The 57,671-nt window shown below is 43.6% G+C and carries 54 protein-coding genes, 1 tRNA gene, 1 riboswitch and 1 other annotated feature (1 of these 57 running past the window's edge); of the genes, 8 read left to right on the top strand and 47 right to left on the bottom strand.

The genetic code is table 11. From position 1 onward, the window contains the following. Positions 1–38 precede the first annotated feature (38 nt). The 19 genes from NCCP2331_RS12535 to NCCP2331_RS12625 all read right to left on the bottom strand — a co-directional run bounded on the left by NCCP2331_RS12535 (position 39) and on the right by NCCP2331_RS12625 (position 15,968). The gene (locus NCCP2331_RS12535; protein ID WP_251671087.1) at positions 39–1,013 is read right to left on the bottom strand and encodes a quinone oxidoreductase family protein; all 975 of its coding nucleotides are present in this window, start codon (positions 1,011–1,013) and stop codon (positions 39–41) included. A 12-nt stretch (positions 1,014–1,025) separates the two neighbouring features. Beyond that, positions 1,026–2,795 (bottom strand): acyl-CoA dehydrogenase family protein, encoded by a 1,770-nt coding sequence (locus NCCP2331_RS12540; protein ID WP_251671089.1) that lies wholly within the window; start codon positions 2,793–2,795, stop codon positions 1,026–1,028. A gap of 52 nt (positions 2,796–2,847) precedes the next feature. Then, a complete protein-coding gene (locus NCCP2331_RS12545; protein ID WP_153721394.1) occupies positions 2,848–3,624 on the bottom strand; it encodes an SDR family oxidoreductase in 777 nt (258 codons plus the stop codon). 311 nt (positions 3,625–3,935) lie between these two features. Next, positions 3,936–4,547, bottom strand: a complete 612-nt coding sequence (locus tag NCCP2331_RS12550; protein ID WP_251671091.1) for an alpha/beta hydrolase — start codon at positions 4,545–4,547, stop codon at positions 3,936–3,938. Positions 4,548–4,564: 17 nt separating this feature from the next. Next, positions 4,565–5,524, bottom strand: coding sequence for a ring-cleaving dioxygenase (locus tag NCCP2331_RS12555; RefSeq protein ID WP_251671093.1), 960 nt, complete (start codon positions 5,522–5,524; stop codon positions 4,565–4,567). 2 nt (positions 5,525–5,526) lie between these two features. Then, positions 5,527–5,952 (bottom strand): MarR family winged helix-turn-helix transcriptional regulator, encoded by a 426-nt coding sequence (locus NCCP2331_RS12560; protein WP_251671095.1) that lies wholly within the window; start codon positions 5,950–5,952, stop codon positions 5,527–5,529. Between the two features lie 407 nt (positions 5,953–6,359). Next, positions 6,360–7,205, bottom strand: a complete 846-nt coding sequence (locus tag NCCP2331_RS12565) for an MBL fold metallo-hydrolase (RefSeq protein ID WP_251671097.1) — start codon at positions 7,203–7,205, stop codon at positions 6,360–6,362. 273 nt (positions 7,206–7,478) lie between these two features. Further along, complete coding sequence (locus NCCP2331_RS12570) at positions 7,479–8,051, bottom strand: DUF4256 domain-containing protein (RefSeq protein ID WP_251671098.1); 573 nt, start codon at positions 8,049–8,051, stop codon at positions 7,479–7,481. A gap of 261 nt (positions 8,052–8,312) precedes the next feature. Then, a tRNA-Arg gene (locus NCCP2331_RS12575) sits at positions 8,313–8,386 on the bottom strand. A 76-nt stretch (positions 8,387–8,462) separates the two neighbouring features. Continuing rightward, positions 8,463–8,957 carry a metallophosphoesterase gene (locus NCCP2331_RS12580; RefSeq protein WP_251671100.1) on the bottom strand — a complete coding sequence of 165 codons (495 nt, stop codon included), beginning with the start codon at positions 8,955–8,957 and terminating at the stop codon, positions 8,463–8,465. Next, a complete protein-coding gene (locus NCCP2331_RS12585) occupies positions 8,954–9,568 on the bottom strand; it encodes an XTP/dITP diphosphatase (protein ID WP_251671102.1) in 615 nt (204 codons plus the stop codon). The genes NCCP2331_RS12580 and NCCP2331_RS12585 overlap by 4 nt, the downstream gene beginning before the upstream one ends. Next, on the bottom strand, positions 9,565–10,323 hold the full coding sequence (gene rph, locus NCCP2331_RS12590; protein ID WP_153721401.1) for a ribonuclease PH: 759 nt from the start codon (positions 10,321–10,323) through the stop codon (positions 9,565–9,567). The genes NCCP2331_RS12585 and rph overlap by 4 nt, the downstream gene beginning before the upstream one ends. A gap of 127 nt (positions 10,324–10,450) precedes the next feature. Then, complete coding sequence (racE, locus tag NCCP2331_RS12595; protein ID WP_153721402.1) at positions 10,451–11,239, bottom strand: glutamate racemase; 789 nt, start codon at positions 11,237–11,239, stop codon at positions 10,451–10,453. A gap of 20 nt (positions 11,240–11,259) precedes the next feature. Continuing rightward, positions 11,260–11,664, bottom strand: a complete 405-nt coding sequence (locus NCCP2331_RS12600; RefSeq protein ID WP_251671178.1) for a MarR family winged helix-turn-helix transcriptional regulator — start codon at positions 11,662–11,664, stop codon at positions 11,260–11,262. 192 nt (positions 11,665–11,856) lie between these two features. Continuing rightward, positions 11,857–12,069 carry a helix-turn-helix domain-containing protein gene (locus NCCP2331_RS12605; RefSeq protein ID WP_153721504.1) on the bottom strand — a complete coding sequence of 71 codons (213 nt, stop codon included), beginning with the start codon at positions 12,067–12,069 and terminating at the stop codon, positions 11,857–11,859. Between the two features lie 76 nt (positions 12,070–12,145). Continuing rightward, a complete protein-coding gene (locus NCCP2331_RS12610) occupies positions 12,146–12,595 on the bottom strand; it encodes an acyl-CoA thioesterase (RefSeq protein WP_251671104.1) in 450 nt (149 codons plus the stop codon). 173 nt (positions 12,596–12,768) lie between these two features. Next, the gene (gene sdhB, locus NCCP2331_RS12615) at positions 12,769–13,563 is read right to left on the bottom strand and encodes a succinate dehydrogenase iron-sulfur subunit (protein ID WP_194841080.1); all 795 of its coding nucleotides are present in this window, start codon (positions 13,561–13,563) and stop codon (positions 12,769–12,771) included. Continuing rightward, on the bottom strand, positions 13,560–15,314 hold the full coding sequence (sdhA, locus tag NCCP2331_RS12620; RefSeq protein ID WP_153721405.1) for a succinate dehydrogenase flavoprotein subunit: 1,755 nt from the start codon (positions 15,312–15,314) through the stop codon (positions 13,560–13,562). Before sdhA ends, sdhB begins: the two co-directional genes overlap by 4 nt. A 45-nt stretch (positions 15,315–15,359) precedes the next feature. Next, positions 15,360–15,968: a succinate dehydrogenase cytochrome b558 subunit gene (locus NCCP2331_RS12625; protein ID WP_251671106.1), complete on the bottom strand. Its 609-nt coding sequence runs from the start codon at positions 15,966–15,968 to the stop codon at positions 15,360–15,362. Positions 15,969–16,193: 225 nt separating this feature from the next. On the opposite strand from NCCP2331_RS12625, the gene NCCP2331_RS12630 reads away from it, so the two are divergent. Next, a complete protein-coding gene (locus NCCP2331_RS12630; RefSeq protein WP_251671109.1) occupies positions 16,194–16,601 on the top strand; it encodes a YslB family protein in 408 nt (135 codons plus the stop codon). 15 nt (positions 16,602–16,616) lie between these two features. Here NCCP2331_RS12630 and uvrC read toward each other — a convergent pair whose 3' ends face one another. The 12 genes from uvrC to zapA form a co-directional block, all read right to left on the bottom strand. Then, positions 16,617–18,410: an excinuclease ABC subunit UvrC gene (uvrC, locus tag NCCP2331_RS12635; RefSeq protein WP_251671111.1), complete on the bottom strand. Its 1,794-nt coding sequence runs from the start codon at positions 18,408–18,410 to the stop codon at positions 16,617–16,619. 54 nt (positions 18,411–18,464) lie between these two features. Continuing rightward, positions 18,465–18,779, bottom strand: a complete 315-nt coding sequence (gene trxA / locus NCCP2331_RS12640; RefSeq protein ID WP_153721408.1) for a thioredoxin — start codon at positions 18,777–18,779, stop codon at positions 18,465–18,467. A gap of 90 nt (positions 18,780–18,869) precedes the next feature. After that, positions 18,870–19,838 carry an electron transfer flavoprotein subunit alpha/FixB family protein gene (locus NCCP2331_RS12645; RefSeq protein WP_153721409.1) on the bottom strand — a complete coding sequence of 323 codons (969 nt, stop codon included), beginning with the start codon at positions 19,836–19,838 and terminating at the stop codon, positions 18,870–18,872. Positions 19,839–19,871: 33 nt separating this feature from the next. Then, positions 19,872–20,645 (bottom strand): electron transfer flavoprotein subunit beta/FixA family protein, encoded by a 774-nt coding sequence (locus NCCP2331_RS12650; RefSeq protein ID WP_153721410.1) that lies wholly within the window; start codon positions 20,643–20,645, stop codon positions 19,872–19,874. Between the two features lie 23 nt (positions 20,646–20,668). Then, positions 20,669–21,442, bottom strand: a complete 774-nt coding sequence (locus tag NCCP2331_RS12655; RefSeq protein WP_251671113.1) for an enoyl-CoA hydratase — start codon at positions 21,440–21,442, stop codon at positions 20,669–20,671. A gap of 28 nt (positions 21,443–21,470) precedes the next feature. Then, positions 21,471–22,055: a fatty acid metabolism transcriptional regulator FadR gene (locus NCCP2331_RS12660; protein ID WP_153721412.1), complete on the bottom strand. Its 585-nt coding sequence runs from the start codon at positions 22,053–22,055 to the stop codon at positions 21,471–21,473. Positions 22,056–22,144: 89 nt separating this feature from the next. Then, complete coding sequence (locus tag NCCP2331_RS12665; protein ID WP_251671115.1) at positions 22,145–23,848, bottom strand: long-chain-fatty-acid--CoA ligase; 1,704 nt, start codon at positions 23,846–23,848, stop codon at positions 22,145–22,147. A gap of 310 nt (positions 23,849–24,158) precedes the next feature. After that, positions 24,159–24,572, bottom strand: a complete 414-nt coding sequence (locus tag NCCP2331_RS12670; RefSeq protein WP_153721414.1) for a DUF350 domain-containing protein — start codon at positions 24,570–24,572, stop codon at positions 24,159–24,161. Positions 24,573–24,637: 65 nt separating this feature from the next. Then, positions 24,638–26,995: an endonuclease MutS2 gene (locus tag NCCP2331_RS12675; protein WP_251671117.1), complete on the bottom strand. Its 2,358-nt coding sequence runs from the start codon at positions 26,993–26,995 to the stop codon at positions 24,638–24,640. Positions 26,996–27,011: 16 nt separating this feature from the next. Then, positions 27,012–28,718: a DNA polymerase/3'-5' exonuclease PolX gene (gene polX / locus NCCP2331_RS12680; protein WP_153721416.1), complete on the bottom strand. Its 1,707-nt coding sequence runs from the start codon at positions 28,716–28,718 to the stop codon at positions 27,012–27,014. Between the two features lie 72 nt (positions 28,719–28,790). Beyond that, on the bottom strand, positions 28,791–29,330 hold the full coding sequence (locus NCCP2331_RS12685) for a CvpA family protein (RefSeq protein WP_251671119.1): 540 nt from the start codon (positions 29,328–29,330) through the stop codon (positions 28,791–28,793). A 10-nt stretch (positions 29,331–29,340) separates the two neighbouring features. After that, the gene (gene zapA, locus NCCP2331_RS12690; RefSeq protein ID WP_251671121.1) at positions 29,341–29,601 is read right to left on the bottom strand and encodes a cell division protein ZapA; all 261 of its coding nucleotides are present in this window, start codon (positions 29,599–29,601) and stop codon (positions 29,341–29,343) included. 178 nt (positions 29,602–29,779) lie between these two features. Between zapA and rnhC the strand changes: the two genes are divergently transcribed. Then, entirely contained in the window at positions 29,780–30,715 is a 936-nt protein-coding gene (gene rnhC, locus NCCP2331_RS12695) for a ribonuclease HIII (protein ID WP_251671123.1), read from the top strand. 62 nt (positions 30,716–30,777) lie between these two features. On the opposite strand, the gene pheT is transcribed toward rnhC, so the two are convergent. From pheT to NCCP2331_RS12710, 3 genes are all read right to left on the bottom strand, one after another. Further along, positions 30,778–33,189, bottom strand: a complete 2,412-nt coding sequence (gene pheT / locus NCCP2331_RS12700; RefSeq protein ID WP_251671125.1) for a phenylalanine--tRNA ligase subunit beta — start codon at positions 33,187–33,189, stop codon at positions 30,778–30,780. Positions 33,190–33,201: 12 nt separating this feature from the next. Further along, positions 33,202–34,239: a phenylalanine--tRNA ligase subunit alpha gene (gene pheS, locus NCCP2331_RS12705; RefSeq protein ID WP_153721421.1), complete on the bottom strand. Its 1,038-nt coding sequence runs from the start codon at positions 34,237–34,239 to the stop codon at positions 33,202–33,204. Positions 34,240–34,314: 75 nt separating this feature from the next. Further along, positions 34,315–34,554, bottom strand: a binding site (T-box leader). Positions 34,555–34,606: 52 nt separating this feature from the next. Continuing rightward, positions 34,607–35,377 carry a TrmH family RNA methyltransferase gene (locus NCCP2331_RS12710; RefSeq protein ID WP_251671127.1) on the bottom strand — a complete coding sequence of 257 codons (771 nt, stop codon included), beginning with the start codon at positions 35,375–35,377 and terminating at the stop codon, positions 34,607–34,609. A 78-nt stretch (positions 35,378–35,455) separates the two neighbouring features. Here NCCP2331_RS12710 and sspI point away from each other — a divergent pair, with 78 nt between their 5' ends. Next, positions 35,456–35,671, top strand: coding sequence for a small acid-soluble spore protein SspI (gene sspI, locus NCCP2331_RS12715; protein ID WP_251671129.1), 216 nt, complete (start codon positions 35,456–35,458; stop codon positions 35,669–35,671). A gap of 687 nt (positions 35,672–36,358) precedes the next feature. Here the strand turns inward: sspI and NCCP2331_RS12720 are convergent. The 5 genes from NCCP2331_RS12720 to NCCP2331_RS12740 form a co-directional block, all read right to left on the bottom strand. Further along, positions 36,359–37,981, bottom strand: coding sequence for a long-chain fatty acid--CoA ligase (locus NCCP2331_RS12720; protein WP_251671180.1), 1,623 nt, complete (start codon positions 37,979–37,981; stop codon positions 36,359–36,361). Between the two features lie 215 nt (positions 37,982–38,196). After that, a complete protein-coding gene (locus NCCP2331_RS12725) occupies positions 38,197–38,655 on the bottom strand; it encodes a small multi-drug export protein (RefSeq protein ID WP_153721424.1) in 459 nt (152 codons plus the stop codon). A gap of 111 nt (positions 38,656–38,766) precedes the next feature. Beyond that, positions 38,767–39,732 (bottom strand): ornithine carbamoyltransferase, encoded by a 966-nt coding sequence (gene argF / locus NCCP2331_RS12730; RefSeq protein WP_251671131.1) that lies wholly within the window; start codon positions 39,730–39,732, stop codon positions 38,767–38,769. 138 nt (positions 39,733–39,870) lie between these two features. Then, positions 39,871–40,956 carry a M42 family metallopeptidase gene (locus NCCP2331_RS12735; RefSeq protein WP_251671132.1) on the bottom strand — a complete coding sequence of 362 codons (1,086 nt, stop codon included), beginning with the start codon at positions 40,954–40,956 and terminating at the stop codon, positions 39,871–39,873. 38 nt (positions 40,957–40,994) lie between these two features. Continuing rightward, positions 40,995–41,981, bottom strand: coding sequence for a diaminopimelate dehydrogenase (locus tag NCCP2331_RS12740; protein ID WP_251671133.1), 987 nt, complete (start codon positions 41,979–41,981; stop codon positions 40,995–40,997). Between the two features lie 157 nt (positions 41,982–42,138). On the opposite strand from NCCP2331_RS12740, the gene NCCP2331_RS12745 reads away from it, so the two are divergent. The 3 genes from NCCP2331_RS12745 to NCCP2331_RS12755 all read left to right on the top strand — a co-directional run bounded on the left by NCCP2331_RS12745 (position 42,139) and on the right by NCCP2331_RS12755 (position 44,671). After that, the gene (locus NCCP2331_RS12745; RefSeq protein WP_251671134.1) at positions 42,139–43,308 is read left to right on the top strand and encodes an MFS transporter; all 1,170 of its coding nucleotides are present in this window, start codon (positions 42,139–42,141) and stop codon (positions 43,306–43,308) included. Between the two features lie 26 nt (positions 43,309–43,334). Further along, positions 43,335–43,378, top strand: a riboswitch (PreQ1 riboswitch). A 122-nt stretch (positions 43,379–43,500) separates the two neighbouring features. Beyond that, positions 43,501–43,998: a preQ(1) synthase gene (queF, locus tag NCCP2331_RS12750; protein WP_251671135.1), complete on the top strand. Its 498-nt coding sequence runs from the start codon at positions 43,501–43,503 to the stop codon at positions 43,996–43,998. Between the two features lie 7 nt (positions 43,999–44,005). Next, entirely contained in the window at positions 44,006–44,671 is a 666-nt protein-coding gene (locus NCCP2331_RS12755; protein WP_251671136.1) for a queuosine precursor transporter, read from the top strand. A gap of 45 nt (positions 44,672–44,716) precedes the next feature. Here NCCP2331_RS12755 and recQ read toward each other — a convergent pair whose 3' ends face one another. From recQ to pssA, 3 genes are all read right to left on the bottom strand, one after another. Beyond that, positions 44,717–46,489 (bottom strand): DNA helicase RecQ, encoded by a 1,773-nt coding sequence (gene recQ, locus NCCP2331_RS12760; RefSeq protein WP_251671182.1) that lies wholly within the window; start codon positions 46,487–46,489, stop codon positions 44,717–44,719. 25 nt (positions 46,490–46,514) lie between these two features. After that, on the bottom strand, positions 46,515–46,934 hold the full coding sequence (locus NCCP2331_RS12765) for a hemerythrin domain-containing protein (protein ID WP_251671137.1): 420 nt from the start codon (positions 46,932–46,934) through the stop codon (positions 46,515–46,517). 109 nt (positions 46,935–47,043) lie between these two features. Then, positions 47,044–47,577 carry a CDP-diacylglycerol--serine O-phosphatidyltransferase gene (gene pssA, locus NCCP2331_RS12770; RefSeq protein ID WP_153721432.1) on the bottom strand — a complete coding sequence of 178 codons (534 nt, stop codon included), beginning with the start codon at positions 47,575–47,577 and terminating at the stop codon, positions 47,044–47,046. Positions 47,578–47,633: 56 nt separating this feature from the next. Here pssA and asd point away from each other — a divergent pair, with 56 nt between their 5' ends. Together asd and NCCP2331_RS12780 are read left to right on the top strand one after the other, a co-directional pair. Beyond that, complete coding sequence (gene asd, locus NCCP2331_RS12775; RefSeq protein WP_251671138.1) at positions 47,634–48,413, top strand: archaetidylserine decarboxylase; 780 nt, start codon at positions 47,634–47,636, stop codon at positions 48,411–48,413. Between the two features lie 17 nt (positions 48,414–48,430). After that, positions 48,431–48,925 carry a DedA family protein gene (locus tag NCCP2331_RS12780; protein WP_251671140.1) on the top strand — a complete coding sequence of 165 codons (495 nt, stop codon included), beginning with the start codon at positions 48,431–48,433 and terminating at the stop codon, positions 48,923–48,925. A 49-nt stretch (positions 48,926–48,974) separates the two neighbouring features. On the opposite strand, the gene NCCP2331_RS12785 is transcribed toward NCCP2331_RS12780, so the two are convergent. From NCCP2331_RS12785 to NCCP2331_RS12805, 5 genes are all read right to left on the bottom strand, one after another. Continuing rightward, entirely contained in the window at positions 48,975–51,134 is a 2,160-nt protein-coding gene (locus tag NCCP2331_RS12785) for a bifunctional diguanylate cyclase/phosphodiesterase (RefSeq protein ID WP_251671142.1), read from the bottom strand. A 973-nt stretch (positions 51,135–52,107) separates the two neighbouring features. Next, entirely contained in the window at positions 52,108–53,838 is a 1,731-nt protein-coding gene (gene cydC, locus NCCP2331_RS12790) for a thiol reductant ABC exporter subunit CydC (RefSeq protein WP_251671144.1), read from the bottom strand. Beyond that, the gene (gene cydD, locus NCCP2331_RS12795; protein ID WP_251671146.1) at positions 53,835–55,556 is read right to left on the bottom strand and encodes a thiol reductant ABC exporter subunit CydD; all 1,722 of its coding nucleotides are present in this window, start codon (positions 55,554–55,556) and stop codon (positions 53,835–53,837) included. Before cydD ends, cydC begins: the two co-directional genes overlap by 4 nt. Further along, on the bottom strand, positions 55,556–56,572 hold the full coding sequence (cydB, locus tag NCCP2331_RS12800) for a cytochrome d ubiquinol oxidase subunit II (protein WP_251671148.1): 1,017 nt from the start codon (positions 56,570–56,572) through the stop codon (positions 55,556–55,558). Before cydB ends, cydD begins: the two co-directional genes overlap by 1 nt. Continuing rightward, positions 56,559–57,671, bottom strand: partial view of a cytochrome ubiquinol oxidase subunit I gene (locus NCCP2331_RS12805; protein WP_251671150.1) — the 3' portion only. 291 nt of this gene lie beyond the right edge of the window; the window shows 1,113 of its 1,404 coding nt (coding positions 292–1,404); its start codon lies beyond the right edge, outside the window — the gene reads right to left on this strand; it ends in the stop codon at positions 56,559–56,561. Before NCCP2331_RS12805 ends, cydB begins: the two co-directional genes overlap by 14 nt.

A 57,671-nucleotide genomic window follows, 5' to 3' on the forward strand; every position in this document is an offset into this window, starting at 1 on the left:
GCCTTTGCTGACTCTCTGCGCAGAATTTTATTATAAGATTATGTTGTCAGCACTAATTTCCCAATCGTCTTTCTTCCCTGCAATTGACGCTGGGCTTCCGCTGCTTCTTCTAAATCAAATACTCCTCCGATTGTCAGCTTCAGATCGCCGCTTTCGATATAACCGAGCAATTCCTTGAAGCTAGCTTGATACAGCTCATAATTTTTCATAATCTGCGGCAAGAAAAATCCGATAACTGAATGGTTGCGCCGCATTAATTCGCCTGCTTGAAGAGGAGAAGGCTCACCGCTCGCAGCACCAAACACTACCAGTCGTCCAAAAGGCGCGAGGCATTTCAGCGTCTTGCGGAAAACATCGCCGCCTACCATTTCGAGCGCCACATCCACACCTTTACCGCCGGTCAGTTCACGGACTTTCAGTTCCCAGCCATCTTCTGTGTAATTAACTAGATGATCTGCGCCCATTTCTTTTGCATGTGCCAGTTTTTCATCGCTGCTCGCTGTCGCAATGACCTTGCCGGCACCAAAAATTTTCGCCAATTGAACTGCAATCGCGCCTACCCCGCCTGCAGCTGCATGCACGAGTACAGTCTCGCCTTTTTCAAGCCGGCCCATTGTTTTCAAAATATGATAAGCTGTCTGTCCCTGAAGCGGCAGTGCAACTGCATCCGTGTATTCTACACCGTCCGGAATGGGAGCAAGCGTCATTTCCGGTATGGCTGCGTATTCCGAGTACCCTGCGGATTCAATAAGCGATACTACCCGCATACCCGGTTTGAAGCGCTTCACTTCTTTCCCGACTTCTGTAATAACTCCCGCCACTTCTGCACCTGGAATAAAAGGCAAAGGCGTCGGTACGACATACTTTCCTTCACGGCGGGCAACATCTGCATAGTTCACGCCAATCGCTTTAATTTCCACCAGCACATCTCTGTCACCTACAGCTGGTTTATCGATTTTTACAACTTTCAGTACTTCAGGTCCGCCGTATTCTTCACATTGAATTGCTTTCATATCCATTCCCCCTTAAGAAATATAGTTCTCTGCTTGATAGATTGATGCTGCTATTGCACGTTTTGTTTCAACTGTTCCTTCACTTGACAACTCATTGAACCTCTTCAACAAATTGCTTACTATCGCGCTTTTAGCGTCACCTGAAATTACTTCCGGCAGCAGTTTTCTTGCAATCATTTCTACGTTCAGTAAAGTGTCCGTAATCAGTGCTTCGACCATCTTTATTTTTAAGTCAGCCTTCTCTTTCGAAGCTTCTACAGATTTTACTGTTCGCAGCACTGCCGATTCGGCTGCATAAAGCGCTATAGCAATATTCGCGAGATTCATAAGTGCTTCCTGCTCATCCACCATACTATTACCATATTTTTGATATGCCAGACCGGCACTCAGCAAAAACACATTCCTCATCAGATGAACTGCTTCTAGTTCTCTGGAAAGTTCTGTACCTGACAGCTTTACAGGCTGCATCAATGCTTTGTTTGCCCCTGCCACTAGTTCTTGCAGCGGTAAATCCCCCTTACCTGCCTGACTTAATAAAGACATCGGGATGAGCAGCCGATTCACCTCATTCGTGCCTTCAAAAATTCGGTTAATTCGTGAATCACGATAGACTTGTTCGATCGGATAGTCTTTCATATACCCGTATCCTCCATGCAGCTGCAGCGATTCATCAGCTACTTGATCAAGCGTTTCTGAGCCGTACACTTTGCAAATTGCACATTCCACCGCATACTCCATCATTCGATTTGCAATCAGACGATGGTCATCTGAATATTCTACATCGCCAAGCGCATCTTCTAAATAAGAAGCAGTTCTGTACTGAAGGGATTCAGCTGCGTAAATCCGAATTGCCATATCTGCAACCTTTTCTTGTGTCGCTCTAAAGTCAGCAATAGTTTTGTTGAATTGCTTGCGTTCCTTTGTATAATCAAGTGCTAATTTCAAACTGTACTTCGAAGCCCCCATTGTGGCCGATCCTAAATTAAAGCGGCCGAGATTCAGTACATTCAGTGCAATATGGTGACCTCTGCCAACTTCCCCTAACAGATTTCGAACCGGTACTTCACAGTCTTCAAAGTATACCGCTTTAGTTGAGGAACCTTTAATCCCCATTTTATTTTCTTCAGGTCCCAGTGAAAGTCCTGGAAAATCTCTTTCAACAATAAATCCAGTGAAAGCGTTTCCATCCACTTTAGCATAAACGATAAATGTATCGGAGAAGGCTGCATTAGTAATATATATCTTCGAACCGTTCAGAATATAATGCGTGCCTTCCTCGTTTAATTTTGCAGTAGTTTTTGCCGATAAGGCATCCGATCCGGCAGTCGGCTCTGTTAGGCAGTATGCACCAAGAAATTCTCCTGAAGCAAGCTTCGGCAAGTAATATTCTTTTTGCCACTCCGTTCCAAAATAAGTGATCGGCAGTGTCGCTATACATGTATGATTTGAATGCGCTACGCTGTATCCTCCGGCAGAACCCAAACACTCACCGACAAGCCCTTTAGTAATCTTATCGAGACCGAGCCCCCCATACTTTTCAGGAACACTGTGCGCAAGCAGACCAAGATCACCTGCTTTTTGCAGCAAAGATGTGACCAGGTTAAAATCCTGCTGTTCAATCTCTTCATTCTTTGGATGAACTTCATTTTTTATAAAGTTTTTTGCTGTATTCGCAATCATATGATGTTCATCAGTAAACTCTTCAGGCGTAAAAATTTCCTCTTTTTGCGTTGACCGGTACAGAAAGGCTCCCCCGCGATACAGCTGCTTTTTATTAACCATTAATATCACTCCTTTTACATCATCTGATCTTTGTCACTGTAATCCTCACTAATTAAATCTGACTGCTCATCCCACCGTCCACGACTAACACATCGCCGGTTATATAATCGGATGCCTTGGATGCCAAAAATACAGCGACACCTTTCAAATCCTCTTCATTACCCAAACGATTCAGCGGGGTACCTGCCAGGATATAATCTCGGCCATTTTCTATCGTAACGGACGACATTTTCGTAGGGAAAAATCCCGGAGCAATTGCATTCACATTAATATTATACTGTCCCCATTTTGCTGCCAGATCTTTAGTCAAGGTAATAACCGCACCTTTACTGGAGTTATAGCCGATCGTTTCCATGAAATCGGGGTGTGTTCCACCAAGGCCGGCAACGGAAGCAATATTGATGATTTTTCCGCTATTTTGCTTGATCATGACTTTTCCAACTTCTTTGCTCATGATAAATGTTCCGGTAACATTGACGTTGAGCACTTTCTGAAATGCCTGTATCGGCATCTCCATTGTCGGCGCCCCCCATGTGGCACCGCTGTTATTGACAAGAATGTCAATTCGGCCGAATTCTTTTATTGTCTCCTCAACCACTTTTTTCACATCTTCTTCATTTGCGACATCACAGGCGAGACCAATTGATTTGATCCCCAGTTTCTCCAATTCCTCACTCATTTCAATACAGGAATCCACTTTACGCGAACAAACTACAACGTTTGCACCGGCCTCCGCGAATCCTCTGGCAATTTGTGCACCAAGTCCTCTTCCGCCGCCTGTTACAATTGCCGTTTTTCCTTTTAAACTAAATAAATCTAAAACCGCCATGAACATTTCCTCTTTTCTTTTATTTGATAACCTCGCATTAACACTTGAAAACTGTGTGTTCGTGCCATTTAATTCTTCGAGAACCGATGAACATCTTTTGTACATAGTTTCTTATCATACTAACCAGTTGGTATGTTCAGAATAAAAAGATATAGTTAACATGATAAACGTTCCTCAATTATTAAGCAAGACAACCTATTTATTTCTTTTACTCTTCCAATAGATTGCTATTACAATAATACTATTATCGAGCAGAAAAATAAGTCACTTCATTCAAATATCGAATGAAGTGACTCACAGATGACTAATCTTTAGCTAATTACCTGTATGTTGGCGAGCCATTTCTCTGCAGCAGCCAGTTCAGAATGAGTAATTCTATGATCATTTTGCTCCCAATTGATCGTGGCAGAAGCACCTTTTTCCTGAAAAATTTGATAAAGTTCTTCTGTCTCAAATTTAGGGACTAAAGGGTCAAAAGTTCCGGCCGACATGAAGATATGCTTTCCAGCTAATGAAAGGTCTGCAGAGTCTCTAGAAGGCACCATTGCATGCAGCAGTATAGCTCCAATTGCTATATTCTGCACACCCAGCATGGCATTTGCTGCGATGTTCGCTCCGTTAGAATAGCCCAATAAAAAAGTCGTTTCCAAAGAAAAGTTATATTTTTCTGAAGCAGTTTTTATGAATTCAGCCAACTCGGTTGTTCTGTATCGTAAATCCTCCATATCAAACACACCTTCCGCAATGCGTTTAAAGAAACGATTTGCGCCGTTTTCATTCACATTGCCGCGGACGCCCAGAAAATTCATGTCGTTGGATAACTCTCTCGCAACAGGAAGGAGACTATGTTCATCCCCGCCTGTTCCATGCAATAGGATCAGCGTGCCTTTTGCATTTTCTGCAGGATAAAAAATATGTTCCATTTTTGTACCTCCTTCAATTATAAAGGCTTCAGACGCTGCTCAATTTTTTCACGCCGACTTTCTAAAAATGGAGGCAGAGCTAGATTTTCTCCGAGAGTCTCCAAAGATTCATCTGTGTCAAAACCGGGACCGTCTGTAGCTAATTCAATGGTAATATCATTAGGGTCTTTTAAATAAACGGAGCGGAAATAAAAACGATCAATAAAGCTTGAATTCACTATGCCATTTTTATTTAGCTTATCAATCCATTCCAATAATTCTTCCTCATTATCAACGCGCAGGGCAATATGGTGAACGCTGCCGCGGCCGGGTCTTTCTATCGGTAGATCAGTTCTCTCTTCTAAGTGAATTTCAGTGCCGGATCCTCCTTCACCAGTTTCAAAAACGAGAATATCCGGCTGCCCATTCTCATCAGAAGGATATTGCCCTTTTTTACGGAATCCGAAGATTTCAGTCAGCAATGAAACAGTTCCGGCTATATTCCCGACAGTCAGACGGGAAGGTCCGAGTCCTGTGATACCGAATTCTTGTGGAACGGGACTCTGGTCCCAAGGCGTACCTGCTTTTTCACCCTTGTTGTTTTCATCAGACACCAATACCAGACGCTGTGCCTCAAAATCGGTAAATGCTAAAGTCATTCTGCCCGCTTGTTCTTTAATCTCTCCATGTGGCACATTCATTTCTTCAAAACGTGATTTCCAATAATTTAATGCCTGATCATTTTGCACGCGCAGAGAAGTTACCGATATGCTGTTCGTACCTTGATGAGTTTGCGCTGCACGCGGAACTTCAAAAAATGTCAGGTCAGTACCCGGATTTCCTTTTTCATCTGCATAAAATAAATGATACATGGACGGTGCATCTTGATTGACGGTTTTCTTAACTAACCGCATACCTAAGATTTCTGTATAAAAGTGCAGATTTTCTTTGGCATTTGCCGTAATTGCTGACACATGGTGTATTCCTTTGATTCTCATATTTACTCCTCCTCGGATTTTAACTTCTTTAATAACTCATTGAGAACTTTCTTCTCTTCAACAGTCAAATTTTGAAAATGACTTGCCTGAAATACTTCTTGAACCGGAACAACTTCCCGAAATAACATTCTGCCTTCATCAGTGAGTGAAATATATTTCGTTTTCCAGTCCTGCTCTCTTTCAATTAAGTCCATGCGCTCCATTTTCTGAAGCAGCTGCGTAATATTACCTTTTGTCACAAACAGTTTTTCGCCCAATTCTTGCTGTGAAATTTTATTATGCATCCCTACTTGCACTAAGACATCAAATTGAGCAGCTGTCAGTCCCCACTTCTTTAGATGTTGATTGGATAATCGGATACTTTGATTGTAAATTCTGGATAAGCGGAACCAGATCATTAAATCTAACCGGTTCGATTGATGGTTCATTGCGTTATTCTCCTTTTTTTAGCTGTTTCGGATATCTTTCTTCATCAGTTTACATATAAACTGATGAAGAGTCCATTTCTTTGCTTTAAAAAATAGAAGAAGGATTAGCGGATACAACTTCTATTCTGAGCCAATTATTACGCAACCTTACATCCGCAATTGTTATACATCATTTACGCTTTTCACCAAAACGTATGTTTGACAATCTATTTCATACGCAATAGAGGATAGTTAGAGGGAGAGGTTATCAATTCTTGCGTAATAAAGGATCCAAGATTGAAAAGACCCGCGTTCATTTGGAGATTGAACCGGGTCGTTATCACAAACAATGTTATTTCGTTATAATCAGCTCTTTATCCGGTGATGCTGTGGACATCGCCAGTCTTTAATTGCAATCGGACCGGCGATCATTCATCAACAAATTTGCCATGGTCCGGAACAGCTAATTCTTGAAAGTTATTTGCCAGCCGGCTTAACTCATCCTCTAACCAAGCAGTTTCTGTAACTGGCACGCCATGTCCCGTAATTGCCAATTTTGGCTGTAAAATTGCCAGTGACTTGACAGATTGTTCCGCACTCTCCCAATCAGGAGTCAAATAACGCGGCGGTCCATTCATTTCCAGTTCTTGCGTGAATACTTTGTAAAGCGAATCTTGCTTTACTGTCACAAAAGCATCTCCTGCGATCAATGCCTGATCTGATGCTCTAAAGAGCGAAACATGTCCTTCTGAATGACCTGGAGTGTGTAGCCATTCCCAGCCTGGCATGAAGGGTACAGTATGATCTGGCGGTAACATATGTGCGCGTTCTCCAATGTCGATGGCTTCAACTGGGAACATGAAAGACATTTTGGCGACCATCCCGCCCTCCACTCCTGTATCGGGTTCCGGATAATTCTGCCGACCTGTAATAAACGGCATCTCTAGCTCATGAGCATAGACCGGAACATTTCTCCATTCCTCTAAGACATCGATGAGTCCTCCGATGTGGTCAAAATGGCCATGTGTCAAGATGATGGCTTTCGGCGGAACACCTTTGCCAAACCGTTCAGCGGCGACTTCTATAATCTTTGGTCCAGTTTTCGGCATTCCTGTATCAATCAGCACCCAATCTTCAGACCCTGGCTTTCCATAGAAAACCACATTCACGATTTGGATAGTATAGCAATATAGATCAGCAGTGACTTCGAATCCTTTATGACTGTTTTCAGAAGTGAGCGGCTGAAAACGATCTGTGGATGCACTTCTTTTCATTGGTATGTCCTCCTTCAATAAAGACGTTCCTATTTGATATTCATATACCCCGATATCTTTTCGTTACACTTAAAAGATCATTACAAAAAAGTTTGTCCGTTTCACAAAGAGTTTATACAATGTATACGCGAGTTTTTAAGTCTGCAAATAAAAGCTGGGAGATATTGTGAGTAAATATGTATAAGGTTGGAAGTCATGATTTAGGACGAAAAACAGCCATGAAGTATAAAGGCGATGCTTCTCCTTTCACCTCATGGCGCAGCCGGCTATGAATTAGACTTTGAGCAAGCCACGAAAACCTCTTGCGGCATAATAGGATTCTGCTCCATTATGATATAAGAAAACGTGTCCGAAGCGCCGGTCACAGAATAGCGCACCGCCCTGTTCCCTGATATCTGAAGGAGTCTGCACCCAGCTGGAAGTCTTCAAATCAAAACTGTCCAATTTCTGCAGCTTACGATATTGTTCTTCAGTCAATAATTCGATGCCCATTTCATCAGCCATATTTGCTGCGCTGTTTTCGGGCTTATTTTTCTTCCTCGATTCCAAGGCTTCGTGATCAAAACAAACACTTCTGCGCCCTTTAGGAGTTTCCCCGGAACAATCATAAAAGATATATTTATCTGTTTGCCGATCATACTCCACAACATCCGGTTCGCCGCCTGTATTTTCCATTTCATTAAGGATCCGGAGCTTATCGGGGTTCGCTTCAAGTTTTATCTGCACTTCTGTCCACTCAATTTCTGGATGGAAATGCATATTTTTATCGAAACGGTTTTTCAATATTGATAAGAGTTCTGCGGTTTGTTCTGACGTTAATTCGGTATTACTGCTCATTTTCTTCATTCCTTTTTTGTGTTTTATTCAGTATACCTCATCGCTGACATATATAAGTAGCAAACAAAGGTAATTCAATGTATTGCTTCTTTTACAGGAACAAATCAGACTGTTTTATAATACTACTGGCAACTAGACTTGTAGAGAGTGTTTCATGCAATACTTAGTATTCTGGAAAAGCTTAGGTACAGGTCGTCAAGAACATATTTTGGCGCAAACCATAAAAAAAAGAATGCCGGTTTCCCCAACATTCTTTGCTTGTTCTTATTACGTCCCAGGAGGGATTCGAACCCCCGACCGATGCCTTAGAAGGGCATTGCTCTATCCAGCTGAGCTACTGAGACAAATACCTGCTAACACAGGCACAAGAACTATTATAGGCATGACATTATTAAAAGTCAACACTATATTTTATATTTCTTATTTTATAAGTTCTGTTTGATCGATTAATGTGTGCTGCATGTCATAAAAACCTACCGTATACTTTTCATTTGCCGTCTCGATGACCGCATATGTCGCTTCTCTGCCGCCTCTAGGCTGCGCAGTGCTTCCTGGATTGACGAACAGTACACCCTCAATCATTTCTGCACCATAGAGGTGAGAATGACCAAATAATGCAATCGTCGCCTGCTGTTCAGCTGCAGCATATGAGAGAGCTAATAATGAACTTTTGATGCTATGTTCATGACCATGCACAATCAATACTTTTTCGCCCCCTGCCTTCACGGCTAATGAAGCGGGAAAACGTGTATCACGATCACAATTGCCCCGTACAATGTGCAAATTGGTAAGCAGCGGGTGATCAGCCGGCAATTCGCTGTCACCGCAATGAAAAATTCCGTCAGCCTGCAATGCAGAAATTTCTTTAACCGTGACCGTATCGCCATGCGAATCACTCAGGACGATAAATTTCATATATTTTCTCCCATTGTTTTCAATAAAGCCGGCAAATTCTCTTGTAATTGAGCCAGCGCGGCACCGCGATGTGAAATGACACTTTTTTCTTCTCCCGACAACTCTGCCATTGTCAAATTCTTTTCAGGCACATAAAAGACCGGGTCATATCCGAACCCGTTTGTCCCTTTCCGCTCTGAAGCAATAATTCCTTCACAGCTTCCAGAGAAGCAGAAAGTGTCAATATTCGGACCTGCAACTGCGAGTACACAGCGAAAACGCGCCTGACGTTCCGCTGAAGGCACACCATCCAGGTTGCTTAGCAGTTTATTAATATTCGCTTCATCGTCACTCGGCTCGCCTGCAAAGCGCGCAGAATAGACGCCGGGCTCACCGTTCAGTGCGTCTACTTCCAAGCCGCTGTCGTCTGCGATTACAGTTTTATTTAAGAGCTTTGCTACAGTCTCAGCCTTCAAAATCGCATTTTCAGCAAAAGTTGCACCAGTCTCTTCCACATCTATATGTTCTTCTAAATCATTCAATGTTAGAACAGTAATGCCAAGCGGCCGAAATAACACTTCAAAATCCTTTGCTTTGCCTTTATTATTCGTCGCAATCAATATTTCTTTCATTGTACAGCGCCTGCCTGCTGCCCGACTTTATTCGCCAGTTCTCCCAATGTTTCTTTTTGAATCGCGACCAGTCGCTCGATTCCCTGTTCTGCCAGCGTCAGTAAATCATTCATTTCAGCACGGGAAAATGTCGCTTCTTCTCCTGTTCCCTGGAGCTCCACAAACTGGCCTGCTCCTGTCATGACAACATTCATATCCACATCTGCCGATGAATCTTCCACATAATCCAAGTCGGTAATTAGCTGACCGTCAGCCAGCTTGCCTACACTTGTTGCAGCAAGAAAATCACGTACCGGGAATGTCGGCAGTTTCTTTTCAATCTGTAATTTATCGGCTGCAATCACCAACGCGACAAACGCACCTGTAATGGAAGACGTACGAGTCCCGCCGTCCGCTTGAATTACATCACAATCGATCCAGATCGTCCGCTCACCAATTGCGTCCAGATCGACGACTGCACGCAAAGCACGTCCAATCAAACGCTGGATTTCCATCGTGCGACCACCAACTTTCCCTCTGGAAGATTCGCGGATTGTCCGTTGGCCGGTCGCCCGTGGCAGCATGGAATACTCAGCTGAAATCCAGCCTTTTCCACTGCCGCGCAGGAAAGGAGGCACACGGTCTTCAATGGTTGCGGTACAAATCACTTTCGTATTGCCAACCGAAATCAGAACGGAGCCTTCCGGATGAATTAAATAATCCTTTTCAATCGTTACTGTCCGAATCTCTTCAGTTTCTCTGCCGTCATGTCTCATAAAATATCCTCCATTTAAGTACAGTTTTTATTGTATTATTGACTTTTTATCAATTTAACATTCAATCCATCTTACCATAGGAACGTCAAAACCCGAAAACAAGTACTGTTTTCGGGTTCTAATTTTTTTAAAATGTTATGGAACGGACATCAGGCTGCGGAATGCATAGCCAGTCTTCGACAATCGACCGGAACTTTTCGATGGAGCCTGTCGTATAAAAAACAGGCAGTTCTGCGCCAGCTGAAACAATTTGCTGTTCCCGCAGAATTCTTTCTACGTCAATGACCGTTTCCACAGCAGATGAAATAATATGTTTTTGTCCATGAAAATGCTCTTCTATATGCTCTTGAAGCAGCGGGAAATGCGTGCAGCCAAGAATTACCGTATCAAACGAGCTTGCATGCAATGGCTGAAGCGCTTGATCCACTACCTTTTTCGCAGCAGACGAACGGTATTCTCCGCTCTCTACGATCGGAACGAATTCCGGACAAGCCAATGAATGCACCGCAGCTTCCGGCTCAAGATAATGGATCGCTTGGTCATACGCTCCGCTTTTCACTGTACCCAGTGTGCCCAGAACAGCGATTTCTCCCGTCACTGAAGCTTTCACCGCAGCGCGAGCCCCCGGCTGTATGACACCGATTATCGGGAAAGAAAACTGACTTCGTACTTTCTCTAATGCAACTGCCGTGGCAGTATTGCAAGCAATAACCAGCATTTTAACACCTAATTCTGCCAAGCTGCTGACCATCTCCATAGTAAACTGCAATACTTCATCTGCAGTCCGAGGCCCGTATGGACAACGTGCATCATCGCCAATGTAAATAATGGGTTCATTCGGCAGATACTTACGCAATTCTCTTACAACTGTCAATCCGCCGACTCCCGAATCAATAACTCCAATAGGTGCATTCACTGTAATCCCTCAATCTCTCTTCATCTCTTCATCTCTTCATGTAATTTGGCAAGCAGAGTCGCAAACTGATGAATTTCTTTCTCATCATAATTTATAAGGACATCCTGCAGATAATGCTGTCTTTTTTTTATAACTTCCTCGATAATCCGTTCACCCTCGGACAATAAATGAACACGAACAACTCGCCGATCCTTGTCATCCCGTACGCGTTTCACCAGCTGACTGCTTTCCATCCGGTCAACTAAATCTGTAGTCGTACTGAATGCCAAAAACATTTTATTGGATAAATCACCGATTGTCATATCGCCATGCTCCAGCAGCCATTGAAGAGCACTGAATTGAGGAGGTGTAATCGTATAATTTTTTAGGATTTTACGTCCTTGCTCTTTTATAATTGCTGCAATATGGCGCAAGTCTTTTTCCATCAGCGCAATCTCATGTAAAAGGCTTTTTTGTTCGTTCGACAAAAAATCAGCTCCCTGAAATGATTCCTGTCTCTACATTGTACCTTTTTCATTGATGAACGCAATAGTTTTACATGTATTATTCTGAGAGTGAAGCATTCCGCATGCACCTATTGTCAATCAACCACGTTTTGGCGTGATACAGTGATCTCTTTAATTAAGTTTTAATTCTCCTAACCGCAGCAGTTCTACGATAGCTTGTGCCCTGCCTGATACACCCAGCTTCTGAATCGTATTGGATATATGATTCCGAACAGTTTTTTCACTGATCGTCAGCTGTCCTGCAATTTCTTTTGTCGTAAAATCAGCAACGAGTAATGTGAAAATCTGTCGTTCTCGATTCGTCAATAAAGAACGATTCTGCATTTCATCCAAGATGCGCCCCTCCTCTTTACGCTTTCACCTTAAGATATGTGAGCGGAGGCGCGTCTGTGTAGGCTTTTTAAGCGTACTGAAGGAACACTTTCTTTTCTTCCTCAGACCAGGCGACCGGTCTTCCGGTTCCTTTGTTAATCTGAACAACTGTTCCTCTGCCGGTAAAGACGATTTCATTCTTAGTATTCTTTCCCATATAATGAAGATCAACAGATGTCGTCCCTAATGAATTGGCTTTTACAAAAATCTTTAATTTTTCATCAAAGAATATTTGTTTTACGAAGTCACATTGCAAATCAGCAACAACCGGAATTACTTCAGGATCCCGCTTCATCTCATCCATCACTTGTGTAAGGGTTTGTAAATACTGTATCCGTGCATCTTCGAAGTAAACAAAAACCTTTGTATTATTCAAATGACCAAACATATCAGTATCTGAAAAACGCACTGGTATTTCTGTATGGAAAGAGAATTCACTCTCCCATGTTTGTAAGTCCTCAATATAATTTGCTCTCATGCCAACATCCCCTTCTCCCAGCTGAATGAACATTCATTTACTTTATTATAGCAAAAAAATATTTTACGTCAATGACTTCATCCATTCGCTAATTCAGCATATATATATTTTCCAAACAACTTTGCACAAAGTAAAAAACGGCTTGCCGCAAAGGCAAGCCGTCTTAACTGTAATCAGTCTACTTGATGGTCACTTCCGAAGAAGTTTTTAAACATTTGGATAGTTGTAGCTCGGCCAATTGCACCGATTGACGTAGTCAAAGGAATTCCTTTCGGGCAGGCAACTACACAGTTTTGTGAGTTACCGCACTCCGTGATTCCTCCGTCAGACATAACCGTTGCCAGACGCTCATCTTTATTCATAGCGCCGGTTGGATGTGAATTAAAAAGACGTACTTGAGACATTAAGGCAGGTCCCATGAAGTTTGTCTTGTCATTTACGTTTGGACATGCTTCTAGACATACACCGCAAGTCATACATTTAGATAATTCATAAGCCCATTGACGCTTACGCTCAGGCATACGGGGTCCTTCGCCTAAATCATATGTTCCGTCAATCGGAACCCAAGCTTTAATCCGTTTCAATGAATCAAACATGAATTCACGGTCCACGATCAAGTCACGGACAACAGGGAAAGTACGCATAGGCTCAAGTTTGATCGGCTGTGTCAATTGGTCTACGAGCGCTGTACAAGACTGGCGCGGACGTCCGTTGATAACCATAGAACAAGCACCGCATACTTCTTCCAGACAGTTCATATCCCAGTTAACAGGCGTTGTTTTCTCACCTTTTGCGTTTACAGGGTTTCGTCTGATTTCCATGAGTGCCGAAATAACGTTCATATTCGGACGGTATGGAACTTCAAAACGTTCTGTATATGGGGTAGAAGTTGCAGTATCTTGGCGCTGAATATCAAACACGACTGTTTTAGTCGCCGTTGCTGTTTGTTGTTCACTCACTTTTGTCAATCTCCTTTCTTCGCTGAATAATCGCGTATACGTGGAGGAATTAGAGAAGTATCTACTTCTTCATACGTGATAATCGGAGCAGATACTCCGTCAAATTTCGCCATCGTCGTTTTCAAGAAATTCTCGTCATCACGATTCGGGAAGTCCGGCTTAAAGTGTGCGCCGCGGCTTTCATCACGCATTAATGCGCCGATCGTTATGACGCGTGCAAGGTACAGCATGTTTTTCAACTGACGTGTAAACATAGCTCCCTGGTTAGACCATTGCTGTGTATCCGTCATGCTGATATTTTCATAGCGCTCCAGCAGCTCAACAATTTTCTCGTCGGTTGCTTTAAGCTTATCATTGAAACGAACAACAGTAACGTTATCCGTCATTAACTCTCCAAGCTCTCTATGGATAACATACGCATTTTCCGTACCGTCCATTTTAAGCAGGTCTTCCCATTTCTGCTGCTCTTCCTGAATTGCCGCATCATAAATATCATTTGGCAGTTCATCAGCCGTGCGCTTCAGATGCTTCATATAATCGATGGCGTTCGGGCCAGCGACCATACCGCCGTAGATGGCAGAAAGCAAGGAGTTGGCGCCCAGACGGTTTGCACCGTGCTGTGAGAAATCACATTCCCCTGCTGCAAATAAACCTGGAATACTCGTCTGCTGATGATCATCAACCCATAATCCACCCATTGAATAGTGAACAGCCGGGAAGATTTTCATCGGTACTTTACGAGGGTCGTCCCCTGTGAACTTCTCATAAATCTCAATGATTCCGCCAAGCTTGACGTCTAATTCATGTGGATCCTTATGAGAAAGGTCCAAGTACACCATGTTTTCTCCGTTGATACCTAATTTTTGGTTTACGCAGACATCAAAAATTTCACGTGTCGCAATGTCACGTGGCACTAGATTACCATAGTCCGGATACTTTTCTTCAAGGAAGTACCAAGGTTTTCCGTCTTTATAAGTCCAGATCCGTCCGCCTTCACCACGAGCAGATTCACTCATCAGACGAAGCTTATCGTCTCCGGGAATTGCTGTCGGGTGAATTTGAATGAATTCGCCGTTCGCGTAAGATGCACCTTGCTGATATACGATAGAAGCAGCAGAACCTGTATTAATAACAGAGTTCGTAGATTTACCGAAAATGATTCCTGGTCCGCCGGTAGCCATGATGACAGCATCCGCTTTGAAAGCTTGGATCTCCATTGTCTTCAGGTTCTGTGCTTTGATTCCACGACAAACTCCCTCTTCATCTTTAATGATTCCGAGGAATTCCCAGTGTTCATATTTCTGTACTAATCCCGATACTTCATGGGAACGCACCTGCTCATCAAGAGCATATAGTAACTGCTGTCCAGTAGTAGCACCCGCATATGCTGTACGGTGGTGAAGTGTACCGCCGAAACGACGGAAATCCAAAAGACCTTCTGGAGTACGGTTAAACATAACGCCCATACGGTCAAGCAAGTGGATGATTCCAGGAGCTGCTGCCGTCATTGCCTGCACTGGTTTTTGATTCGCTAGAAAGTCTCCGCCGTATACTGTATCGTCAAAGTGAATATCGACCGAGTCGCCTTCACCTTTTGTATTTACAGCACCGTTAATGCCGCCCTGGGCACATACGGAGTGGGAACGTTTCACTGGAACCAGCGAGAACAAGTCAACCGGTGTGCCAGCTTCTGCTGCTTTGATGGTAGCCATTAAACCGGCCAGTCCTCCACCGACGACAATCAATCTGCCTTTTGCCATTATTGTTTCACTCCTCAATTATTCATGATTTCATTAGTTGGTTAATTATACAAATGCCAGAAGTGCCTGAATACCGATCACTGACAGCACTAAGAATACGATCATTGTAATATAAGAAACAATCTTTTGTGAGTTTGGTGACTGCGCAATCCCCCAAGTGACACAGAAAGACCAAAGTCCGTTTGCCAAGTGGAAAGTCGCAGACAAAATACCGGCGATGTAGAATACAAGCATGAGTGGATTCGATAAGATATCCGCCATCATGTTAAAATCTACTGTTGCGCCAAGCGCTTTTTGAATACGTGTTTCGTACACATGCCATGCGATAAAGATCACAAGGAATACACCGGTGAAACGCTGAAGCGTAAACATCCAGTTACGGAAAGTACCGTAATGGCCCACGTTGTATTTGGCAGAAAATGCTATGTACACCCCGTAAAAAGCGTGGAACATTAATGGTATATAGATAATAAACCATTCCAAAAATGTAACAAACGGCAAGTTACCCATGAAGTTAGATGCATTGTTGAATGCTTCTTCACCGCGCGTTGCAAAGTGGTTGACGACTAAGTGTTGGGCAACAAAAAGTCCAACTGGAATAACCCCGAGCAACGAATGTAGACGGCGTACGAAAAAATCTGATTCTTTCGACAAGTCTTTTACCCTCCCTTATTTTTGAGATCTTCCTGATGAATGCAGATTCTCTCTATAGCTGCACTTCCTCGGTATCTCTCTTCGTGGTACAATATGATAACATGTACATTGTACTCCTCTGTATGTGGCAGGTCAAGATGCTGTCAATTTTTTATCCTTTATTGTGATTTTTCCAAAAACTGCTCTGATCTTGCAAGAATTTTTTTTTGAAAGGATTGTAAACCATTGAATACTCAACAGACAGAAGCCACGAGCTTTGGTTATAACCTGATGCGGGATCATTTACTGCCCACTTTACTGGGCAAACATGAAGATGAAATACTCTATTGGCTGGGAAAAGATATGGCCAGAAAGTTCCCGGTCCTGTCCCTTGAAGAACTGCCAGCTTTTTTTAAAGAAGCCGGTTGGGGGCAGCTGAAGATGGACAAAACAATAAAACACGAAATCCACTACATCTTACATAACAGCAGCCTGCTTGAGCTATCAGGAGGTTCCTGCTCACTCGAAGCCGGCTTTTTGGCTGAACAGCATCAAAAAGTAAATGGATATGTAACAGAGTGTTACGGAGAAAAAGTGCCAAAAGAATCATTCATACATTTTATTGTAAAAGGTGATCCTAAATCTGTACTGTGAAACCCCCGGCTCAAGTCAGGGGGTTTCCTTCTGTTCACTCTGCTGAAAATGTGCAATCAGTTTTTCAGCCACTTTTACAGGCAATCCAGCTTCTTGCAGTTGCTCTTCAGACGCCTCGCGGATTGCTTTAACTGTTTTAAAATGTTTTAATAACTGTTGCTTACGCTTAGGGCCGACTCCTTCAATACCATCCAATGAAGATGTCAAAGAAGATGCACCCCTGCGCTGTCGGTGGAACGTAATTGCAAATCTGTGCACTTCATCCTGAACGCGCTGCAATAAATAAAATGCTTCGCTTGTTTTCTTTAACGCAACGATTTCAGGAGGATTACCGTAAAGCAGCTGTGCAGTATTATGTTTATCGTCTTTCGCCAGACCTGCAATCGGTATCTCTAACCCTAACTCATCTTCTAAAACTTCCCTGGCAATCTCCATCTGTCCTTTTCCGCCATCTATGACTATCAAGTCAGGTAATGGCAGATGATCTTTCAGAACACGTGTGTACCTTCGTCTGATTACTTCACGCATTGCACCGTAATCATCATGCGCAGCGGCAGTTTTTGTTTTATACTTCCGGTAATCTTTACGGTTCGGTCTGCCGTCAATAAATGAAATCATTGCGGATACCGGCTCTACGCCATGTGTATGTGAATTATCGAATGCTTCGATGCGAAGCGGCGTGCTGATGGACATGGCCCGCCCTAATTCTTCACAGGCTCCAATTGTACGCTCTTCCTGCCGTTCAATCAGTTGGAATTTTGCACTCAGTGCTATATCAGCATTTTTATTAGCCAGCTTAACGAGTTCTTTCTTTTTTCCTCTCTGCGGTACGTAGACATTGGTATTCAGCAGTTGCTGAGCAAGTTCCAAGTCGGCGCTTTCAGGCAGGTGGATCTCTTTCGGCAGAAGATGCTGTGCCTCTCCATAAAAACGCCCTAAGAATGTTAGCAGTTCATCTTCAGGATCCTGATAGGCAGGAAAAATAGATACATCGCGCTCAATCATCTTACCTTGCCGGACGAAGAAAACTTGAACACACATCCAGCCCTTATCGACTGCATAGCCAAAAATATCCCGGTCGGTGAAATCGTTGGCATTCATATTTTGCTTTTCCATAACCGTTTCAATGTTTGTAATCTGATCACGGTATTCTTTTGCACGTTCGAATTCCAATTGCTCAGCAGCTTCATTCATTTTCTGCTGCAATTCTTTCTTCACTTCTTTATAGCCGCCACTTAGAAATCGGCTGATGTCAGCAACCATTTCGGTATAGGCTTCCGCCGGCACTTCTTTTATGCAGGGAGCCAAACATTGACCGATATGATAATACAGACAGGCACGTGCCGGGATGGTTTGGCACTTACGATAAGGATACAAACGGTCAAGCAGTTTTTTCGTTTCATGTGCTGCTGTCGCATTCGGGTACGGGCCGAAATATTTCCCCGATTTCTTATTCACTTTTCTTGTAATGATGAGTTTCGGATGACGCTCATTAGTGATCTTCAAATAAGGATACGTTTTGTCATCCTTCAGCATAATATTGTATTTGGGATCATATTTCTTAATCATATTTAATTCAAGAATCAGCGCTTCGATTTCCGAATTGGTGATGATATATTCAAAGTCCTCAATTTCGCCGACCAGCCGTTGTGTTTTACCGTCATGGGAGCCTGTGAAATAGCTGCGGACACGATTTTTCAGTACTTTCGCTTTTCCTACATAAATCACGGTGTCCTGACGATCCTTCATTAAATAACAGCCGGGTAGTTCAGGGAGGATCGATAACTTATTTTCAATAATTTCATTCATTATTTTCACCTACTAAAAGACCGGGTGGCTGTATCAGCTCCCGGTCTCTGGTAATTACGCGTGTTTTTCAACTAATTGTGCAAGAGCTTCTTTCGGCTGGAATCCGACAACCTTCTCTGCAACTTCTCCATCTTTAAATAGAAGAAGAGTCGGGATAGACATAATTCCAAACTGGCTGGCTGTTGCCTGGTTATCATCAACGTTTACTTTGACGATATTCGCTTTTCCTTCTACTTCGCCCGAAAGTTCTTCAAGCACAGGAGCGATCATTTTACATGGCCCGCACCAAGGCGCCCAAAAATCTACAAGTACTACGCCCTCTTTAATGTTTTCAGCAAAATTCGCATCTGTTGCATTAATAATTGCCATTAGTAATTTCCTCCTTTAATCTACCACTATATTTGCATTATATCATGGAGGTATCATAGGGGCTAAAAAAATGCTTACACTTCAATTCGCTTACTTAAGTTTTTTGATTTCATCAATCATAACTGGAATAATCTCGAAAATGTCCCCTACGATTCCGTAGTCAGCAATTTTAAAGATATTCGCTTCAGGATCTTTGTTAATCGCTACAATGACTTTAGAGTTGGACATACCTGCAACGTGCTGAATCGCACCGGAGATTCCTGCTGCAATATAGAGGTCAGGCGTAACAACTTTGCCCGTCTGGCCAATTTGCAATGAATAATCACAGTAATCCGCATCACATGCACCGCGTGACGCACCGACTGCTCCTCCCAAAAGGTCTGCCAGTTCCTTCAAAGGTTCAAATCCTTCTGTACCTTTTACTCCGCGTCCGCCTGCTACGATTACTTTCGCTTCAGAAAGATCAACACCTTCTGTTGATTTTCTTACAACATCTTTAATAACAGAGCGCAAGTTATTGATTTCCACTTCTTTTGATGTTATATCACCAGAACGTCCTGCATCATGTGCAAGCGGCTCAATGTTGTTCGGCCGAATTGTGATGAATTGCAGACCGTCTTTGATTTCCACTTTTTCAAACGCTTTACCTGAATAGATCGGGCGGATGAATTCCGCATCATCGCCTTCCCCTTCAATTTTCGTAACGTCTGAAATCAGACCTGCCGACAGCTTACTTGCTATCTTTGGAGATAGATCCTTACCCATTGCTGTGTGTCCGAAAACGATTCCTTCCGGTGACTCATCTTCATATACAGCCATAAACGCCTGACCAAAACCGTCCGGTGTATAATGCTTCAAATGAGGATGCTCAACTGTTACAACACGGTCTGCTCCATAATGAATCATTTCTTCACCCAGTGACTGGACTTGATCTCCTATTAAAACAGCGACAACTTCTCCGCCGCCTGAAATTGTTTTTGCTGCTGCAACTGTCTCAAAAGACACGTTACGCAGTTCGCCATCGCGAGCTTCACCTAAAACTAAAATTTTCTTTGACATAATGTAGTCCCTCCTATTACGGTTCTATATGAATTAAATTACTTTCGCTTCAGAGTGCAATAATTTTACTAGTTCAGTTGCTTGGTCTGCAGGTTCCCCTTCAAGTACACGGCCCGCTGCTTTTGCTGGAGGAAGGAATACATCGATTGTTTCCGTTTTCGCTTCCACATCGTCTTCTTCAAGATCTAAGTCATCGAATTCCAGCTCTTCCAACGGTTTTTTCTTTGCTTTCATGATTCCCGGAAGTGATGGATAACGCGGCTCGTTCAATCCCTGCTGCGCTGTCACAAGCAACGGAAGAGACGTTTCGATAGTTTCAGAATCACCTTCAACGTCACGAACCACCGTCACTGTAGTTCCGTCAATCTTCAAGTCCGTAATTGTCGTTACATAGTTAATACCGAGCAGCTCAGCAACACGAGGTCCGACTTGACCAGAACCTCCGTCAATTGCTACGTTACCTGCCAGAATGATATCTGCATCTTTATCTTTCAAGTAATCTGCGATAATTTTAGCAGAGGTGAATTCATCCATTTCATCAATGTCATCTTCCACATCGATCAGAACAGCTTTATCTGCACCCATGGCAAGCGCTGTACGCAATTGCTTTTCCGCGTCTTCTTCACCGATAGACAAAACTGTTACTTCTCCTCCGTGTTCATCGCGCAGCTGAATTGCCTCTTCCACAGCGTACTCATCATAAGGATTGATGATGAATTCTGCGCCGTCTTCTGAAATAGCACCGTTTGAGATTGAGATTTTTTCTTCCGTATCAAATGTTCTTTTTACCAATGCATAAATGTTCATTAATAGAACCTCCTATTCAATAATTACTTTCCGGTAAATGTAGGTTGACGCTTTTCAATAAATGCTTGTATTCCCTCTCTGGCATCCTCAGATACAAAGACTTCACCGAATGACTTCGCCTCTGCTTCAACTCCATCATGGAAGGATCGGTCTTTTGTAAAGGACAGCATATGTAACGCATGCTTCACTGCAATAGGGCTTTTAAGAGAGATTTTCTTTGCCAGTTCCAGCGTAGCGTCCATAAGCTCTTCAACTGCATACGCATGATTGGCAAGTCCCCACTGCACTGCATCATCGCCTGAAATCGGGTCACTTGTCAGCATCATTTCTGCTGCTTTTGCGACACCGACTAAACGCGGAAGACGCTGTGTACCGGCAAAACCGGGAATGAGTCCTAATTGCAATTCAGGCAAGCCGAGTTTAGCGGACTTTGTAACCAATCTGATATGGCAAGACATCGCCAATTCCAAACCTCCGCCAAGCGCCGCGCCATGAATGGAAGCGATTACAGGCTTAGGGAAGCTTTCCAAACGTTCAAACACTTTCTGGCCATTGCCCGAAAGCTCGGAGAAAGCGTCACCTGTATTGACTGTCGTAAATTCTTTAATATCTGCTCCTGCCGAGAAGAATCTTCCTTCTCCGTATAAAACGACAACTCGAATTTCACTGTCGTTCTCTACATTGGTCAAGAGTTGATCCACTTCTTCGATTAATTTTGAAGAAAGTGCATTCGCAGGAGGGTGATCTATTTTCGCCAAAGCGATGTGACCATCCTTTTCCATCTTAATCAATGACATCCACTACATCCCCTTTGATAGTATACCCTTATTTTTGCTGATATCCATGTAATAACATATTGCTGACTCTCGGAGCGAGACTGACCAAATCGTATTTCTGTTCATTCATGACCCAGGAAGTAATTGTTTCATCCATCGTTCCGAAGAGCATTTGCCGGGCCAGACGCAAATCCAAATCAACAGAAAACTCTTCATGTTTCACTCCTGTTTCGAGTAAATTATCCAACAAGATCATATATTCCTTTAATACATTATTGATTTGGAAACGCAGATCTTTATTGGATTGTCTAAGCTCCAGCTGGGTGACGATCGCCAAATGAGGATCATCCTGCAGCACTCTGAAATGATTTTCAACAACCTCACGTAATTTCTCTGAGGTGGAAAAGTCTTTGGTTAATATTTCTTTAACGTTCTCTACAAAAATCGCCATTTTCTCCCGGAAGACGGAAATCAGAATATCTTCTTTATTTTTAAAGTAAAGATAGATGGTTCCATCCGCCACTCCCGCTTCTTTAGCAATCTTTGAGACTTGAGCTTGGTGGTATCCGTTTTCTGCAATGACGATTACTGCAGCGTCAATGATTTGTTTATATTTAGGTTTTGTCCGTTTCAATATCTTTCACCACCAAAAAAGAAAATATGAATGATTATTCATTCATATTTTCATAATAGTAAACTTTTCAGTTACAGTCAAGTATTTTGTTAAGAAGTTTTTAATGTATCACTACCTTCTGTTAGTTTTTTCCTCTCTTCATCGACAAGTGAACGTCGTAAAATTTTACCTACTGCTGTTTTCGGCAGCTCATCACGGAATTCATATTTCTTTGGAACTTTAAATGCCGCCAGCTGTTTTCTGCAATACGTATCTAATTCTTTCTCTGTAACGGAATGTCCTTCTTTTAATACGATATAAGCTTTAACCGTTTCGCCACGGTATGGATCAGGCACACCCGCTACGATACACTCCTGGATACCCGGATGCTCATAAAGCACTTCCTCGATTTCGCGAGGATAAATATTGAACCCGCTCGCAATAATCATATCTTTCTTACGGTCTACGATAAAAAAGTAGCCGTCTTCATCCATATAACCAAGATCCCCTGTCAGTAACCAGCCGTCCCGGAACGTTTCTGCCGTATCGTCAGGTCTATTCCAATAACCTTTCATTATTTGAGGACCTTTTACTGCGATCTCCCCAATTTCACCGAACGGAAGGGAGTCAGATGAACCGGGTCCCAGCACACAAGCATCCGTGTCTGGCCAAGGAACACCGATAGAACCTCTTTTTTCGAGTCCGTCCCAAACGAAGTTAGATAAGACAACAGGTGATGTTTCCGTCAGTCCGTAGCCTTCTACCAGCTTGCCGCCTGTTACTTCTTCAAACTTTTCCTTTACTTCAATCGGCAGCGCGGCAGATCCGCTGATACATGCCTTTATTGAAGACAAATCATATTTATTCAAGTCCGGATGATTTAAGAGGCCGATGTAAATAGTCGGGGCTCCCGGAAATAATGTAGGTTTCTGCTTATCTATTTCTTTTAAAGCTGTCTTAAAATCGAATTTGGGAATCAAAATCATTTTATGGCTTTTCATTACAGCGAAAATCAGCACAGTAGTCATTCCATATACATGGAAGAACGGTAGAATTCCCATAATTGTTTCTTTACCTTCTTCGGTTTTATATAGCCATGTGCTGCACATTTCCGCATTGCTGATTAAATTGGCATGCGTTAATTCTACACCCTTTGGAGGTCCTGTTGTTCCGCCTGTATATTGAAGAAGAGCAATATCGTCTTTTTCAAACGATACATGATCCGGATCAGGTTTAGTGGATTTCATGATCTCTGTGTATAAATGATTAATCCCCCGATGTTCCACCTTGACCGTAACACCGTTTTCTTTCTTCTGGATAAATGGATAGATAAGATTCTTAGGGAACGGCAGATAATCTTTAATTCCAGTAATAACCACATGTTCCAATGAAGTCGCCTTCATAGCTTTCGAGACTCTCGGATATAGAATGTCTAATGTAATGATCACTTTTGCTCCGGAATCCGACATTTGATAAGCCATTTCGCGTTCTGTATAAAGGGGATTTGTCTGAACGACAATTGCGCCTGCATACAGAATACCATAATATGCGATAGCACCCTGAGGACAGTTCGGCAGCATAATTGCTACACGATCACCTTTTACAACACCAAGCTTTTGCAGATAGGCGGCGAACTTTAAAGCTGACTCATAAAACTCTGTAAATGTAATATCTCTCCCCATAAAATGCATAGCAGTTTTATCAGGATAGTTCTTTTTCGACCTCGTTAGATATTCCTGCAGGGGAATTTGTTCGTATTCCAATGTTCTCGGAATTTCAGGTGGATAGGTTGACAACCAAGGCTTTTGTGTCATCTTCACAACTCCTTCACTTGTAATTAATTGTTTGAATATTCCTTGTTCATTAGTATATCGATAAACCATTTAGTTTACAAGATAAATATGAAAGCGCTTTACTTTAGCCCGAAATAGAAAGATTTCGTCTACTCTATTACATGCATGCGGTAAGGATATTATGCTTCAGTGCGCAATAAAAAACGAAACAAAAAACACACCAGACCAAAGTCAAGGCGTGTTCGTAAAAAGCCAATACACTCCAACTAAAACGAATAGTATACAGACTGCAATCAAAATTTTAATCAATCTTTCCATAATAAGCTATCTCCTATGAAATACTGGCTCCTATAACGAAAGACAGACCGACTGAAATACAGAGTGAGATGAAACCGACAGAACGATTATCCGCCTGTATTTCATCATCCACTTTGAATTTCGGAGTCAGGAATTCGAACAGCAGATAGGCAAAGATGAGCAGTGTAAAACCAAACAGTCCCCATCCCATCATTTGCGGCAGACTGTTGTGCTGCTCAATGGAATAGCGAAATATATTCGCAACACCGAAAATTTTACCGCCTGTTGCCATCGCCACAGCCAAATTGCCTTTTCGAATTTCTTCCCAGTTTTTATATTTTGTTACGACCTCAAATAATACCATGGAGACGATCAGGCATAGTGTAACTACGCTGAAATAACCCGCTGTTTCCACTAAAGGGTGACTCCAAAAACCCGTATGATCCATAATTTCGGCACCTTCTTTATGTTCTCTTGCTTGTCTTACGATTGACTGTGCCGAAAGGTTTCATTTTATTTCAATTCAACGATTGTTACACCGGAGCCGCCTTCTCCCGCTTCGCCGAAACGGTATGAATTTACACGGGAATGTTTTTTCAAATATTGCTGAACACCTTTTTGCAGTGCGCCTGTCCCTTTGCCGTGAATAATGGAAACTTGGTGATAATTGGATAAAAGTGCATCATCCAAATACTTTTCAGTACGTGCAATCGCATCTTCATAACGTTCGCCCCGCAGATCTAATTCCAGCTTTACATGACCCGAACGGCCTCTTACCGCTGCGGATATCACTTGTTTCTTCTCTTTTTCGGGCTTAATGTATTCGAGTCCGGACTCAGGTAATTTCATTTTTAAAATACCGATTTCAACGACCCATTCTTTATCTGAAACTTTTTCTACCAGAACACCTTTTTGTCCGTAGGCCAGTACTTTCACCTCGTCGCCCGGCTGAAGCGGACGGGGAGCTGCTTTGGCTTTAATTGCTTTCTTCTTCTTTTCCGCCGGCGCTGCACCTTCCAGACGCTTCTTCGCATCAATCAGTTCATGTTCTTTTACACTTGCTCCTGCCGTCATACGAAGGGCGCGCAAATCAGAGATGACAGCTTCGGATTCAATTTTCGCCTGTTCCACAATTTTCTTCGCGCGTTCTTTTGCTGCTTCAGTTAAGCGGTCCTTCTGCTCTTCAAATTCCGCAAGCTTGGCATTCAATTCTTTTTTCAGCTGTTCAGTTTCAAGCAACAGAACGTGCGTCTGTTCCGCATCTTTTTCGGATTGCACACGGCTTGTTTCAAGTGAAGCGATCATCGAATCCACTTCTCCCCGATTTTCTCCAGTAAAACTTTTTGCCCGGTCAATAATATGGTTATGCAATCCGAGCCGTTTTGAAATTTCAAAAGCATTACTTCGTCCAGGCACGCCGATTAACAGTCTGTACGTCGGGCTCAGCGTATCAATATCGAATTCAACACTGGCATTTGCCACGCCCGGTCGGTTATATCCGTATGCCTTTAATTCCGGGTAGTGTGTTGTCGCCATCACACGTGCTCCGCTGCCATGCACTTCGTCCAGGATAGAGATTGCCAGAGCTGCCCCTTCCTGCGGATCAGTTCCCGAACCTAATTCATCAAATAATAACAGTGAACGGTCATCGAATTTCTTCAGAATATCCACTATATTCACCATATGGGAAGAGAACGTACTCAAACTTTGCTCAATTGACTGCTCGTCCCCGATATCAGCATAAATCGAATCAAACACAGCAATTTCTGAACCATCCAGCACAGGAATCGGCAATCCGGCCTGCGCCATCAGTGTGCAGAGTCCTACCGTCTTCAATGTCACCGTCTTACCGCCAGTATTCGGACCTGTAATAACGATCGTTGTGATCTCGTCACCAAATTCGATCGTATTCGCAACCGCTTCTTCGATCGGCAACAATGGATGCCGAGCTTTTGCAAGGCGCATATAGCCATCCCCATTGACTTCGGGCTTCGTACATTTATTTGCAGTGCCGTATTTTGCTTTCGCTAAAATTACATCTACTTCGGCTAATAGCTGAACCAATGTAAATAAATCATGTGCTACTGCCTGAACCTCTGCAGACAGAGCAAGAAGTATTTTCTCGATTTCTTCCTGTTCTTTCACCTTTAAACTGCGTATTTCATTATTGGCTTGAACTACCGCATCAGGTTCAATGAAAAGCGTCTGGCCTGAAGAGGACATATCATGAATCACACCGCCGTAATGAGAACGATATTCCGCTTTTACCGGAATCACATAGCGGTCATTCCGCATCGTAACGATGGCATCTGAAAGCATCTTGGAAGCGTTTTTCCCTCTTGTGTAACTTTCCAGTCTTTCTTTAACCCGGCTTTCCTGTATACGAAGACCCTGCCGAACAGATCGTAATGCAGAAGAAGCGCTGTCCATTACCCTGCCGTTATCGTCGATCGCTGCATTGATTTCATGTTCAAGACCTGTCAGGATAGGCATTGCCTGCTTGCGGCCAATTAAATGCGGAATCGAAATCTCTTCTTCCGTAATCACCGCTTCCAAAAACTGACGCAGTATTCTGCTGGCACGGATGGTGTCTGCAATATCCACTAACTCCATTGCACTTAACATCGCTCCGATTTGTGCACGCTTGGCATGCGGACGAATATCATGAATGCCGCCCATTGGCACATTTCCCCGAATTCGCAGCAATGCCAGTCCTTCATCTGTTTCTTCCAATAAACGCTGAACATCCTCTAATTGATGGGATGGAACGAGCTGCTCTACATGCGACCGGCCTGCTGACGATGTACAATGTGCAGTCACTTGCTGAATAATTTTATCAAATTCAAGTGTTTTTAAGACACGTTTTTCCAATGTCTTACACTTCCTTTCATCTACGGATTACATTTTTGATGAATTTTTCTAATGGCCATGTATTGATTACCTGATCAGCCGGCAGCCATGCTTTTTGTGCATATTCTACGCCAATCGGCATATAATCCAATTGCCCGGTCGCATGCGCATCCGTGTTGATCGCAATATTGACGCCCGCTTCCTTCGCCATAAGAAGATGCTCTGTACGCAAATCCAGACGGTACGGACTGGCATTGACCTCTAATATTTTCCCGTACTCCCCAGCCCACTTAATCAGCAGCTCCATGTCAGGATTATAGCCTTCCCGCTGTCCGATAATCCGGCCGGTCGGGTGTGCAATCATGTGAACGTGAGGATTCTTGCATGCAGAATGCAGCCGTTCCATGATCTGTTCCTGCGGCTGATTGAAACTCGAATGGATAGATGCAATAACAAAATCCAGCTGTTGCAGGATTTCATCTTCAAAGTCCAGTGTCCCGTCCGGCAAAATATCCATTTCGGTTCCGCAGAATACTTCTATATCATCGAATTTTGAGCTGACGGTACGAATTTCTTCTATTTGTGCGAGCAGCCTTTCAGGTGTTAACCCGTTGGCCACTTTTAGATAATGGGAGTGATCGGTGATGACCATATGCGAGTAACCTTTCGCACGGCAGGCTTCCACCATCTCCTCTATTGAATAGCCGCCGTCAGACCAGGTCGTGTGCATATGCAGATCAGAACGTATTAATTCCGGTGTCACAAGCTGTGAAATTTCATTCACCCGGTCAATTTCGGTTCCGTCTTTACGAATGCTTGGCGGAATAAATGGCAAATCAAAATAAGCGTAGAACTCTTCTTCACTAGCGAAGGTCTGTACATTGCCCGATTCATCTTCTACCCCATACTCACTGATCTTCAACTTCCGGCTTTTTGCCAGCTGCCGCATGCGGACATTGTGCGCAGCAGATCCAGTAAAGTGATTCAATGCGGAAGCGAATTGTTCATTGGTCACAAAACGAAAATCGGCATCTATCGGATTTTCAGTATCGAGGGAGATCGACAGTTTGGCATCCCCGCCGGCAATCACTTTTTCAACCGGCAGTGCAGCAAGAATTTTTTCGCGTACTGCTGCAGGATGTTCTGTTACCAGAATCCAATCAACGTCTGAGCTTTCTTCTTCGCGTCTGCGATAGCTGCCGGCCACATGAAACTTTTCAATTTCTTCGATCAACTGTAATTCTTTTTCGACGAAATCGACTACTTTTTCTACTTGCCAAATTGGTGTTTTACCTGAGCGTTCTGCCAGGACTTCAATTTCTCTCAGTAAATTTTCTTCCGTCTTTTTACCAAAGCCCGGTACTTTGCTCACTTTTTGCTCAACGCACGCCTGACGCAATGATTCTACTGAATCTATGTTCAGTGCCTGCCTTAGCTTGGCAATCTTTTTGCCGCCTAAACCAGGGATATTCAGCATCGGTATCAAGCCCTTCGGCACCTGGTTTTCTAACTCTTTAAGCACTTCAGATGACCCGTTTTCCATTAAATCTGTGATAACTGCTCCCGTACCTTTGCCAATACCCTTCAGTGAAAGTATGTCATCCATCTCAGAAAGGCTTCTCATATCTAATTCCAGAACAGAAGCAGCTTTGCGGAATGCCGCTACTTTAAAATGATTTTCTCCAAGCAGTTCCATATACAGTGCGATTTTTTCAAATGTACGTATAATGGTCTTTTTATTCAAATCAATACCCTCCTCACTCTGTTAAAAAAGCTTCCACGCTAAACGGGAAGCTGTCAGTTCTTATGTACTTCATCAGCCTGCGTAAACAAACCACCAATTTTTGATTGCCGATGAAATGATCGGTGTGTGTTCGAACATCGCCTTTGACAGTAATGAGTGGCGAAGGGAATTCTGGATGACCTCGGCTGGCAGAATCGCCAGAATCGACAAAAAGAAAAAAATGATGAAATAAAATTCAATAAATCCAAAACCTGCACCAAACAAGCGCGCACCAAAGCCTAATACCGGCAAATGTTTCAAAAAGTCCAGCATGGAGCCAATTAGCTGAAGCACCAATTTAACTGCCACAAAAATAAAGATAAATGCGATTAAACGATAAAATGTCATATCTAAATCTAAATGATCAAATGTCCAGCTTAATTTTGCGTCTGCTGTCGCTCCTGGATAAGGGATCCACAGGATCAGCTTTTCTGCCAGTGGTTTGTAGTACATATAGGCAACGATGATAGACACGATCAACCCAAACATATGAATGAGCTGTACAATCAGACCGCGTCGGAAACCCGTAATTAAACCGCCGACTAATAAAATAATTATCAGTAAATCAATCATATCTAGCCTCTCAACCCTTCAGCTTTTTCACTTCTTCTTCTAATTGCTGCACTTTTTCTTCTAATTTTAAGTAGTCATGCACACTATTAACGGTGGTTAATACAGCGATTTTTGTACTGTCCAAGTAGGGATTGCGTTTGCTGATTTCCCGCATCCTATCATCGACAAGCGAGGCTACATGACGTACATGGCCAGACGACTCTGTGCCAATAATTGTATAGGTCTGTCCATAAATTTCAACTGCCACTCTTGCCTTTTCTTTGTCTGCCACTATTCCGCCCTCCTCTAAAAAACCCTGTTCATAATCATACCATGAAAAACAATTGGTTGTGAATCAATAATGTCTCATAATGACATTACAGGCAGTTTAACATACCGACATTCATTATACAGGTATATTTCAGGTATACTAATAAATAAAACCTCTCAGAAAGCGAGTGAAAGATCCAGTGAGTAACCAAGTCATCGTTTTTACAGAAAAAGAAATGCCAAAAGTGCTGAATTTTTATGAGGAAGATAAAATCACGCGTAATGCACCGGGAGTAATTTTCGCTGCCAAAACAGCTGATACCTCTATCACTGCCTATCGTTCAGGCAAGGTATTATTCCAGGGGGGTGGTGCGGAACGTGAAGCTGCACGATGGAGCACTTCTTCAACACCGGCAGTTGCGAATGCGAAAAGCTCCGGAACAAAAGGCGATATCCTGCCCGAGAAATTTGCCGTTATGTCCGTACTCGGATCGGATGAAACCGGAACAGGTGATTTTTTCGGCCCAATTACAGTAGCCGCATGTTATATCAGCAGTGAAAAGATTGAACTCGTACGTGAACTAGGTGTGAAAGATTCAAAGCAGCTGACCGACACCTATATGCAGCAAATTGCCGGAGATCTGAAACAAGTCGTCCCGCATTGCGTTCTGACACTCGACAATGCCAAATACAATAAAATTCAAGGCAAAGGTTGGTCCCAGGGAAAGATTAAAGCTATCCTGCATAACCAGGCCTTACAGCAAGTGCTGGATCAAATCAAACCTGAGTATCCCGAATATATTTTAATTGACCAGTTTGCTGAGAGAAAAGTGTACTATAATCACTTAAAGAATGAGCCGGCTATCGTGCAGGAGAAAGTGCTGTTCTCAACAAAAGCGGAAAATTTGCATGTGTCGGTAGCGACCGCATCCATTCTGGCCCGCGTAGCATTTTTAGAACAAATGGATCAGCTGAGTGTGACGGCTGGCGTGACATTGCCTAAAGGAGCAGGCTCAAGAGTGGATCAGGTCGCCTGCCAGATCATTCGTAAAAAAGGCGAACCTTTTTTACAATCTATAACGAAAGCGCATTTCGCCAATACACAAAAAGCATTGAAGCTGGTTTATAAGAAATAATTTCACCAACATGAAAACCGCAACTCTCATTAATCTGAGGGCTGCGGTTTTTCGTACCTATTTTACGATCTGAGCTGCGCATTAGCCTGAACAGTTAAAGCATCCAGCACCTTATTATGCGTATTCACAACTTCTTCATCCGTCAATGTGCGTTCAGGATCAAAGTAAGTCAGTGAGAATGCCAAAGATTTCTTGCCTTCTTCTACATTTTTACCTTCATACAAATCAAACAGCTGAACATGCTTCAATAACTTACCGCCTGCTTGCTTAATAATTGCCTGCAGATTGGCTGCAGATGTATTACGGTCTACTACTAACGCAATATCACGTGACATGGAAGGATAGCGCGGTACCTGCTCGTAGAATAGTTCTCCTGCCGCTGTTTCCATAATGACACGCAAGTTCATTTCCATCACATACGTTTCCTGCAAATCGCGCTGATTCTGCACTGTTGGATGCACTTGTCCAATCATACCTACAGACTGGTCACCAAGCCATACCGTCGCAGTGCGTCCGGGATGCATTCCTTCGACAGAAGTTTTTGTGAACTGGATACGTTCAAGCAGTCCAAGCTGCTCAAACAGCCCTTCCACAATCCCTTTCATAACGAAGAAATCAACTTTTTTCGTCTCTGCCTGCCATGCATGGTGAACCCATTTACCCGTCAGCACTGCCGCGACATGCTCAACTTCTTTCGGCAGTCCATCCTCTTCAATACCTAAGAAAACAGAACCAGTTTCATACAGAGCAATTGATTCATTACGGCGTGCAATATTGTAAGAAGCTGCATCCAGAAGGTGAGGAATCAGGCTTTGGCGCAATACACTGCGCTCTTCACTCATCGGCATCAGCAATGCGGTAACAGGAGCTGTTTCAAGCGCAAATGCCTGTGCATCTTTTGGTGAAGCCAATGAATACGTCAATGCCTGTGAAAGACCTGCCGCTTCCAAAAATCTGCGGACAATTCGGCGCTTCGCCTGATATGGCGTTAAACCGCCCGGCGTACTTTCTACAACCGGCAATGTTTTTGGAATCTCGTCATAGCCGTAAAGCCGTGCGATTTCCTCAATCATGTCTTCTTTAATTCGTAAATCCTGACGCCGCGTAGGAATATCCATCACGAGCTGGCCGTTGATTGCTTCAGTCGGGATTTGCAGACGATCCATGATGGATTTCATTTCGTCCATCGGGATCTTCATGCCCAGACGATTGTTGACATAATCTGGTGACAAAATGATCCGTTCTGAAGTTTTATCCAGTTCATCAAATACTACAGAACCTTCCAACACTTCTCCGCCAGCCAGTTCAGCCATCAGCTGCGCTGCGCGTTCTGCAGCTTCTGCTACACGGTTCGGATCCACGCCTTTTTCAAAGCGTGCACTTGCATCGCTGCGAAGACCGATTTCTCTGGAAGTCTGACGCACAGATCCCGGCGCGAAATAAGCTGACTCGATAACTACTGTCACAGTTCCTTCATGCACTTCAGAATTCGCTCCGCCCATTACGCCTGCAAGTGCCACTGGCTCTTTACCATTTGTGATAACAAGCTGATTACTTTTCAGTGTGCGTTCCGCCTGATCCAGCGTCACCATTTTCTCGCCTTCATCTGCATGTCGTACGACGATTTCCTTTGTTGCAAGACGGTCATAGTCAAACGCGTGAAGCGGCTGGCCATATTCCATTAATACATAGTTCGTCACATCGACGATATTATTATGTGGACGGATGCCTGCTGACATCAACGTATTTTGAAGCCATTGAGGCGATTCAGCGACTTTGACGTTCTTTACGACTTTCGCGACATACATCGGATTATCTTCGGGAGATTCAACCGTCAGCTTTAGAAAGTCCTGTGCTTTTTTAGATGACACTTCATAAGAAATGGAAGGCAGTTTCACGTCTTTGGATAGAATCGCACCGACTTCATACGCAACGCCGAGCATGCTTAGCGCGTCGGAACGGTTCGGTGTCAGATCAAATTCCAATACTTTATCATAAAGGCCCAGATGTGATAATGCACTCTCCCCTGCCGGAGCTTCAGCCGGCAACACGTAAATGCCTTCTGCATAAGCTTTCGGAACCAGTTTCCCTTCAATTCCAAGCTCCTGGAGTGAACAGATCATGCCGTTTGACTCTTCTCCACGAAGTTTTGCCTTTTTAATCTTCATGCCGCCCGGCAAAGTTGCTCCCGGACGAGCTACGATCACTTTCTGACCTGCTGCGATATTCGGCGCTCCACAAATAATTTGTGTAACTTCTCCCCCGACATCCACCTGGCAAATATGAAGTTTATCTGCTTCCGGATGCTTTACGCAGTCCGTTACATAACCGATCACTACATTTTCCATTCCAAATGAACGGTCGATAATGCCGTCTACTTCAATCCCCGCACGCGTAATCTTTTCTGCAAGTTCTGCCGCGCTTAGTTCATTCCAGTCTATATAATTACTTAACCAATTTGTTGATACTAACATCATTACGCCTCCTTACGCCTCTGCCCGGTGGAATTGAGAAATAAAACGAATGTCATTTGTATAGAAATGACGAATGTCTTCCACTCCGTATTTTAACATTGCAATACGTTCCGGCCCCATACCGAACGCGAAACCAGTAACCTCTTCAGGGTTATAGCCGGCCATCTCAAGCACATTGGGGTGCACCATGCCTGCTCCCAAAATTTCAATCCACCCTGTTTTCTTACATACATTACAACCTGATCCGCCACATTTGAAGCAAGAAATATCCATCTCTACAGACGGTTCAGTGAATGGGAAAAAGCTGGGACGCAAACGAATTTCACGATCTGCACCGAATAATTTCTTTGCCAATAAATCAAGCGTGCCTTTTAAATCACTCATGCGAATATTTTCGCCGACGACCAATCCCTCAATCTGCGTAAATTGATGAGAGTGTGTCGCATCATCTGAGTCACGGCGATACACTTTACCCGGGCAGATAATTTTAATGGCAGCTCCTTCTTTTGCCTCCATTGTTCTAGCTTGCACGGGTGATGTATGCGTACGCAATAAAATGTCCTCTGTAATATAGAAAGAATCCTGCATGTCACGGGCCGGGTGACCTTTCGGCAGGTTAAGCGCTTCAAAGTTATAGTAATCTTTTTCTACTTCCGGCCCCTCAGCAATTTCATACCCCATACTAATGAAGAAGTCTTCAATTTCTTCCACAACACGTGTTAATGGATGATGGTTGCCAAGTTCTACTGGACGGCCCGGCAATGTGACGTCGATGGATTCTTTATCAAGCTGTTCCTGGATTGCCTGCTGTTCGAGAATTTCCTTACGCTCTTCAAGAATTTCCGTAACACTTTCACGGATTTCGTTGACGAGTGCACCCATTTTCGGGCGCTCTTCTGCTGGAAGTTTCCCCATTCCTTTTAGCAGATCTGTAATGGGTCCTTTTTTACCAAGATAGGCTACTCGTACGTCGTTTAGTTCTTTCACGGTGTTTGATTCTTTGATTTTACTCATAACTTGTTCTTTCAGTTCATGCAGTTGTTCTTTCATGTTCCATAACTCCTCTCTTTAGTTCAGTGGCGGTTCGCAATAATAGTTTTTGAAAAACAAAAAACTCGCCCCTATAAAAGGGACGAGGTCGATTTCGCGGTACCACCCTGATTAGTTTGCATCTAAAAAAGTATGATGCAAAATCACTTGAATTGGAATAACGGTCCTTTGCCGGCACGCCTTTACATTGCTGGTCCTGGCGTGCAGCTCACGGGGTGAATTCGATGGGACTTCGTTTTTTTACACTTTCAGTCGGGGTGTAAAATTCCTGTAAACGTGTTTTTTCCATGTACTGTTCCCGGTCATTGCTTTTTATTTGATTCATCTCATAGTATACCGTAATCCGATAAGGCCTTCAACAGTGAAGTCAGTGTGTCCGCAGTTTATAGAGTAAAATACCAGTTGCAACGGCTACGTTCATTGATTCAGCCTGACCATATAAAGGTATTTTTACAACTTGATCGGCTTGCGAAAGCAAATCAGGATTTACGCCGCTTCCTTCATTGCCGACCAGCAAAGCAAAGTCTGACTGCGGTTTTATTTCATTTAGAGAGACCGCTTCGTGCAGACCTGTGCCTATTAAGGAAACTTTATTAGTTTTTAAATGAATCAGCCATTCCGCAAGCTCTGCTCGAATGACAGGAATATGAAAATGTGAGCCTTGTGCAGAGCGTACGGTTTTCGGATTATATGGATCGGCACATCCTTTTCCAAGTATCACCCCGTCAAGTCCCGCAGCATCCGCCGTACGAATCATCGTACCGATATTTCCGGGATCCTGGACAGCATCGATGAGTAAAAGTTTTGTCCAATTCTTCTGTTGGGTTTCATCATATTGCGGCTGTTTACAGTAGGCAAAGACACCCTGTGTTTGCTCTGTTTCGGATATTTCCTTAGCAACCGCGGCTGTAATTTCAATAATAGGCGCCTGCCAATCAGCAGGTATCTCAATATCTTCCCTAACTAAAAGCTGAATGACAGTGCCTTCCCGTTTTAAAGCTTCTTCTACGAGATGATAGCCTTCTACAAGAAACTCTTTCGTCTGGTCTCTTTCTTTCCTGATGGTTACAAGTTTTTTCCAATGTTTCACTAATGAATTTTGTGTGGATTCGATACGCTTATTCAAGAGGCAGTACATCCTTTTTTATTTTAGTGTACCAAATGATAGTATATTTAGCGACTGTCGGGGAAAAGATATGTGCAGGAGGATGATAATATGGATTTTCAAATACGTGATGCGATTGCAGCCAATATGACAGATAATAGTTCTTCAGATGTTCGCAGTGTGATTGATGACGCAATTCAGCGCGGTGAAGAGCATCTACTGCCGGGTCTGGGTGTGTTTTTCGAACAGCTTTGGAAGCGTGCAGATGATACAGAAAAAGAACAAATGACCAATGAATTATCTCAGGCATTTGCTCAGGCACAGTAATCAGCAGAACAAAATCCCTCACTTTGAATTAATAAAGTGAGGGATTTTTTACGACTCTAAACCAAAACATGTGCTTGAAAGTCTATTTCACGGATTTGACTGTGATTACGCAGTATAGAATGGTAAGTGGGTAGAAGACCGTTTCCCTGCGTTCCAGGCGGACGCGTGTCTTACGGGCCCGCGGTGAGCCAAGCGAACAGCGAAGGGTTCGCTTTGCCGTGTTTCTGTGGTTTTTGCAGAAATTAAGGCACCTGTCGCGTACTTAGGTTGCCTGTAACGAAGGTACACTGGCTGGTGTTTTAATACTTTTTTGCGCGAGAAGGCAGTATGAGCGAAATATCTGGGACTATTACGATTGGTAAGGCGTTTCATGCAATACTTAGCATTCTGCAAAGATTTAGATCCTTGTGGTCAAAGTGTTTACAAAGTCGAGAAACGAAACCACGCCAACTTAACTCACACTCTGCCAAAAGGCAACATGAAATACATTTTCTAGCAAAAGCGTAGGCGCAACTGCGGGGTCGACCGTTGCTATGAGACAACTGGCATGCTCTTTGCCAGTAGGCTCATAGCGTAAGGCAAATCCCAGCGCCGAAGCGGGTTTTAACTGCAGCATGATTTTTGCAATACAGACATGACAAGTTTTCAAGAACCGATTTTAGTGCAGACCCTTTTTTACTGCCTGTATTATTTGGTTACATAGTGATCTTGTAACTGATCTCGAAGTGCTGCTTTCAGGAATTTACCTACGGAAGTTTTCGGAATTTCTTTTACGAAGAGGATTTCATCCGGAACCCACCAGCTTGCAAACTGGCCTTTTAGATATTCTTTCAGTTCTTCTTTTTTACTGTCATCTTCCGCTACATTTTCATTTACTACGACACAGGCTAACGGCCGTTCCATCCATTTTTCATGCGGCACAGCAATTACAGCTGCTTCATAGACGGATTCATGTGTCATAAGAGCATTTTCAAGATCCACTGACGAAATCCACTCTCCTCCGCTCTTGATCAGATCTTTCGTACGATCTGTCAGTTTCAGATAGCCGTCGGGGGTCATGACAGCAATGTCTCCTGTATAGAGCCAGCCGTCTTTGAAAGCTTCTTCAGTACGTTCGTCTTTATAATATTCGCTCGCAATCCATGGTCCTTTTATCGTGAGCTCTCCCATCGTTTTGCCGTCCCATGGAACTTCACCGTTTTCATTGACAACTCGCGTATCCAGTCCCGGCATCGTCAGGCCTTGTGTAGCTCGCATATCGATTCGCTCGTCCATCGTCAAGTCCGACATCGAGGAAGTTAGTACAGACATACTGACCAGCGGAGTCGTTTCCGTCATTCCATAACCGACGATAAACGGAATCTTATAGCCTTCTTCAAATGCCCGGATCAAGCCTTTCGGTGACGCTGACCCGCCACAGACAATGCCGCGCAAAGAAGAAAGATCACGCGATTTTTGCTGGAGTTCTTTTAATACTGCCAGCCAAATTGTCGGCACGCCGGCTGTAATTGTCACTTTTTCCGATTCGATTAAATCTAACAGCACGGCCGGATTGAATCCCGGTCCAGGCAATACTTGGGTTGTACCGAAAAATACACCCGCAAACGGCATTCCCCATGCGTTGACATGGAACATCGGCACAACCGACATCGCAATATCACGCTCACTCATACCCATTGCATCTGCCAGACCAAGTGCATAGCTATGCAAAACTAATCCGCGGTGTGTATAAATGACGCCTTTTGGCTGCCCCGTTGTCGCAGATGTATAGCAGAGACCAGCTGGTGTATTTTCATCCAAGTCTTCCGGATAATCATACTCATCGGAAGCTTTTTCAAGCAATGCTTCATAAGAATGCACATTCTCAAGTGAAGTTTCAGGCAGTTCTTTACTATCGCTCATGATGACAAAATGTTTCACCGTTTTCAGCATGGGAGCCATTTTTTCTAAATGAGGAAAGAATTCTTCATCAACTAGTAAAATTTCATCTTCTGCGTGATTAATAATATAGACGATATGTTCCGGTGACAGACGGATATTGATCATATGAAGAATCGCTCCAGTACAAGGAACACCGAAATAGGCTTCTAAATGACGGTGGTGGTTCCAAGCAAATGTGCCGACCTTTGTGCCTTTCTCCATACCGAGATCGGTTAGAGCGTTGGAAAGTTTTCGAGTTCTTTTCGCCCACTCTTTGTACGTAAATCTCTGAATCGTCTGTTCACCCGTACGTGAAATCACCATTTTATTAGGAAAAAATCGTTCCGCTCTTCTGATAAATGAAGATAAAATAAGTGGTGTCTGCATCATATCCATCCGCTCCTCTTTTATAAAAGTGAAAATCATCAATCCATCGTCTGAACAACTGATCAATTACTTGTCCTGCAAGATTCACTGAAAAGAATATGTGCGCAAGTTGATGGACGGACTCCCGGATGTAGTCTATGCGCAGATTGGCCTTACTATGAAAAAATGTACATTATATAGAGTATACACATTACCTGATTATTCTGTCTACATTGAATCTATTGAAACTTATTTTGTGTCCAGAAAAATGCGTCCACTCCGAGTGCAGTCAGAGTTCCAAACACTATAGACCAGGCTGCAAGACTGATGAATAGCCATACTGCCGTTTGTTTTTTGGAAGAACCGAGAGCAAGTGCTAGAAATGCCGCTAAATGAGAGCCTATTAAAATTGGACCAAGCAGAGCCAGGCCGGGTATTCCATAACGCCGCCAAATATTTTCTGCTCGTACTGTCCTCTTTGAAAGCTTAGTTACTTCGCTTTTCTTTCTGTTTTCCCACCAATTTTTGAGCCTCTGAAAAATAAGAATCTCAAGTATGATTGTTGATGCATTACCTAAAAAACCTAATATAATAGCGACGGGGACCGGCAACCCCCGAACAATACCTAGCGGAACCGCCACTAAGATTTCTATGCCTGGCACCGCGGCCGCAAAAAACACTAGCAAATATGTGAGCAAAATAGCTTCCCCCTCCAAATCGGTTGCTAATAGTATAGCAAATCAAGTTCTGCTGCAATGTAAAAAGGCTGCTTTCCACACCTAACGGAAAGCAGCCGGTCATTCATTTGATTATAATAATGAAGCTAAAATTGCTTTTTGTGCGTGCAGTCGGTTTCCTGCCTGCTGGAATACGTAAGAATTCGGTCCGTCAATTACCGAAGCAGCCACTTCTTCTTCACGGTGAGCCGGAAGACAGTGTAAGAACACATAGTCCTTGTTGGCATTGCCTACCAACTGGTCATTGATTTGGAAGTCTTTAAAGTCTACTAAACGCTTCGCTGACTCCGCTTCCTGTCCCATGCTCGTCCAGACATCCGTATAGATTGCATCCGACGCTGCAGCCGCCTCAATTGGATCATACGTCGCCATTACGCTGCCGCCGTTCTGTTCGGCAATTTTCTTCGCTTTTTCAAGCAGAGCTGCATTATATTCATAGCCTTCCGGTGTCGCGACTGCTACATGCATCCCCATATGGGCACCTGCAATAACTAAGGAATGTGCTACATTATTACCGTCTCCGATATACGAGAGCTTCAGACCCTTCAAGTCGCCTTTGACTTCTTTTATCGTCAATAAATCTGCCATCGCCTGACATGGATGGAATATATCCGTCAAGCCGTTAATGACCGGAACGGATGTATGCTCTGCCAGTTCTTCGACCATTTTATGCGACTTTGCGCGAATCATTACACCGTCAAGGAATTCTGACAGCACGTGGCCTGTGTCATGCACAGATTCTCCGCGGCCGATCTGCAAATCGCGCGCGTTCATGAATATGCCGTGTCCGCCCAAGTGAATCATGCCGACTTCGAATGAAATCCGTGTGCGTGTGGAATGTTTCTCAAAGATCATTCCAAGCGTCTTGCCTGCCAATAAAGGCGGCATCACTCCCGCCAGCGTATCTTGTTTCATATCATATGCAAGCTGCAATAAATAAGCAATTTCATCACTGGAATAATCCAGCAGTGTCAAGAAGTCGCGGCCTTTTAAGCTTTCTTGTGTGATAAGTGATTTTTCGGAATTTATTTTTGTCATGTATAGTTCCCCTGCCATCCATTTGAAGTATGTATGGAATAGTATACATATGTATAATTATGAAGTCAAATGAATTTTTATAACATTTTACATATGGAAAAGCGGTGCCGAAAAGGCGCCGCTTTCTCTAAAATCCACTTATTCAAATGTAATCTTTTTAACTGTTTCCGAATCCAGACGTTTCATAAGCTCCACGAGCAGTTTGACGGTGTTCTCAAAATCTTTGCGGTGCAGGATAGCAGCATGGCTATGAATGTAGCGGGTTGGAATACAGATCGACAGCGTCGGTACACCCGTTCCGCTGACATGGATAGATCCGCCGTCCGTTCCGCCGCCTGCCATGGTAGAAAATTGATAAGGCACACCAATTTCTTCTGCCGTTTCTACCACAAAGTTGCGCAATCCTCTGTGAGAAACCAAAGAAGCATCATATAGAAGGATTTGAGGGCCGTCTCCCAAATTGCCGACAGATTCTTTCGCCGTAACGCCTGGTGTGTCCCCAGCGATTCCAACATCTACTGCAAAACCAATGTCCGGCTGAATTTTATTGGCGGCCGTTTTAGCACCGCGCAGCCCGACCTCTTCCTGAATGGCGCCTACACTGTACAGGCGATTGGGATGCTTTTCATTTTTCAGCTGTTTCATGACCTCTACCGCAATGGCACAGCCGATTCGATTGTCCCAGGCTTTTGCGAGTAAAAAGTTCTCATTCTTCATGACGGTAAATTCAAAATAAGGCACAGCCATATCACCGGGAAGTACACCCCATGAAAGAACTTCTTCCTTAGAGACCGCACCGACGTCAATGAACATATCCTTAATGTCGACAGGTTTTTTACGTGCTTCCGGCGTCAAGATATGCGGCGGTTTCGATCCAATGACGCCTGTAATCGTTTCTCCTGCGCCAGTGACGATGGATACACGCTGGGCGAGCATCACTTGTGACCACCAGCCTCCTACTGTCTGGAAGTAAATAAAACCTTTATCGTCAATTCTTGTGACCATGAATCCGACTTCGTCCAAGTGACCGGCGAGCATCACTTTCGGACCGTTGACATCGCCTGCTTTGCTTGCGATCAATGAGCCGAGCCCGTCGTATTCGATTTCATCGGCGTAAGGTTCGATATGTTTTTTCATCGCTTCACGGGCTTCCCTTTCGTTCCCCGGGATACCGCGCGCATCTGTCAGTTCTTTCAACATTTCTAACGTTTCATCCAGTTTCATAAATCTTTCTCCTCCTCTTTACTATTTTTCACTAAATCTTACAGCAATTCTTTGCGGATCTCTGCAGGTGATTTAGGTGACAGCAGTCCCGGTGCAACGTCGTAAACCGTTTTGGCGCCTATATCGCCTTTTTGCTGTAATTTATGGGCAGCTCTTGCATAAGCGACCAATACACTGGAAGTAAATTCCGGGTTGCTGTCGAGTTTCAATGAAAATTCAATCACCTGGTCTATGCTGTCACCCGTTTTACCGCTTCTGATAACGAATCCGCCGTGCGGCATTTTCGCATGGTCGCGGCGAAGCTCTTCTTCTGTAATGAAGTTCACCGTCGTGTCATAATCCGCAAAATAATCCGGCATCGTACTAATCGTTTCGCGGACTTGTGCTTCGCTCGCCCCTTCTTCTAGAACCACATAACATTCGCGTGTGTGTTTTTCTTTTGTGGAAAGTTCGGGCTGTTCGCCATTGCGTACTCGGTTCATTGCATCTTCTGCCGGCAAGGTGTACTGTACGCCTGCCTTGACGCCGTCTACCCGTCTTACTGCATCCGAATGTCCCTGGCTCAGTCCCTTGCCCCAAAAAGTATATGTTTCTCCTTCAGGCAAAATGGCTTCGCCCATCATACGGTTGATGGAGAACAATCCCGGATCCCAGCCCACTGAAATGATGGCTGTTTTCCCTGCTGACTGGGCAGACTCATCCACTGCAGCAAAATAGTCCGGTATTTTCGCATGTGTATCAAAACTGTCTACCGTCGTAAAATGCTTCGCCAATGCAGGACCCTGTTCAGGCAGGTCATTTTTCGAACCGCCGCATAATATCAGGACATCGATGTCTTCTTTAAATGATTCGATTTGGTCTAATTTGTGAACGGGAACTTGATCAGACAATAATTGCACATCCTCAGGTTCTCTGCGGGTGAATACGCCCACCAGCGCCATATCTTCATTTTGACTAATCGCAGACTCTACACCGCGTCCCAGATTACCGTATCCTGCAATTCCTACTCGAATTTTATTATTCAAGACAACACATTCCCTTCTGCTTTCTTATTTACCTTTCTCATTTTACCGTGAAGGTTGCAAGATTGCGAATATTTATCGCAAAGCATTTACGTTCATTTCAGTTAGTTTCATGGTAAAATAGAGGATAGTTGAATTATTTGTAAAGTAGGGATCTTAAATGCGCTTCTTTGTCTATCTAATCGTGTTCTTCTCGTTCTTTGATTTATTTTCGCAACTTCCTGTCATCAGCCCTTTTGCGAGTTCACTTGTTGACTCCTCGTTCATTGTGGGCCTGTCTGTCGGAATCTATTCATTTGCGAATATTTTCGGAAACATCATTTCAGGCATTTTGACTGACCGCAGAGGACCGTTCTATATTCTTCTTGTCGGACTTCTAACTTCCGCTTTGTCGTTGTTTTCTTATGCGCTTATTGAAGGCTCTGCCACGCTGATCGGTATTCGGTTCCTTCACGGACTGACAGAAGGGCTGATTATTCCAGCTGCGTTTACATTCCTGGCTAATGGCTCTGAACGTTCAAAACGTGGACGGAATGCTGCGATTTCCGGAGCATTTGTTGGATTAGCTGCCATTTTCGGACCGGCATACAGCGGAATTGTTTCTGTTAAAACGAGTGTCGTTACGATCATGGCCATCAATGGTGTCTTCATGGTACTTTTGACAATCGGTGCTTTTATTTTCTTGCGCTCCTTTACATATGTCAGAAAGGTAAAGACAGAAGCTCAAAAAGCTGTAAAACCATTGTCATTCTTTAAACATCCGGGAATTATCCGGGCGTTTCTCGGCGCATTCTTCTTGATGTTTTCACAAGGCGTACTTGCTCTGGTCCTTCCCTTGAAAGTGGAGTATCTGCAGTATGATGCGAAAACAACCGGCATGTTGCTGAGTGTTTTCGGCCTGGTGGCAGTGCTGATTTTCCTGCTGCCTGTCAATCGGATATTTGATAAGGCGCGCCCTATGCTGACATTGGCTTTTGGATTGTTTTTGATGAGCGGCAGTATGCTGTTCCTTTCCCAAGTGGATACTTTATCACTCATGATGACAGCAATGATCGTCTATGGTACAGGATTTGCCCTTCTGTTCCCTTCGATTAACTCCTTGTTGATCGACTCCACAGTTCCTGAATCACGCGGAAAAGCGTACGGATTCTTTTATGCGTTCTTTTCATTCGGTGTGGTCGTTGGTTCGAGTGCAATCGGTATACTGAATTTAGAATTCCATCATGCTTTCATGTTAGCAAGCGGCATTTTACTGATTGCTGGTATTTTCACTATCATTGGCTTACGGCAAGATATTCGGCCTGTTGACAAAACTTCGACAATCCAGTAATGTTTCTCTAGAATAGAATAACCCGTCCGGGAGAGGTTCATAGCGACCCTCTATAAAAAACTATGGATGATGAATTTCGCCATGTCCATACATGGCGTTTTTTTATTTTCAGCCGCTTTTTTCGCTGGGATAGATTAGTAAATTCAACCCGTCTATGAACCTCCCTGACCAATAAATCAGGAGGTTTTTTACATGACAGGAAGAGATGAAGCAACACTGCAGGATTTAACGTTATTGGGGAATCAGAAGACAGTTTATGATTATTCGTATAATCCGGGCTTACTGGAAGCGATTGATAATTTACACCACGAACGAGATTACTTCGTAAAGTTTAATTGCCCAGAGTTCACGTCTTTATGTCCTCAAACAGGGCAGCCCGACTTTGCAACGATTTATATCAGTTTCATTCCGGATCGAAAATTAGTAGAGAGCAAATCGCTAAAACTCTATTTATTCAGCTTCCGCAATCATGGCGATTTTCATGAGGACTGCGTCAACTCTATCATGCTGGATTTAGTGAATCTTTTGGAGCCTCGCTATATCGAAGTGTGGGGGAAGTTCACTCCGCGCGGCGGATTATCCATCGACCCGTATTGCAATTATGGAAAACCGGGGACGAAATTTGAAGGAATGGCTGAACAGCGTTTGTTCCAGCATGATCTCTATCCTGAGAAAGTGGATAACCGGTGATCAGACGATGAGATATTATTTAAGCGGAACCTTTGTCGGTTTACTCATTCTATCAAATATATTAGCAGTCAAATTGGTCAGCCTTGGCAGTTGGATTGTGCTTCCGGCAGCAGCCGTTGTCTATGTATGCACCTACCCCATTTTAGATGTGCTGACGGAAACATATGGTAAGGAAGCAGCACGTCAGACCGTTTTCACTGGTTTATTTGTACAATTGCTGTCGACGTTTTTCATCTGGCTGGCTATTAATCTGCCTGCTGCACCTTTTTACGAAGAACAGCAAGCATTTGAAACCATTTTTTCAGCGGGCTTTCGCGTTACACTTGCCAGTTTGGCAGCTTATGTTGTCAGTCAAAATTTGGATGTAACGATTTTCCATAAGCTTAAGGAAAAGCATGGCGAGAAGAAGTTATGGATACGTAATAATGCCTCTACCATGGCAAGCCAGCTTGTCGATACGGTCATTTTCATTGTGATCGCTTTTTATGGTACGATGCCATTTACCGCGTTACTTGGTCTGATTGCAGCACAATACGTATTTAAATTTGCCGTTGCGGTGATTGATACACCCGTTGTCTATATGCTTGTGGCGATTTGCCGAAAAATCGAAGCTAAGAAAAACCACAAGCCGGATTCGCAGACAGATGCAAGTTCGATAGTAACGACTCAATAAAAAGAAGGAGCCTGTCCAATCAATAATTGATTGGTCAGGCTCCTTTTATGCTTGCTGGTGGGAATATGAGTCGATAACTTCCAAAAACACATCTCCGTAACGCTCGAGTTTTGTTTGCCCTACTCCCTGAACGGTCAGCAATTCTTCATCGGTAGCGGGCATTTTTGCTACCATATCACGAAGAGTTTTGTCTGAGAAAATAACAAATGGCGGCACACCTGCCTCCTGAGCAAGCTTCAGGCGGAGTGAACGGAGCTTATTGAACAGCGGATCGTCTTTCGCAATAACTGTCGTAACCATCTCGCCTTTGCGCCATACTTTTACCTTTCCAAGCAGGACGTCCTTGCCCTCTTCGGTCACGAAAATAATTGGAAACGGGCCACTCTCCACTTGAAGATAATTCTCTGAAATCAAGAATTCTATAAAATCTGCTACGTCTTTAGCTTTGCGTTCTTTCATCAGCCCGTATGTAGACAGTTTTTCAAAATCAAATTCCTGCATCTTCTTATTTTTCGAACCTGTCAGCACTTGCGCAACCATTGTTTTGCCGAATCGCTGCCCCATGCGGATGACGCAGGAAAGGACTTTTTGTGTATCGACTGTGACATCGAACTGCTCGCGCGTATCTGTACAGTTTCCGCAGCGTTTGCAGTCCTCTGCATCCTTTTCACCGAAATATGTGATAATGTGCTTCTGGAGACAGCCTTCAGTATGACAGTAATCTACCATTACCTGCATTTTTTTTATTTCATTCGAAATGCGGGCAGGATCGGGAGACTGCTCGATTAAAAAACGCTGTGTCTGCACGTCCTGTGATGAAAACAAAAGATAGCAGTCACTGTCAAGACCGTCACGCCCCGCTCTGCCTGCTTCCTGGTAATAGCTCTCCATGTTTTTAGGCATCTGATAATGAATGACGTAGCGGATATTCGATTTATCAATCCCCATGCCGAAAGCGTTCGTTGCGACCATGACACGCGCTTCTTCCATAATAAAACGATCTTGCTGTATCTGACGTTCCTGATCAGGCAGGCCGGCATGATACTTCGCTGCTGGAATGCCGTTTTTTTGCAGTGTTGTGTAGACCTGCTCTACTGCTTTTCGTGTCGCCGCGTATATAATACCTGATTCATTATTATTCTTTTTTGTATAGTCTTTTACAAACTGATCCCGATTTTGTCCTTTAACAACAGAAAAAACTAAATTACTTCTTTCAAAACCGGTAACTACCCGGCTCTCAGGCGGTATTTGTAATTGCTGACAAATATCTTCCTGCACTTCCGGAGTCGCTGTTGCGGTCAATGCCAGAATAATTGGCCGGCTGTTCAAGTAATCTAGAATACGATGGATATTCCGGTAACTTGGACGGAAATCATGTCCCCATTGTGAAATACAATGAGCTTCATCGATTGCAATCAAAGGAATGTTCATTTTCTGCAATTGATTTAGAAATGACTCCGACTCGAGCCGTTCAGGGGCCACGTATAATAGTTTATACATGCCTTCCCTTGCGTTATCCATCGTCCCGAAATATTCTTCTGAAGACAGGGTGCTATTGATGTATGCTGCAGGAATACCCAGCTGATGCAGTGCATCTACTTGGTCTTTCATCAAGGAAATCAGCGGGGAAATGACAAGAACGGTGCCCTCCATTGCCAATGCAGGCACCTGGTAACAAACAGACTTACCGCCCCCTGTAGGCATTACACAAAGTGTATCATCACCATTCAGTACTTGATCGATGACACGCTGCTGACCTTCCCTGAATGCAGAATAGCCAAAATATTGTTCCAGTATATCTAATGGATTCCGAACGATCCTCACCTCCTACTTTATCATGCTGTTATGATGTAAATAATAATCGCTCTTCTTCACGGCTATGCAATTCATTGATTACCATCAGACCATAGAACTTCTGCATGATCTCAGGAGTTATGACAGAGTCTTCCTCACGCAGAGTGTCAATATCCTGTACTGCCAGACGCATTAAATCATGGTCGCGGGTCAGCTGAATAATATCTTTTTCAAGTTCTGGATTTTCACTTAAGATTTCTTTGTAAAGTCCTTCTTCTTCGGCATCTGCGTGACTGATGACTCTCGTCTTCCAATAATCAAGTAATTCATCACAGGCTCTGCCGGCCATCTGCTGATCACCCTGCTGTAAATATTCTACTAAATCTTCTGTTTTCATAACAGCTCCGGAAAGGCCCCCTTCATGAATTGCCCGATGGGAATGAAGCTGTCTTAAAGCCGGTCCTGACATATCGACCACTCCTTCTTCTTTTTCTTAAGCATAACAGAATTACAGAAGCAGTGAAAGTTTTGTCATATGAAAAAACGCCCTGCAAAGAGAACCTTTGCAAGACGCAGAATTAGACTTTCGCAATGCGGATCCGGCTTACCATCAACCATGCAAGTACTGACAATAAAATCACAAAATACGGTGCCGCGATGTACGGTGCAGCAAAATAGCCGAGTGTCAGCAATACTCCGGCGGCAGTGATCGGCAGACCATAGAAAGAGCCATCAAACTCCTCAACATTATAACGGGCCAAACGGACAGCACCCGCCAGAATGTAGAAAATAACTGCCGATAAACCGATCCACAGCGTTTGTGAAAGTGCGACATCATAAATCAATATGGCCGGTGCCACACCGAATGAAACTAAATCACTGAGTGAATCCAGTTCTTTGCCGAAAGCAGATTCCGTATGATAATGTCTAGCCACCATTCCATCGAACCGATCAAACAAAGCAGCCAAGAATATGAATGTCAGACTCATATGGCCGTGACCTTTCATAACAAGTATAATAGCTATAATTCCCAAACTTAAATTAAAAAGTGTTATGATATTAGCCAGTTGGTACTTTATTTTAGTATAATCGAAATATCTGGATGAAAACATATTATCCCTCCTTATTTAACTAACCTATTATAGTCCTTTTTTGAAAGGTTGAAAAGATGAAAAAACAAATTTTTAAATCCTTTGTCGAATTGACGTCACATCCGGTCAGTTCTGCCATGTTAAAACAGTTCACAACTTCCCGGATAAGCAAGCCGCTGATCAGGCCTTTTGCTTCTTTCTATGATATTCAACTTCATGAAGCAGAATATCCAGTGTATTCATATAAAAGTTTAAATGATTTTTTCACTCGCTCTTTACAGCCTGGCAGCAGAACAGCAGATTCCGATCCTGCTGCTGTTGTGTCGCCTGTTGACGGCGTTTTAAGCTGTGCAGGACCTGTCAGTGAACAGCAGAAGTTTATTGTAAAAGAACAGGCATACAGTCTGACAGAACTTTTTGGCGATTCCGCATCAGCCCAGCCTTATGAAAATGGCTACTACTATCTGTTCTATTTATCACCGAGACATTACCATCACTTTCATTACCCGGTTTCAGGACGTCTGCTGAAACGCTATGCACTTGGTACGGCATCTTATCCTGTCAATGATTTAGGGATTAAATACAAAGAGGAACTCTTCTCGTCGAATTACCGCATCATTTCAGAAATCGACAGCTCATTTGGACGTGTGGCAGTTGTCAAAGTAGGTGCATTGAACGTTAATAGTATACGCATTTTAGATTCTTCCAAAGACTGTGTCAAAGGTGAAGATTTCGGTCATTTTGCATTTGGCTCTACTGTTATTTTATTCTTCGAAAACAAAAAAGCTCTGCTTCCTGTAAATCTGCCTTTTACAGAAGTGCGAACAGGTGATAAAATTGGAGAGTGGCAATTCTAAGCAGATGAGGTTTTTCGATGGAACATATACAAGAGTATTTAGCGCATTATGGATATTTTTCGATATTTATCTTTTTAGCGCTCGGTATTTTCGGTTTGCCGATGCCTGACGAATTCCTTGTGACTTTCGCCGGTTACTTAGCATCCGCCGGTACTTTTCATTTTATTTTTGCAATTTTATTTACTATTTGCGGCGTCATGGTCGGCACATTGTTCACTTATATGCTCGGCAGGAAATTAGGCAAGCCGCTGATTCAGCGATTCGGCCGCTATCTGTTTCTTTCCCCCCATCGTATGCAAAAAGTGGAGCGTTGGTTTATGGCATATGGTTCATGGACGGTGACTATCGGATATTTCCTTCCGGGCATGAGGCATTTCGTTTGCTATGTGTCAGGAATGAGCGGTATGAGTGTGCAGCGCTATATGCTGTTCGCCATCCCTGGAATAATAATTTCAACAACCATTCTTGTTCTTCTCGGCTACTTCATTCAGCTGCCGTTTTTAAAAATATAAAAAAGTGTCATCAAGATATTCGCTTGATGACACTTTTTCTTGTTTTCACCTACCACTCCATCTCTTTTCCAATCAGATGAACCGCATCTTCCACACGAAGCGGTTTACTGATGAAATAACCTTGAATGCGCTGTGCTCCGAAAGACTTCAGTAACTGCAGCTGTTCAAGTGTTTCAACGCCTTCCAGTACAGTCGTCTGATTGAGTGCTTTCGCAATATGGATGATTCCTTTCAATATCGCCTCCGAACCCGGTTCTCTGCGCTCCACGTCATCAATGAATGCTTTATCTACTTTCAAATACTGGAACGGCAGCGTTGTTAAGGATGAGAGGGATGAATATCCTGTGCCAAAATCGTCTACTGCCGTCTTAATGCCTATTTCATTCAACGTCTGTAAAATACGGACCACTGAACCAACATCATCCACAATAACCGATTCCGTCACTTCAAAAATTAGAATCGATGGATCTACACCTGTTTCTTCCAGCATTTCATACACATCGTCTAAAAATCCTGCGTGATGCAACTGTTTGACTGATACATTGACATTAATCGTAAACCGTTCATAACCAGCATTTCGCCATTCAATTGCCTGCAGTGCTGCCGTTCGCATAATCCAGCGCCCCGTTTCGATTATGGCATCATCTTCTTCCAGAAGTGGTATGAAATGAAAAGGGCCTATTTCACCAAGTTCAGCAGAATTCCAGCGAATCAATGACTCAAAACCGACAATGCGCTTTTCATCAATACTATAAATCGGCTGATATACCATGTAGAGTTCATTAAGTTCAAGAGCTTTGCTTAGACAGCGAGCCATTTTCCGAAGTTCTTTATTGCGGACGTCCATTGCTTCATCGTATAAGAGAAATTGATTGCCGCCCGCTTTGCTTGCTTCCTGACAAGCATAGACCCCATTTCCCAATGTCTCTTCATTTGCATTTTGACTGATCATTACACCACCGACACTGACCGAAACATGGACTTTTGAATCGTCGGGTGCGACAATTTTGTGCCGAAGCAGCTGCACCAGTTCTTCCCCGATTACCATAGTCCCCTCTTGACAAGCACTCTCGATAACAAATAAAAATTGCTCAGAATCGATTCGGTACAAACGGCCTCTCCGCTCATACTCATCCAGTAATCCACTTGTTTTCTGCAACAGCTGATCAGCTGTCTGATATCCCACTTGTTTCATTAAGTCAGAAAAGCGGTCCAGCCGAATGAAATAAACTGCAAGATTCTGCTTTGCCCATTCGGCATTTTTTCTGTTGATATCCTCTCTGAGCTTTAATCGGTTTGGCAATCCAGTCAATAAGTCTTTTCTTAAAGCCACATCTGCTTGTTTTTCCACATAAGAAATATAATAGTAAATGATTATTCCGACTGACACGATTAAGGATACCAGCAAGAACATTCTTATAAAGGCAGCTGATAGTTCATCCAGTTTTGGGTTGTCCAAAGAGTCGGCTATCACCGTCCAACCTGAAACGGTCTGACCATACTTGAGAAGATGTCCTGAATCATTCATATGAATGGTCCCGTACTTTTCTCTTTCAATCTGTTCCAGTTGGTCTTTATATGAAAACGCAGTATGCCTGTTTATAGGATAAGAGTAAACCACCTCACTGTCCTTGACAAAATACACCGCACCAGGCAAATTAAAACTGTTCGTAATATCTCTGATGATATCTTCAATATTAATTAGCCCTGATAATACGCCAATGACCTCTCCTGATTCATTTTCTGCCGGAACCACTATGGACGACACTTTAATTTCCGGATCTTGTGCTAAAGGAAATACCTCACTGATAAGAATTTCTCCTTGCAGCGCACGTTTGAAAGACTCTTTTTTTGTTACTTCCAATTTTGAACCGTCGGCCGCGATAATATTTCCGTCCGGTGTGATAAAGCCAAGCGCAGAAAAGTAATCCATAATTTCATGCTGTCTTATTAAAAACTTTGCAATTTCTTCTTTATCTTCTGCTATGTATGGTATGTAATCTGCCATCAGTTCAACATCGCCAATTCTTCTCGTTGTAAAAGTATCTACTTCCGAAATGAAACTGTTTAGGATATCAATCGTTTCTTCTTCTATCTGGATTTTTAATGCCTTTTTCGTCGAAAGATAATCTGAGATTGTCAGAACCAGCAATCCTACGATCACAAGAGGCAAAATCATCTTCAGCCAGCTATTTTTCGTCATTTTCATTTGTTGCTCTCCAATCAGCATGATGAAACTTCTATAACCACAGTAAGCTATGAATAGGGCTTTGTCACGAAAATTCTGTGCAATTTACCGGAAAGTGGATATGTTTCCAACCTATAATGAAAACTAGCAAATTGTAATAGAAGTTTTCCAGTGAATGGATTTAGTATGTGAGGTTTCGTTGCTCGACTTTGCAGGAGGTTTGAACGAAGTGTGAGTTTGCAGTTTGAACCCGCTTCGGCGCTGGGGGATTGCCTTACGCCATGAGCCTACTGGCGAAGAACGTGCCAGCAGTCTCATAGCAACGGCCGACCCCGCAGTTGCACCTTCGCTGGTGTTAATGAAAGTATGTCATACTGCTCTTTTGCAGGACGTGAATTTAGTTAGCACGGTTTCGTTGCTCGACTTCGTAGGAAGATTGAATGAAGTGTGAGTTTGCAGTTTGGACCCGCTTCGGCGCTGGGGGATTGCCTTACGCTATGAGCCTACTGGCGAAAGGCGTGCCAGCAGTCTCACAGCCACGGCCGCCCCCGCAGTTGCGCCTTCGCTGGTATGTAGAAAGAATATCATATTGATTTTTAGCAAAGTGCGTAACGTATTGATCAAAAGAATCCAAGCCTTAGCAGAATAATAAGTAAAGCATGAAATGCCTCACCTATCGTAATCATCTCAAATAGTATGCTCATACTGCAACTCACAAAAAAATCTCGAAAAACAAGCCAGTGTACTTTCGTTCCAGAAGGCTCGGGGAGGAGCAGCCCGATAGGATGAGACAACTTAGGGGAGCGAAGCGAAAGTAGCGTGTAGAAGAGACTCGGTATTGCCTTAATTTCTGCAAAGAACACAGAAATACGGCAAAGCGAACCCTTCGCTGTTCGCTTGGCTCACCGAGGGCCCTCTCGAAAGCGTCCTCCTGGAACGCAGGGGAACGATCTCTCTCCACTTACCCTATAATCGCAAACGCCTGTTTAGAATATCATGTTAATCCTTCATCCAATGCATATAACTGACGGTATCGTTCATTAGAAGCAAGCAGCTCCAGGTGTGTACCGTCCATGACCAGCTTCCCGTCATCCATAAATAGGATCCTGTCCATCTTCTCCATCCCCATCAAATGATGCGTGATCCAGACGACAGTTTTATCTTGAAGGGATTGATGAAGAGTATTCACTAATGAATATTCCGTGACAGGGTCCAGTCCGACAGTCGGCTCATCCAAAATGACTACTGGTGTGTTCTTTAATAAAATACGACCAAGTGCGATACGCTGGCGCTCTCCTCCTGAAAAACGCTGTCCCGTCTCTTCCATCTGTGTTTTTATACCGGCAGGGAGTGATTGGATCATGTCAAACAAGCCTACTTGTTTTGCAACTTCCTGCACTTCTCCTTCAGTTGCTGATGAATTTCCCAGCTTCAAATTATTTTCAACCGTTGTCGCAAAAAGATACGGTTTTTGATTGAGCACACTCATCGCTTCAAAAATGTCATCGCCATATTTGGCAGCTGGAAGTTCATTAATTAAAACGGTTCCTTCTGTCGGCTCAATTGTACCCAGAAGCAGCTGAATGAGAGTAGATTTTCCGGCACCGCTTTTACCTAGTACAGCTACTTTTTCCCCTGGACGAATCGTCAATGTGACATCATGCACAGCATCTTCCGAACGCCCTTCATATCGATAACTCGCATTGGTGAGTGTTATGGTGACATCAGCCACATCGACCGCTTTGATTGCCTGCTGCTCATTCATTGGACCCTGCTCGTGAATACGGTGGATTCGTTCCAGGGAAGCTTCATACGCCGGCATGCGTTCAATGGCGTGAGAGATTGGAATTATTCCTTCTAGAATAGGCAGTGTCACTAACGTAAATGCCGCAATGTAAGTTGGCATCAGAGAACCATCCGCCGCTTGCTGACCTGCCCAGAGGCCGACTACTAAAACGAGAAGCCCTGAGAATATTTGCAACTGTGCCGTTCGCGACTGCTGCCAGTATGCCAGTTTTTTATCTATCTCATGACTTGCATGACTCTCTTCGTGAAATGCAGATAAAAATTGTTCTTTCCGCCCGCTGATCATCCAGTCACGCAGTCCGAATATTCCTTCCGTCATCGTATTGTATAGACGGCTGTGCAGTTTCTTCGACTGCCGCTGATTCTTTTTCATTAAATAGAGTGAAGCCATCGGATAGACAAATGCAACGACTGCCAGACAAAGCGCCATGATGATCGCAAACTTCCAATCATAAACAGCCAGTACGATCACCGAAAAACTGAATAAGAACAAGCCGATAACAGTCGGGAATAATGTCCGGATATAGACATCCTGTAGATGTTCAATATCATCTGCCAGCGTACCGAGTAAATCTCCTGTTTGAAAGCGAGAACGAATGAACAGTGCCTGCGGTTCCAACACGTGATACAGCTGCACACGCATGTCCGCAATGATTTTCAATACTGCATTGTGGCCAAGCAGCCGTTCCACATACCGAAGCACAGCACGTGAAATCCCGAATGTGCGTACAGCGACAACAGGAATGTACACGAGCAAGATATTCTCCGGCCTCTCTGATGTCCTTGAAATCAAATAACCGGATACAAAAGTTAACATAGCGGCAGATAAAATGGTCAATGTTCCTAAAATGACAGTAGACCACAGCGTTTTCCGATACTTTCTGGCATACGGAAAGATATGACGCTTATAAAGATTCATACGGCATGCCCCTTTCCGCGTGCTTCCAGTAATCTGCAATACGCCCCGTTAGTCTGCAGTAATTGATCATGCGAACCCATCTCTACGACTTTTCCATTTTCCAGTACAATAATCCTGTCCATCTCCCGCATCCAATGAATCCGGTGAGTTGCGAATACGACGAGCTTGTTTTCGAGCAGTGGAAGAAGCAGTTGTTTCAGCTCATGCTCTGTTTCAATATCCAAGTGAGCAGTAGGTTCATCAAACAATAAAATTTGACGTCGCTGCAATAGTGACCTGGCAACAGCAATCCGCTGTTCTTCTCCACCACTCAGCACACGTCCTCCCGCTCCGATCTTTTCTTCATAACCGTTTGGAAATGCAGCGATCAACTGATCCAACCCCACCCGTTTTGCCGCTTCCTGTACTTCTGTCAGTGAAGCATCAGGTTCATAAAATCGAATATTATTTATTACCGTGTCAGGAAAAATTGTCGGGTGCTGCGGTATATAAGCGACTTGATCCTGCCATTCCTCCAGTGCTAAATGAGGGAGCGGTCCTTCATCTACTACAAAACGGCCGTCAGTCGGTACCGTAAAGCCTGACAATACATCGATCAATGTAGACTTGCCAGCTCCAGAATGGCCGATTACCCCTATTTTCGTATGACCTTGCAGGATCAGATTCAAACCTTCCAGTACGGTCTGCCCTTCTATCTGGACTTTTATATCCCTAAGTTCCAAATTGGAGTTTTCATCCCACTTTTTCATAGGTGTGACGGCTTTCGGCTTCATGATTTCAGGTTCATCCAAGATAGCATGGATTTGTTCGCTGGCGTCTTTCCCGTCTGCTGTGGCATGAAAATCATTACCCAGTTCCCGTACCGGCATGAAATATTCCGGCGCCAAAATCAGAATCGCAAGCGAAGGTTCCAGCAGCATTTGACCATTTATCAAACGCAAACCAAGCTCAACCGCTACGACGGCTACTGACAGACTTGCAAAGAAATCAAGTGAAAATGAAGATAAAAACGCAAAGCGCAATGAACGGTTTGTCGCAATTCGATATTTGTCACTTACCGCAGCTATCGACCGTTCATGCGCACGGCTCCGTCCTAAATATTTCAGAGTAACAATTCCCCGCAATGAGTCGACGAAGTGACGTGATAACAATCGGTACGTATCCATTTGCTCGTCAATTTTTTTCTTGGAAACCATTCCGATCAAAATAAGAAAGATAATTAGAATCGGCAGTACAAGTAACAGGGTAATAGCGGACATTTTATCCTGCGTAAACACATACGCCAAAATGACGACCGGCACGATAGCCATGGACATAGAACGCGGTAGCAAAAGTTCCAGGTATTTACGAAATTTCGGCACGCCTTCCAAGCCAAGAGTCACTAAATTCCCCGAACCGTATTTCCCCACTGCCTGCGGGCCTAAATCAAATATTTTCCGAAGCAGCAGCTGCTCGTATTCTTTCGCTGTGCGGTCAGCAAATTTATAAGAGATCCGTTCTTTTGCCCACTGAATAAAGTGACGGCTACTATTAGCGACGGCAAATATCACAAAAGACTGAAGCGCAGCACTTCCGTCGGCACCTTGGAACAGTTGTGTAATTGCCCGCGCTAAATAGATCGCTTGAAAAATAATGGCGATTGACTGAACTGCTGTCAGCAGCCCAATCAACGCCATCGCTTGTTTACTTCCTTTGTAGTGAAGCAAGTTTTTATCCATTAGTATTCTAGATGCTCCTTATCACCTGTCAATCGTTTACGGAACACGTAATAACTCCAAATTGTATACGCCAAAACGATCGGCACCATAGTAAATGCGACAACGGTCATGATTTTCAATGAGTATTCTCCGGACGCCGCCTCAGCAATCGACATATTAAACGCCGGATCCATCGTGCTGATCATTACATTCGGGAATAATACGATGAAGAAGCTAGCCATGACAATTATTAAGATTAACCCTGTCATCATGAAGCTCAAGCCTTCCCGCTTCGTCTTCAGGAAGAAGAACAGCAAACCGTACAGTAGAATTGCTGCGGCATACATCGGAATGATGATTGCTCCGCGGTCTGTAAAGGCATTTGTATCAAAGTATGTGAAAATCATAAACAGCAGAATGAAAACGCCGGTCAACGCATACACTTTAAGCGCTGCTGCATTTGCACGCTCACGCAGGCTGCTTACTGTTTTCAGACTAATAAACAGCAATCCATGCAGATATGACAATACAACGAATGTAATTCCTCCAATGACAGTGTAGACATTGACGAAGTCTGTGAATGTCGCATACATATTCATCTCGCCGTCAATCGGCAGTCCTTGTATCAAGCTGGTGAAAAATACACCGAACAGAAACGGCGGCAGAATACTTCCGATAAAAATTGCCCAGTCCCAGGTTTTCACCCATGCTTCCGAGTCGCCTTTTCCACGGAATTCAAAAGCTACACCTCTGATAATCAGAGCGAGCAGCAAAATGACGAATGGCATGTAGAAACCGCTGAAGACGGTTGCGTACCAGTGAGGAAATGCAGCAAACATAGCCCCTCCCGCTGTGATGAGCCAAACTTCATTGGCATCCCAGACTGGGCCGATGGTGTTCATAATTACTCGTTTCTCTAAATCGTCTTTCGCTAAAAACTTCGTACTCATTCCGACCCCAAAGTCGAAACCTTCCAAAAAGATGAACCCAATAAACAGGACTGCTATCAATATGAACCAAATATCACTTAACGGCATGTCCGGCACCTCCTGTTTCAAACGGGTCATTTGCGGAGACATCAGCCTGCGGTCTTTCTTCAGGTCCAAGCTGGATGAACTTTATAAACAAAATGACCATAATGATTCCGAGAATTGTGTAAATAGTTGAGAACGAGATGAGCGAGAACAGAATCTGGCCCGCTGATACGTTAGGTGAAATCCCGTCAGTTGTTTTCATTAAGCCATTCACCACCCATGGCTGACGACCCATTTCAGACATAATCCAGCCGAATGAGTTGCCAATGAACGGCAGGAATATGGCGGGAACCAGCAGACGCAGGAACCAGACGGATTCTGTGATTTTTTTGCGGTACATGAGCAGCAGACCGAATGCGCCGAGCCCTAATAGAATACCGCCTGTAAATACCATGATTCTGAAGCTCCAAAAAGTTGTTTTAACAGGCGGAATATAGTCGCCCTCTCCATAGATGACTTCCATATTCTTTTGCAGTTTGTTCATACCTTCTACTTTCCCCGTGAACTCACTGTATGTCAGATAACTGAGCATATAAGGAATGTCTATGCGTCCGGTAGTTTCTCGGTTTTCTACATCAATATTCGCGAAAAGCGTCCAGGCGGCCGGATCACCGCTATCCTCCCATAACGCTTCTGCAGCGGCCATTTTCATTGGCTGTGCATGCATTAAGTATTGGGCCTGGGAGTGACCGGAGAATGCGATTCCGAGTCCCGATATCATGCCGACAACCAGTGCAATCGACAAGGACTTTTTGAAAAAATCTGTTTGTCTTTTCTTAATTAAATACCATGCACTTACACCCGCAACGAAAAATGCACCTGTCGCAAAACTTCCGAAAACGGTATGCGGAAATGCGACCCATAACTTTTCATTGGACAGTAATGCAAAAATATCATTCATTTCCGCGCGTCCGTTCTGCAATACATAACCTACCGGATTTTGCATGAATGAGTTGGCGGCAAGAATCCAGAATGCTGACATAACGGTACCGATAGAAACCAGCCAAATACAGGCTAAATGAAGTTTCTTCGGCAGTTTATTCCATCCGAAGATCCATATGCCGATAAATGTGGATTCCAGGAAAAATGCGAGTAAAGCTTC

This window comes from Sporosarcina sp. NCCP-2331 (assembly GCF_023707945.1).
Taxonomy (GTDB): Bacteria; Bacillota; Bacilli; order Bacillales_A; family Planococcaceae; genus Sporosarcina; species Sporosarcina cascadiensis.

Coding starts and splice junctions, on each gene's coding strand:
- NCCP2331_RS12720 (WP_251671180.1), bottom strand. CDS start 37,981: ATGATGCAGACACCACTTATTTTATCTTCATTTATCAGAAGAGCGGAA.
- asd (WP_251671138.1), top strand. CDS start 47,634: ATGAAAAAACAAATTTTTAAATCCTTTGTCGAATTGACGTCACATCCG.
- NCCP2331_RS12785 (WP_251671142.1), bottom strand. CDS start 51,134: ATGAAAATGACGAAAAATAGCTGGCTGAAGATGATTTTGCCTCTTGTG.
- sdhA (WP_153721405.1), bottom strand. CDS start 15,314: ATGGCAAAAGGCAGATTGATTGTCGTCGGTGGAGGACTGGCCGGTTTA.
- cydC (WP_251671144.1), bottom strand. CDS start 53,838: ATGAATCTTTATAAGCGTCATATCTTTCCGTATGCCAGAAAGTATCGG.
- trxA (WP_153721408.1), bottom strand. CDS start 18,779: ATGGCAATTATTAATGCAACAGATGCGAATTTTGCTGAAAACATTAAA.
- NCCP2331_RS12550 (WP_251671091.1), bottom strand. CDS start 4,547: ATGGAACATATTTTTTATCCTGCAGAAAATGCAAAAGGCACGCTGATC.
- NCCP2331_RS12545 (WP_153721394.1), bottom strand. CDS start 3,624: ATGGCGGTTTTAGATTTATTTAGTTTAAAAGGAAAAACGGCAATTGTA.
- pheT (WP_251671125.1), bottom strand. CDS start 33,189: ATGTTAGTATCAACAAATTGGTTAAGTAATTATATAGACTGGAATGAA.
- NCCP2331_RS12610 (WP_251671104.1), bottom strand. CDS start 12,595: ATGAGAGCAAATTATATTGAGGACTTACAAACATGGGAGAGTGAATTC.
- NCCP2331_RS12585 (WP_251671102.1), bottom strand. CDS start 9,568: ATGAAAGAAATATTGATTGCGACGAATAATAAAGGCAAAGCAAAGGAT.
- argF (WP_251671131.1), bottom strand. CDS start 39,732: ATGACAAAAATAAATTCCGAAAAATCACTTATCACACAAGAAAGCTTA.
- NCCP2331_RS12755 (WP_251671136.1), top strand. CDS start 44,006: ATGAGATATTATTTAAGCGGAACCTTTGTCGGTTTACTCATTCTATCA.
- NCCP2331_RS12605 (WP_153721504.1), bottom strand. CDS start 12,069: ATGCAGAATCGTTCTTTATTGACGAATCGAGAACGACAGATTTTCACA.
- pheS (WP_153721421.1), bottom strand. CDS start 34,239: ATGAAAGAACAACTGCATGAACTGAAAGAACAAGTTATGAGTAAAATC.
- NCCP2331_RS12780 (WP_251671140.1), top strand. CDS start 48,431: ATGGAACATATACAAGAGTATTTAGCGCATTATGGATATTTTTCGATA.
- NCCP2331_RS12665 (WP_251671115.1), bottom strand. CDS start 23,848: ATGACACAAAAGCCTTGGTTGTCAACCTATCCACCTGAAATTCCGAGA.
- queF (WP_251671135.1), top strand. CDS start 43,501: ATGACAGGAAGAGATGAAGCAACACTGCAGGATTTAACGTTATTGGGG.
- NCCP2331_RS12580 (WP_251671100.1), bottom strand. CDS start 8,957: ATGAAATTTATCGTCCTGAGTGATTCGCATGGCGATACGGTCACGGTT.
- NCCP2331_RS12560 (WP_251671095.1), bottom strand. CDS start 5,952: ATGAACCATCAATCGAACCGGTTAGATTTAATGATCTGGTTCCGCTTA.
- cydB (WP_251671148.1), bottom strand. CDS start 56,572: ATGCCGTTAAGTGATATTTGGTTCATATTGATAGCAGTCCTGTTTATT.
- NCCP2331_RS12600 (WP_251671178.1), bottom strand. CDS start 11,664: ATGGAAAAAGACTTGCGCCATATTGCAGCAATTATAAAAGAGCAAGGA.
- NCCP2331_RS12710 (WP_251671127.1), bottom strand. CDS start 35,377: ATGTACTGCCTCTTGAATAAGCGTATCGAATCCACACAAAATTCATTA.
- pssA (WP_153721432.1), bottom strand. CDS start 47,577: ATGTTTTCATCCAGATATTTCGATTATACTAAAATAAAGTACCAACTG.
- NCCP2331_RS12650 (WP_153721410.1), bottom strand. CDS start 20,645: ATGAACATTTATGCATTGGTAAAAAGAACATTTGATACGGAAGAAAAA.
- cydD (WP_251671146.1), bottom strand. CDS start 55,556: ATGGATAAAAACTTGCTTCACTACAAAGGAAGTAAACAAGCGATGGCG.
- NCCP2331_RS12570 (WP_251671098.1), bottom strand. CDS start 8,051: ATGAAGAAAATGAGCAGTAATACCGAATTAACGTCAGAACAAACCGCA.
- NCCP2331_RS12670 (WP_153721414.1), bottom strand. CDS start 24,572: ATGGATCATACGGGTTTTTGGAGTCACCCTTTAGTGGAAACAGCGGGT.
- NCCP2331_RS12645 (WP_153721409.1), bottom strand. CDS start 19,838: ATGTCAAAGAAAATTTTAGTTTTAGGTGAAGCTCGCGATGGCGAACTG.
- NCCP2331_RS12540 (WP_251671089.1), bottom strand. CDS start 2,795: ATGGTTAATAAAAAGCAGCTGTATCGCGGGGGAGCCTTTCTGTACCGG.
- NCCP2331_RS12565 (WP_251671097.1), bottom strand. CDS start 7,205: ATGAAAAGAAGTGCATCCACAGATCGTTTTCAGCCGCTCACTTCTGAA.
- NCCP2331_RS12685 (WP_251671119.1), bottom strand. CDS start 29,330: ATGATTGATTTACTGATAATTATTTTATTAGTCGGCGGTTTAATTACG.
- rph (WP_153721401.1), bottom strand. CDS start 10,323: ATGAGACATGACGGCAGAGAAACTGAAGAGATTCGGACAGTAACGATT.
- NCCP2331_RS12765 (WP_251671137.1), bottom strand. CDS start 46,934: ATGTCAGGACCGGCTTTAAGACAGCTTCATTCCCATCGGGCAATTCAT.
- uvrC (WP_251671111.1), bottom strand. CDS start 18,410: ATGAATGAAATTATTGAAAATAAGTTATCGATCCTCCCTGAACTACCC.
- NCCP2331_RS12655 (WP_251671113.1), bottom strand. CDS start 21,442: ATGTCATTGATTAAGATGGAAAAGGATGGTCACATCGCTTTGGCGAAA.
- NCCP2331_RS12555 (WP_251671093.1), bottom strand. CDS start 5,524: ATGAGAATCAAAGGAATACACCATGTGTCAGCAATTACGGCAAATGCC.
- NCCP2331_RS12735 (WP_251671132.1), bottom strand. CDS start 40,956: ATGAAACTGGATGAAACGTTAGAAATGTTGAAAGAACTGACAGATGCG.
- NCCP2331_RS12745 (WP_251671134.1), top strand. CDS start 42,139: ATGCGCTTCTTTGTCTATCTAATCGTGTTCTTCTCGTTCTTTGATTTA.
- sspI (WP_251671129.1), top strand. CDS start 35,456: ATGGATTTTCAAATACGTGATGCGATTGCAGCCAATATGACAGATAAT.
- NCCP2331_RS12535 (WP_251671087.1), bottom strand. CDS start 1,013: ATGAAAGCAATTCAATGTGAAGAATACGGCGGACCTGAAGTACTGAAA.